At 40.6% G+C, this 50650-nt stretch carries 39 protein-coding genes (1 of these 39 running past the window's edge); 9 read left to right on the plus strand and 30 right to left on the minus strand.

Going from position 1 to position 50650, the window contains the following annotated elements; translation table 11 throughout:
• The 5 genes from RTX25_RS08030 to RTX25_RS08050 all read left to right on the plus strand — a co-directional run.
• Positions 1-136, plus strand: the final stretch of a protein-coding gene (locus RTX25_RS08030) for a transporter substrate-binding domain-containing protein (protein ID WP_312652529.1). 749 nt of this gene lie to the left of the window's left edge; the window shows 136 of its 885 coding nt (coding positions 750-885); the start codon falls outside the window, past its left edge; it ends in the stop codon at positions 134-136.
• 78 nt (positions 137-214) lie between these two features.
• The gene (locus tag RTX25_RS08035) at positions 215-865 is read left to right on the plus strand and encodes an amino acid ABC transporter permease (protein WP_312652531.1); all 651 of its coding nucleotides are present in this window, start codon (positions 215-217) and stop codon (positions 863-865) included.
• Positions 858-1580, plus strand: a complete 723-nt coding sequence (locus tag RTX25_RS08040; protein WP_312652533.1) for an amino acid ABC transporter ATP-binding protein — start codon at positions 858-860, stop codon at positions 1578-1580. Before RTX25_RS08035 ends, RTX25_RS08040 begins: the two co-directional genes overlap by 8 nt.
• A 46-nt stretch (positions 1581-1626) precedes the next feature.
• Complete coding sequence (locus RTX25_RS08045) at positions 1627-2793, plus strand: M20 family metallopeptidase (RefSeq protein WP_312652534.1); 1167 nt, start codon at positions 1627-1629, stop codon at positions 2791-2793.
• 176 nt (positions 2794-2969) lie between these two features.
• On the plus strand, positions 2970-3368 hold the full coding sequence (locus tag RTX25_RS08050) for a 23S rRNA (pseudouridine(1915)-N(3))-methyltransferase RlmH (protein WP_312652536.1): 399 nt from the start codon (positions 2970-2972) through the stop codon (positions 3366-3368).
• A 207-nt stretch (positions 3369-3575) separates the two neighbouring features.
• Here the strand turns inward: RTX25_RS08050 and RTX25_RS08055 are convergent, their stop codons facing one another.
• Positions 3576-3785, minus strand: a complete 210-nt coding sequence (locus RTX25_RS08055; protein ID WP_312652538.1) for a hypothetical protein — start codon at positions 3783-3785, stop codon at positions 3576-3578.
• 386 nt (positions 3786-4171) lie between these two features.
• On the opposite strand from RTX25_RS08055, the gene RTX25_RS08060 reads away from it, so the two are divergent.
• A complete protein-coding gene (locus tag RTX25_RS08060; RefSeq protein WP_312652540.1) occupies positions 4172-4507 on the plus strand; it encodes a nucleotide pyrophosphohydrolase in 336 nt (111 codons plus the stop codon).
• 4 nt (positions 4508-4511) lie between these two features.
• Positions 4512-6383 carry a DUF2075 domain-containing protein gene (locus RTX25_RS08065; RefSeq protein ID WP_312652542.1) on the plus strand — a complete coding sequence of 624 codons (1872 nt, stop codon included), beginning with the start codon at positions 4512-4514 and terminating at the stop codon, positions 6381-6383.
• A 96-nt stretch (positions 6384-6479) separates the two neighbouring features.
• Here the strand turns inward: RTX25_RS08065 and RTX25_RS08070 are convergent, their stop codons facing one another.
• From RTX25_RS08070 to RTX25_RS08180, 23 genes are all read right to left on the minus strand, one after another.
• Positions 6480-10898 (minus strand): hypothetical protein, encoded by a 4419-nt coding sequence (locus RTX25_RS08070; protein ID WP_312652544.1) that lies wholly within the window; start codon positions 10896-10898, stop codon positions 6480-6482.
• Positions 10882-11595 carry a DUF6063 family protein gene (locus tag RTX25_RS08075; RefSeq protein WP_312652546.1) on the minus strand — a complete coding sequence of 238 codons (714 nt, stop codon included), beginning with the start codon at positions 11593-11595 and terminating at the stop codon, positions 10882-10884. Before RTX25_RS08075 ends, RTX25_RS08070 begins: the two co-directional genes overlap by 17 nt.
• Entirely contained in the window at positions 11582-13201 is a 1620-nt protein-coding gene (locus RTX25_RS08080) for a hypothetical protein (RefSeq protein ID WP_312652549.1), read from the minus strand. The genes RTX25_RS08075 and RTX25_RS08080 overlap by 14 nt, the downstream gene beginning before the upstream one ends.
• Positions 13194-14237: a Wadjet anti-phage system protein JetD domain-containing protein gene (locus RTX25_RS08085; RefSeq protein ID WP_312652551.1), complete on the minus strand. Its 1044-nt coding sequence runs from the start codon at positions 14235-14237 to the stop codon at positions 13194-13196. The genes RTX25_RS08080 and RTX25_RS08085 overlap by 8 nt, the downstream gene beginning before the upstream one ends.
• A gap of 224 nt (positions 14238-14461) precedes the next feature.
• Positions 14462-16123, minus strand: coding sequence for an RNA-binding domain-containing protein (locus tag RTX25_RS08090; RefSeq protein ID WP_312652553.1), 1662 nt, complete (start codon positions 16121-16123; stop codon positions 14462-14464).
• A 279-nt stretch (positions 16124-16402) separates the two neighbouring features.
• On the minus strand, positions 16403-16531 hold the full coding sequence (locus RTX25_RS08095; RefSeq protein ID WP_312652555.1) for a zinc ribbon domain-containing protein: 129 nt from the start codon (positions 16529-16531) through the stop codon (positions 16403-16405).
• Between the two features lie 562 nt (positions 16532-17093).
• Positions 17094-17927: a sugar phosphate isomerase/epimerase family protein gene (locus tag RTX25_RS08100; protein ID WP_397428532.1), complete on the minus strand. Its 834-nt coding sequence runs from the start codon at positions 17925-17927 to the stop codon at positions 17094-17096.
• Positions 17928-17981: 54 nt separating this feature from the next.
• Positions 17982-18410 (minus strand): secondary thiamine-phosphate synthase enzyme YjbQ, encoded by a 429-nt coding sequence (locus tag RTX25_RS08105; RefSeq protein WP_312652559.1) that lies wholly within the window; start codon positions 18408-18410, stop codon positions 17982-17984.
• Positions 18404-19267 carry an amidohydrolase family protein gene (locus RTX25_RS08110; protein WP_312652561.1) on the minus strand — a complete coding sequence of 288 codons (864 nt, stop codon included), beginning with the start codon at positions 19265-19267 and terminating at the stop codon, positions 18404-18406. The genes RTX25_RS08105 and RTX25_RS08110 overlap by 7 nt, the downstream gene beginning before the upstream one ends.
• A gap of 2 nt (positions 19268-19269) precedes the next feature.
• Positions 19270-20094: a fructoselysine 3-epimerase gene (frlC, locus tag RTX25_RS08115; RefSeq protein WP_312652563.1), complete on the minus strand. Its 825-nt coding sequence runs from the start codon at positions 20092-20094 to the stop codon at positions 19270-19272.
• A 15-nt stretch (positions 20095-20109) separates the two neighbouring features.
• Positions 20110-20904, minus strand: a complete 795-nt coding sequence (gene frlD, locus RTX25_RS08120) for a fructoselysine 6-kinase (protein ID WP_312652564.1) — start codon at positions 20902-20904, stop codon at positions 20110-20112.
• A gap of 390 nt (positions 20905-21294) precedes the next feature.
• On the minus strand, positions 21295-22809 hold the full coding sequence (locus RTX25_RS08125; protein WP_312652566.1) for an amidohydrolase family protein: 1515 nt from the start codon (positions 22807-22809) through the stop codon (positions 21295-21297).
• Positions 22809-23588 (minus strand): fructoselysine 6-kinase, encoded by a 780-nt coding sequence (gene frlD, locus RTX25_RS08130; protein ID WP_312652569.1) that lies wholly within the window; start codon positions 23586-23588, stop codon positions 22809-22811. The genes RTX25_RS08125 and frlD (RTX25_RS08130) overlap by 1 nt, the downstream gene beginning before the upstream one ends.
• A gap of 120 nt (positions 23589-23708) precedes the next feature.
• The gene (locus RTX25_RS08135) at positions 23709-24707 is read right to left on the minus strand and encodes an SIS domain-containing protein (protein WP_312652571.1); all 999 of its coding nucleotides are present in this window, start codon (positions 24705-24707) and stop codon (positions 23709-23711) included.
• A 142-nt stretch (positions 24708-24849) separates the two neighbouring features.
• Positions 24850-25578, minus strand: coding sequence for a GntR family transcriptional regulator (locus RTX25_RS08140; RefSeq protein WP_312652573.1), 729 nt, complete (start codon positions 25576-25578; stop codon positions 24850-24852).
• Positions 25571-26320, minus strand: a complete 750-nt coding sequence (locus tag RTX25_RS08145; protein WP_312652575.1) for a GntR family transcriptional regulator — start codon at positions 26318-26320, stop codon at positions 25571-25573. Before RTX25_RS08145 ends, RTX25_RS08140 begins: the two co-directional genes overlap by 8 nt.
• A 177-nt stretch (positions 26321-26497) precedes the next feature.
• Entirely contained in the window at positions 26498-27850 is a 1353-nt protein-coding gene (locus RTX25_RS08150; protein ID WP_312652577.1) for an amino acid permease, read from the minus strand.
• A 532-nt stretch (positions 27851-28382) separates the two neighbouring features.
• A complete protein-coding gene (locus tag RTX25_RS08155; RefSeq protein WP_312652579.1) occupies positions 28383-30362 on the minus strand; it encodes a flavocytochrome c in 1980 nt (659 codons plus the stop codon).
• 83 nt (positions 30363-30445) lie between these two features.
• On the minus strand, positions 30446-31252 hold the full coding sequence (locus RTX25_RS08160) for a MerR family transcriptional regulator (protein ID WP_312652582.1): 807 nt from the start codon (positions 31250-31252) through the stop codon (positions 30446-30448).
• A 161-nt stretch (positions 31253-31413) separates the two neighbouring features.
• A complete protein-coding gene (locus RTX25_RS08165; RefSeq protein ID WP_312652584.1) occupies positions 31414-31782 on the minus strand; it encodes a YkvA family protein in 369 nt (122 codons plus the stop codon).
• A 175-nt stretch (positions 31783-31957) separates the two neighbouring features.
• Positions 31958-33130, minus strand: a complete 1173-nt coding sequence (locus RTX25_RS08170) for a SpoIIE family protein phosphatase (RefSeq protein ID WP_312652585.1) — start codon at positions 33128-33130, stop codon at positions 31958-31960.
• Positions 33130-34833 (minus strand): [Fe-Fe] hydrogenase large subunit C-terminal domain-containing protein, encoded by a 1704-nt coding sequence (locus RTX25_RS08175; protein WP_312652587.1) that lies wholly within the window; start codon positions 34831-34833, stop codon positions 33130-33132. The genes RTX25_RS08170 and RTX25_RS08175 overlap by 1 nt, the downstream gene beginning before the upstream one ends.
• The gene (locus RTX25_RS08180; RefSeq protein ID WP_312652589.1) at positions 34814-35089 is read right to left on the minus strand and encodes an NAD(P)H-dependent oxidoreductase subunit E; all 276 of its coding nucleotides are present in this window, start codon (positions 35087-35089) and stop codon (positions 34814-34816) included. The genes RTX25_RS08175 and RTX25_RS08180 overlap by 20 nt, the downstream gene beginning before the upstream one ends.
• Before the next feature lie 381 nt (positions 35090-35470).
• On the opposite strand from RTX25_RS08180, the gene RTX25_RS08185 reads away from it, so the two are divergent.
• On the plus strand, positions 35471-35935 hold the full coding sequence (locus RTX25_RS08185; protein ID WP_312652591.1) for a pyridoxamine 5'-phosphate oxidase family protein: 465 nt from the start codon (positions 35471-35473) through the stop codon (positions 35933-35935).
• Positions 35936-36129: 194 nt separating this feature from the next.
• On the plus strand, positions 36130-37101 hold the full coding sequence (locus RTX25_RS08190; RefSeq protein ID WP_312652607.1) for an alpha/beta hydrolase: 972 nt from the start codon (positions 36130-36132) through the stop codon (positions 37099-37101).
• 165 nt (positions 37102-37266) lie between these two features.
• Here the strand turns inward: RTX25_RS08190 and RTX25_RS08195 are convergent, their stop codons facing one another.
• The 6 genes from RTX25_RS08195 to RTX25_RS08220 form a co-directional block, all read right to left on the minus strand.
• Positions 37267-37698 (minus strand): hypothetical protein, encoded by a 432-nt coding sequence (locus tag RTX25_RS08195; protein WP_312652593.1) that lies wholly within the window; start codon positions 37696-37698, stop codon positions 37267-37269.
• A 262-nt stretch (positions 37699-37960) separates the two neighbouring features.
• On the minus strand, positions 37961-38488 hold the full coding sequence (locus RTX25_RS08200; protein WP_312652595.1) for a hypothetical protein: 528 nt from the start codon (positions 38486-38488) through the stop codon (positions 37961-37963).
• On the minus strand, positions 38485-40740 hold the full coding sequence (locus RTX25_RS08205) for a DEAD/DEAH box helicase family protein (protein ID WP_312652597.1): 2256 nt from the start codon (positions 40738-40740) through the stop codon (positions 38485-38487). Before RTX25_RS08205 ends, RTX25_RS08200 begins: the two co-directional genes overlap by 4 nt.
• Positions 40741-40883: 143 nt before the next feature.
• Positions 40884-42164 (minus strand): hypothetical protein, encoded by a 1281-nt coding sequence (locus RTX25_RS08210; protein WP_312652598.1) that lies wholly within the window; start codon positions 42162-42164, stop codon positions 40884-40886.
• Positions 42165-42279: 115 nt separating this feature from the next.
• On the minus strand, positions 42280-46917 hold the full coding sequence (locus RTX25_RS08215) for a sacsin N-terminal ATP-binding-like domain-containing protein (RefSeq protein ID WP_312652600.1): 4638 nt from the start codon (positions 46915-46917) through the stop codon (positions 42280-42282).
• Position 46918: 1 nt separating this feature from the next.
• Positions 46919-50041 carry a helicase-related protein gene (locus RTX25_RS08220; RefSeq protein ID WP_312652602.1) on the minus strand — a complete coding sequence of 1041 codons (3123 nt, stop codon included), beginning with the start codon at positions 50039-50041 and terminating at the stop codon, positions 46919-46921.
• Positions 50042-50650: the final 609 nt, after the last annotated feature.

A 50650-nucleotide genomic window follows, 5' to 3' on the forward strand; every position in this document is an offset into this window, starting at 1 on the left:
CATTGCCCTGAAGAAAGACAGCGGAGACTATCTTGAAGCGGTAAACAAGACACTGACAAGACTTCTGGATGAGAATCTTGTGGACAAATTCGTAGCCGATGCTACCCTTCTTGCAGAAGAGCAGCAGGAAAACTAAACCTTTAAGGGAAGTCAGGCTAACCCCTGACTTTTCCCTTTTTTAAATCATTCTTTATACGATACTAGGAGGTATTTCATGGACTTCAGCTTCATCCCCAAATATCAGAACTTCTTTCTTAACGGAATGAAATATACGCTGATTCTCGCCTTTTTCACCGTGATCCTTGGGTCGGTCTTCGGCCTGATTCTGGCGTTTCTGAGATTAAGCAGTAATAAACCGCTTAAATTCCTGGGCTCTGCCTATGTGGAATTCATAAGAGGCACGCCTCTTCTTCTTCAGCTCTATGTCATCTATTACGGACTTCCCTATATCGGCATCATGCTGCCCGATTTTACGGCAGGTATCGTCGCTCTCTCCATAAACAGCGCGGCGTATATCTCCGAGATCGTAAGGGCTGGAATCCAGTCCGTGGACAAGGGTCAGCTGGAAGCTGCCCGTTCCATCGGCATGAAGAAGAGTATGGCCATGAGATACATCATCATCCCCCAGGCGGTGAAGACCATCCTGCCCGCCCTCGGGAATGAGTTCATCACCATCATCAAGGAATCCTCCATCGTATCCATCATCGGTATCCATGATCTCATGTATAATGCCGACACGGTGAGAGGAAACACCTTCAAGGTGTTTGAGCCGCTCATGATCGCCGCCCTTCTCTACTTCATCATGACCTTCGGACTCTCGAAGATTCTTGGACTATTTGAAAGGAGGATGCAGACCAGTGATTAATGTCAGTGATTTAAAGAAAAGCTTCGGAAAACTCGAAGTGCTCAAAGGTGTGGATCTCACCATCAAAAAGGGAGAAGTCGTGGTCATCATCGGACCCAGCGGTTCCGGAAAGAGCACATTCCTTCGATGCCTCAACCTCCTTGAGGAACCTACAGGCGGAAACATCACCTTTGAAGGAATCTCTCTCATGGACAAGAAAGTGGACATCGATCTCATCCGCCAGAAAATGGGCATGGTGTTTCAGCAGTTCAACCTATTCCCTCACCTTTCGGTCCTTGAGAACATCACCATCGGACCAAGAAAGCTTAAGGGTCTTTCTCAAGGAGATGCCAAGGTCATTGCAGACAGACTTCTTAAACGCATCGGACTTGAGGACAAGATTTCAAGCTATCCATCAAAGCTTTCAGGCGGACAGAAGCAGAGAATCGCCATTGCAAGGGCACTTGCCATGTCTCCGGATGTCATGCTCTTTGATGAGCCCACGTCAGCCCTAGACCCTGAGATGGTAGGTGAGGTTCTGGATGTCATGAAGAAGCTTGCAGAAGATGGCATGACCATGATTGTGGTCACCCATGAGATGGGCTTTGCCAGAGAAATTGCAGATCGAGTGCTGTTTATGGATGACGGGCTCATAGTGGAGGAAAATACGCCAAGTGAGATCTTTAATCATCCGAAACATCCGAGGACCAAGGATTTCCTGTCCAAAGTGTTATAGAATGGAAACAGCAGAGAATAAGAATTAAGACCATAAGGAGAAGCGTATGAAGAAGAGGATAAGTGACCATATTGATGCCATGAAAGATGAGCTCATTTCAATCAGCGACTATATCTATGCCCATCCGGAGCTTGGCAACGAGGAGTTTCTGGCAGTGGAGAAGCTCACTGAGTTTCTGAAGAAGAACGGTTTTGAAATTGAGATGGGCATTGTAGGTAAAGCCACTGCTTTTCATGCAGTATATGACAGTGGACTTCCAGGTACGCATATAGCGTTCCTATGTGAGTACGATGCTCTTCCGGGTGTCGGTCATGGATGCGGTCATAATATGATCGGAACCATGGGGGCAGGAGCTGGAGTCTCATTAAGCAAGGTGATTTCAGAAACCGGTGGCAAAATCAGTGTCTTCGGCACACCAGCAGAGGAAACCGATGGCGCTAAAGTGGAAATCGCAAAACAGGGACTGTTTGATTCCGTGGATGCTGCGATGATTCTTCATCCTGGTCAGCACTCCGTGAAGAGCGGAAAATCACTAGCAATGGATGCCCTTCAGTTCTCCTATAAGGGAAAGGCAAGTCATGCTGCAGCTCAGCCGGAGAAGGGAATCAACGCTCTAGACGCAGTTATTCAGCTTTTCAACGGAATCAATGCTTTGAGGCAGCATGTGACACCTGATGTCAGGATTCATGGCATCATCCCCGAAGGAGGCCTTGCGGCAAACATTGTTCCTGAAGATGCCACTGCTCAGTTCTATATTCGTGCAGCAACTAGGGAAGTTCTGGATACTATAGTGGAAAAGGTTAAGCATATCGCTGAAGGCGCATCATTAATGACAGGAGCAACGCTCACCATCTCAAACTATGAGATCTCCTATGACAATATGAAGACCAATGAGGCTCTATCGGATACCTTCTCAAAGAACCTTCTTGAAGCAGGAGAAACAACTATCTTCTCCCCTGAAGGAGGTTCAGGATCCATCGATATGGGTAATGTGAGCTATAAGGTTCCTGCAATACATCCCTACCTGGGATTCGGTGCACCGGATGCCATTTCCCATAGTGCGGATTTTGCAGATGCCACCATTACTGATAAAGGGCATGAAGCACTCATTCGTGGAATCAAAGCGCTAGCCTATACAGGATTTGATCTTCTGACGAATGAGGAGCTACTAAGCGCCATCAAGAAAGAATTTCTGGAGAGTAAGGAAGTCTAAAAGAAAGTTTATGATATCAATTATATTTTAAATGATGTCAGCCACTACAGTCAGAAGTTGAAATCTGACTATAGTGGCTATTTTTTTGAATACAGCTTTCTTAGGGTAAGGTTCATCCTCTCCACATCTCTAAAATATCATGATATGATGAGAATAACATTTTCGGAGGTGAGGATTTGGTTACACTGCTCATAGTTCATCAAAAAAAGGATATTCCAGATTACTATTTGGGAGCCATAAAAGAATACAGCAAACGTCTAGGCAGGTATTGTAACCTAAGTATTGAAGCAGTGGAGAATATCACTGAAATCCCACCACTTGTTTCATCTTTCTACACTTATCGAGTTCATGTTAAAGGAAAGGCTCTGGATTCTGTTTCGTTCTCAGAAACGCTCCAAAGCCTATCACTTAGCGGTCATTCAAAAATTGCATTTGTCATAAATATGAAATTTGATTCTGATGATACTTTGAGTTTGTCCAGTTTAACTTTGTCCGATGAGCTTTCAGTTGTCAGTATGCTTGAGCAGATTTATAGAGCATTTAGGATATGGTACAGTGAACCGTACCATAAGTAACGGCGTCAGGTTGCTATTAGCTATGGAGACGAATCCATCAAGATATTACCTATCTAATCAAACTTAAAGCTTGAAAATGAATAGTCTCCTTTTTGCGTCTATAGAATAGGAACAGAGCGAAAATATCATTTTAGGATCATTGCTAAGGACACTTAATCATTCTCAATAAACCTATTTTATTTGAAGATCTCTAATAGTTCGAATTAATTATCCACGATACTCATGTGAAAACACACAACTCCCACAATAATAATTTTCCATTTTCTTTCCCAATGCACCACCAATTAATCCCACTGGACCTAATAAAACTCCACCCAAAGCCGCCTTGCCAACACTAAAACCTTTTTTCTGTGCGTCAACTTTTTCCCATTTAATTTTCTCGTCACACATTGGACACTTACTTGGTGCTTTAGCCATCTTCTTTCTCCTTATCGTTGTATTTTATATTTATTATATCAAATATGACATTTTAAAGAAATAACAATATAGATTTTAAATCATACTAGTATCTGCCACTCAATTCATTCTTAAAGCGCTTACTATGACGTAATTTTAGTTTGTTCTGATTTACAACACTTCTATCTATTTTGTTTTTCTACTCTTATTATCTGATAAATTAATTCTTATTCTTTTCAGATAGGTTGAAATTAGATTGTAGCATCTCTTACAGAGGTGCTATTTTGTGTGCAAATATGAAGAATCACATAAAGTTATTATACCCAAATTTCATATATTTATTCATATACTCGAAAATAAAGTTATAATAAGAATAGTTAGAAAAATACACTTGTATTGGAGGACATATGGATCAGCATTTAGTAGATAAAATAATTAAGTTTAGAGATGATAGAAACTGGAACCAGTTTCATAATCCTAAAGACCTGGCAATCTCTATTAGCATTGAAGCTGCAGAACTGCTTGAAACTTTTCAATGGTCAGGGACAGATTTAGAAAATAAGGTTAATATTGATAACATGAAGGAAGAACTGGCTGATGTGTTAATTTACTGTGTACTCCTGGCAGACAAGCTGGATGTTGATATTACCAGCATCATTGAAGAGAAACTCAAGATGAATGAGGAAAAATATCAAAAAGATAAAGCTTATGGTAACAGTAAAAAATATACAGAGTTGAGGTGATATTATGATTATCTACAAAAGTGATGTGCAGGGTTTTAAAAATGCTGTTGATAATAATGCCATCGTCTCTGATATAGAAAAAGGGTTTAACGAAAAGTTTGGTCGTAAGGTCAATAATAACGAAAAGAGATCCTGGAATAATTCACTTCGTTTTATGGAGACCGCTTTAAGAAAAGCTGAACTTCCCGGTGATTGTGGAGTACTGGTAGAATATAATATTCCTTCAACAAGTAAAAGGATTGACTTCATTGTTACAGGTCACAATGATAAGGATGAAGCTAATTTCGTAATTATTGAACTAAAGCAATGGGAAAGTGCTCAATCTACAGAAAAGGAAGAACTGGTGGCAACCTTCCTTGGTGGCGCAATTAGAGATGTTCCACATCCATCATATCAGGCATATTCCTATAAGAAATACATTACCGATATGAATGAGGCTGTTTATACTAAGAATATCCAGTCGTATTCCTGTGCTTACCTTCATAACTATAACATTCGTGAACCTGAGCCTCTATTAAGTCCTCAATACTCAGAGATCATTGAAGATACACCTATATTCTTTTCCAGAGACGTAAACAGGCTGGAAGCCTTTATGAAGAAGTACGTGGGAAAAGGTAGAGGCAAGGAAATACTTTATCAGATAGAGAACGGTAAAATAAAACCTTCTAAAAAATTCGTTGAGTATATTACCAGCATGTTTCAAGGAAATCAGGTTTATACATTACTTGATGAACAGCAAGTTGCTTATGCCAATATCATTGAACATGCAATGAATGGCGATAGCAAGAAGACGATCATTATTAATGGCGGACCAGGTACTGGAAAATCAGTAGTAGCAATGAATGCATTTGTAAGATTGTTAAATGAGGATATGAATATTCAGTTTGTCGCACCAAACGCTTCATTCAAAGAAGCGCTCATTACATCACTTAGTGGTGAAAGAAAATATACAAAGAAAAGACTGAACGCAATTTTTTCCGGGTCAGGTAGATTCTACGATGCGCTTGATGATGAATTTGATATGCTTATTGTAGATGAAGCCCACAGGCTCAAAGGTAAAGGCACCTATATGTATAAAGGCGAAAGCCAAGTTGACGATGTTATACGTTCTTCCAAACGCAATGTTTTCTTTGTAGATGATTTCCAGAGAATCAGACCTAATGATGAAGGTACCGTAGAAAAGATTATGGAAATAGCTAGCAATTATAATTCTGAAGTTATAAAAATCGATCTGATTGCTCAGTTCAGATGTGCAGGTGCAGAAGGATTTCTGAACTGGATTGAACATACTTTAGGACTTTCTGATACCGCTAATTTTGACGGGTGGGACCAAAAGACATTCGAATTTAAATTAGTTGATGATCCTAACCACCTCAAGGAACTTATTGACCATAAAAATGAACAAGGATTCAAAGCAAGAATGCTTGCAGGGTACGCATGGAACTGGACATCAGAAAAAGAAGGAAATTCAAATGCGGAGATCCATGACATTATTATTGATGAATATAACTTTTCCATGCCATGGAACAGTCGAAATAATTCATATTCATGGGCTGTTGATCCTGATAAAGCTGATCAGATCGGTTGTATACATACGTCTCAAGGTTTAGAGTTTGACTATATAGGCGTAATCATTGGAAATGATCTGAAATATGATCCTGTATCCATGGAAGTCCACGGCAGTTATGATAACTATAAAGATGCAGCCGGTAAAAAAGGCCTCAAAGCTAAACCTGACGAACTAACAAACTACATCAAAAACATTTACCGCGTTCTATTAAGTAGAGGAATGAAAGGATGTTATGTGTTTTGTCAGGATCAGAACCTTCGAGATTATTTTGAATCAAGATTGTTGATGAATCAAGGTAACTTATGATGATTATCACACTTGTGAATATATAGTAACAAAGGGTTATCTGAAGCAAATACTTCAGATAACCCTTTCGAATGTCCTGTATTATAGAATGAATCATCAGTCACCCAACAGACTCATCTGCTCCACTTCCTGATGATAGTGAAGCATTTCCAGATTTTCCTCTGCCGAATCCACTTCGCCCGCATATGTACTCTCTTCCACTTTTAGATACTCCATTGTCCCCGAAGTATTCGGAACGATCTTCATCATGAAGATGACCTTAAACTGATTCATGATGGAGTTCTGCTTGAGATCCGTCAGGCATATGAGCTGAGTGTTGTACTTCTTGGCAATATCAAAGAGAGGTTTGAGCAGATGGTCTGATGAAATCGGACCAAATGGATTATCCATAAGGAGAACTTTTGAATCCTTGTTCTTTCTGTTATAGTCCTCTGTACCCTTGCGACTATTTCTAGCATAGGACATGAGCGCAATCATTACTGCAAAGAAAGAGACAAATCGCTCTCCCCCGGAGTTTTCTCGCATGACCTTCTCCCAATCCTTAGCTTTGCTGTTCTGGGCATTGATATCCACTTTATATGCTTTGATACGAAGATCCGATAGATCAGAGATTACGTTAAGAAGCTCCTCACTGGACATGAACTTTGAAATGAGATCCTTCAGATCTTTCTTTGTCTTCCCTGTCTTTAGCTGCTCTTTTACATCGCTGGCACATTCCCTGATATACTGCTTCATGGCTTCCATGCCCTTCTCTTCAGGTTCCAGCTCCCGTAGTATAATCTCAATCATCTTCACTTTTCTATTCTTGCCATCCAGCTGAATACTGGAGTCATCCGCCACTCTGTTCACATGGTCATAGATTTCTTTTGCCAGAGCATAGCTCTGCACAACCGTATCATTAAAGAACTTTTCCATGTTTTCAAGACGTGTTTCCTGAACCTTGATCAGTTTGTCCAGAACATCCAGCTGATTCTCCATATACTCGTACAGATAGTAGTAATTATCTGGATCCCTTTCAGCCGAATCATACATCTTCTCCACAGTATAGAGAATGCTTGAGAGATGCTGATGCTTTTCCTTATAGTCTTCTTTCAGCTTATAGTAGATCTGCTGAATTTCCGTCTTTTCCTCTGACAGTTTCTTTGACAGAGACTGCAGCTCCTCCGACACCTCTTTGAATCCGCTCTCAACATTTCTATCTTCAGGCCAGATCATGATGCTGACTTTGATCTTACTGTCTCTCAGTCTTTCCTGAATTTTATCCCGAATGTCTGTACAGCTTCTCAAGGATTTCTCAAGAGACTTCTTCTGATCCTCCATTTTTTTCATGGAAGCTCTGCACTCAGAGGATCTTTCCTTATACTTTCCATGGATCTCTTCTTTTGGAAGCAGAACAATTCCTTTGTATTTCAGGTCTTCCTTCTTTGCCTCACAGATCCCTAAAAGCCTTCCAGCCTCAACTTCTGCATCCTTGGAAATTTCAGCTCTATTTTTCACATCGGTCTCCAGCTGTTTCCTTACACTTCTCATTCTTTCCGCTTCAGACTCAAGATAGACAAGAGCTTTATAGTCTCCTTCGGATACTCCAGTACTTAAAAGCTTCTTCTCTTTTGTCTTCAGATCACCTGCCTTATCTGAAAACTCTTTCTCCAGACGGTTGATGTTGCCGCCAATCTTTTCCTGATACTTGCTGTGCTTGGCTTTAAGCTCCTCGATGCTGCCTTCTTCAAGAGCCTTCTCTTTTGCATGGGCAAACTGATCTTTCTCTCTGGAAACAGTTTTATGCTCTGCATCCAGACTCCAGATCTCTTTATACATATTGCCAGTAAAGACTGTAATTTCATCTTCTTCAGATTTTAAACTTTTCAGTCTCCGCTCCAGATTTTCCTGTTCTTTCTCAAGGTTTTCTTTTCTCTGTAGATGCTGCTCATATTCCGCATTCTCTGCCAGGTGTGCTTCCAGCTTCCGGAGCTTTCTCTCAATTTCGTTCAGCTCTCTTTTCTTCTCTTCCTTCTCTTTTTCCAGTACCGTCTTAAGAACCCTGATCTCAGTTCTTCTTCTCTGGAGAACATCTGATCTGTCCTTCAGATCCGAGATCTCATTAAGATACTTCTTCTCCTTATCCTTGGCTTCTTTGAAGTAGGTTTCTGTATAGTGGAAGTTCTGAATCAGGTTTTCGTTTTCTCTCAGCTCTTTCAGGTATGCTTCATAGTGTTTTCTACTTTCTTCTTCCTCTCTCAGCTTTTTGACAAGCTCAGCCTTATAGCTTTCAAGCCCGTCGCTTTCAAAGAGCTTCTCATCAGGTTTTGAAACAATCATTTTCCCCGGACCGATGAAAACAAATGCTGTGTCTTCTTCTGCATTACCTTCTAGGCTTCCATAAGTGAGCACCGGTACCGGCGTAAGCATCGGGTGTTCAGGAAGATTGTTCTTCAGCTTTTCAAGCCCTTCTTCTGTCAGAAGAAAGGCATAGGGAAGAAGCGGAACTGACCTCAGCAAAGTCTTCCTAATCTCCATGCTGTGCTTCTGCAGATAGTTTTCTCCTGTGTCAAACTCAATCCCCATATCCATCAGGTGATCGAAGAATTCCTTGGACACATGAAGAATGCCGTTCTCCATGGCAGACTTCCTCTTTTCAAGGCTTCTCACTTCCTCTTTGGCCGCGTCCAGCTTCTCCTCTGCTGTTACCGTAAGTTCTTTAAGCACTGATAGGAGATACTCCTTCTGAAATCTCTTGGTGGAACTGATGTCATAACGGTTGAGACACTTAAGAACTTCTTCTTCCTTCATCTCAAACTCTCTCAGCTCTCCTGCAAGACTTTTCAGGCTGTTTTCAGTTTCCCTTTTTCTGACTTCCACCTTCGGGAATTCCCCAAGAACTGTTTCCTCTTCCTCAATGGCCTGCAGCTTCTTCCGCTCAACACTTTCCAGTCCCAACGCTACATTTTCTACCTCTTTCCGGATGGAATTGGTCAAAGCGTCCGCCGTTTTCGTATCCAGTCCCTTCATGAGGTTTCTCTGAATACTGACTTGGAACCGTTCGGAAAGCTCATTCTCGTCTCTTTCAAAGGCGCTGATAAAAGAATGATGCTCACTGATTACACTGATGTTTTCCTTCTCCCTGCTTCTTAATGAGGCTTCCTCTTTCCTGATCTCTTCTCTTCTTTCCTGGAGACTATCAAGCTTATCTCTAAGCTCTTCAATTTTACTGAAAAGCTCCTGAGCCTTCGCTTCCAGTGAAACTTTCAGCGAATAGGCAATTCTTTCCATCATCTCCTGGTCTTCTGATGGCTCCTTCAGTCTCTTGAGCTCAGTTTCAATACCGGCAATCTCTGACTGAAGCTTCAACATCTCCTCATAAACCATTCTGGCATCCATGACCTGAATGTCATACCGAACGTTTCTCAGTTTTTCTTCGGATGCTTCAAGCTCAGCTTTCAGTTCTTCCACTTTCTGTCTGCTCTTCTCGTAGTTTTCTTCGGCGATGTAGAACTCCTCAGACACTCTCTCCTGATCGATCCTGTAGAGTTCCTTCTTCTTCTCTTCCAGTTCCTCCTCCAGAGATCGCGTTCTTTCTTCAAGCCTTGTTAGCTCCACATGAAGAAACTGCTCTAGGGCGCGTAGTTCCTTCTCCTTTTCCAGCTTCTCTGACTGAGTGCCTGCAGCTCTGCATACTGTATCACTAAGCAGCTTAAGCCTTCCGGAAAAACCTTTGAGAAGATCCCTTTCCAGGATGAAGGATTCATTCTCGATCATGGACTGGGCGAGGTTACCCATCATCTCAGGAAGACTCTGGGATTCATCCTGATCATCAAAAATCACTTTATTCACTGTATTAAGAATCCAGTCTCTCAGAAGAAGTCTTGGGGTTCTGCATTTCTCAAAGATCTTGATGAGTCCGCCTTCTTCGGAGTTTATGGGCAGAAGCACGGTCTTCCATTCGTCAGGATGGATATTGTAGCTCTCCAGATGCTTCTGATAAGCTCTTCTGTCGTATTCGCTGAAGTAGGCGACACTTCCGCTGCGTGTTTTCCGCGCATCCTGAATCAGCTTCTGGGCTTCCCCGAAACCTTTAACCAGCACTCTGTTCTTGTCTTTGGTTGTAAGCTCAATATGCCGGATATCCATGGCATCATTAAGCCTGTAACTTGTAGTGAAAGTGAAGTACTTGACTGCGTGATTCCCTTCCTCAATGTCCTGGAAGGTATTTTCCTTGCTCATCATGGCAATGCCTGTGAGCAGATACCCACCGTCTCCGTCCAGTTTCCACTCCACAAGAATGTATGCAGGCTGCTTCTTTTTCACAAAGAAATCGCTCATTTTTCTTTTCTGCAGCATAAGATTCGGCAAGATCGGCTGCATCAGCGCCTGAACAAGTACGCTTTTTCCGCCACCGTTCTTAAGACTGATGAGGGCATCTTCTCCCTGATGAAGATTGAACAGTTCATCAAGAATCAGTCTCTTGTCTCCGTTATAGGAGAAGTTTATGATACGGATTCTACTGATCTTCGGCATGGTCTTCCTCCCTTAGTATCTTCTGGATCTCCTGGACCCGGTCCTCTTTGAGGTAATAGTGAATCATAAGATCGTCAAGCTTTTCTGTTGTCCGGATTTCCTTCTCATCTTCCGAGATCCGAAGGAGTCCCTCCTGCTGAAGAAGCCTCGCGACTCTTAGAAGAAAGCCCATTTTCGTCGTGATTCTGCTTCCTTCCTCATGCCCCTTCTTTATGTCCCAGACCTCGGCGCAGATTTCGAAGTTCATGCTCACTTTCTGGTCCATCTCCTTGGCCGCTTCCTTCCTGCTGAGCACTTCCCCGGTTCTTCTATCCATCTCCTCCACCACATGAAGGAGGGAAAGAAATTCCCTCTGCTTGGGATCTCTGTTTTTCCCGCCGAAGAAAAGATTGAGGATCACGGCGGTAATGTAGTAGGCAAGGAACGCATCAGTCTGGCGTGCATTGCCTCCGAACCATTCTCTCGTATCTCTGTGACGAAACCCCAGAAGCTCGTTCTCCTGAGAGGGAAGGAGGTATAGGACATTGTTGACTCTAAGGACCTCAGCGTCCAGCTCCTCTGTCATGGTATCCAGGATCTCTTCCACTTTCATCTCACTGATATAGGACATAAACAGATCCTTATGGGAGGTTCTGGTAAGCTTTCCTTCCTCCATGAGCACCTTAAGCAGTGCAGAAGCTGTTCTAATGTGTTCCATTTTCATTCACCACCTTAATGCTGATATTGTCTACTTCTACGGTTTTTCGAAAGAGAAGCGTATCGCTTCTCTCTTCAACGACGATCTCAAAACTGTCCTGCTCGATTTTGCTGAATATCAGATGATCCACGGATTCAAATCGTGAACCCCTGTAGATGAGCTGATGAAGAAGAGCATCCACATTGAATTCTCCTGTGCTGTTACCAAGGAACTGCCTATCGGACTCCCTGAAAGCTCTGACATCTAAGGTCTCCATTTCGTAGAGCTTCAGCATGGTGATGAAGAGAAGATTCTGCTGCATGAGGGCGTTAAACTCCTCGGAGTTATTCTTAAGCTCACTGCAAAGAGTCTTGAAGTCAATGCTTCCCTCTCTTTTCCCCGCTTCTTCCACAATGGATGTGAGAATCCTGAGATAGATACCGTTGATTTTCTCGTTCTTCTCTTTTTCCACATCTTCTTTGACTTCATCCACAAGGATTCCCTCTCCTTCTGTGGATTCTTCTTCCGACAGTTTCCCCTGGGCTTTGTAGAAAAGGCTTATGGGGAGATACCTGTAGGGCTCCACATGAAAGAGCGGCGTGAAGAGTTTCCAGAGATTCTTTACGCCTTCTTCAGTGATCTTTTCCATGGGGAGAAGGATCTCCTGTTCGAAGTCATACCGTTTCTGAGTCGTGAACTGGAAGCTCTCTTCCAGAGTGGACTTTAAGATCTTGTAGGACCCCTCACGGCTGTTGATGAGACTGGACTGCTCTTTTCTCGCTGTGGAGAGGTTCTCGATGATTCTTTTCATTTCCGTCTGCGCTTTTTTCAGGTCTTCCGTGAGTTCGCCGTGTTTCTCGTAATCTTCTCTTATTCTTCCCTCTGACATTCTCACCATGTTCTGGATCTCTCCCAGGGCTTTATACTCTTCCTGAAGAAGCTTGTAGATGCTCGAGATGAGCTCGTCAAACTTAGTCAGGTCCAGATCATGGATGTTTCCTCTGGCCGCCTGTATGAACTGTTCAAGATCTCTTTTCTTCTGACGCACCATCTGAACAAGATTGTTGCTCTGGGAAAGCGCCTTCTTGTAGTTCTTTCTTCTGATGAGTTCTCTCAGCTTGAACTCTTCCACAGAGAAGCTCAGTTCATTGTCCACTTCTTTGGTACGGAAGAGAAAATCGTACCCCTGATCGGTCAGCGAGTAGATGCTGACATACCCTTGGGGCCTGTCTTCCACTTTTTCATTGAGGAGTTTGATTCTCAGCTGTACCCACTCGCGTGTTTCATAGTTCATCACCGGATAGTAGGTGTTCTTTCCATCAAACTGCAGCACAGTCTTTATGATGTACTCTGTGATGGGCAATGCCATTTCCTTTGCATCAGGATAAATATAGTAGTCTTCCAATATCTTTTCAACAAATGCGGATATGGTTTTTAGGGTACACTCCTCTTCCTCGGTAAGTGTCTTATCCATGATGAATACAAGGACAGAAAAGATGAGGTTCTCAAACTCTTTATCTCCAATGGGATTTTCCAGTTCCTGCTTCTTGTTTCTTCGATTGATCAGTGCATCCACCACACCGATGAGCTGCATTCTCTGATGGAAGCCTTCAAGGAATTCATACATGGTTTTGTCCTTTCATTCTGGATCCAAGGATCTGATGGTTCAGAATTTCCTGAGGGATATACTGCCCCTTCTCCAGAATACGCACTATTTTCTCCTGATGATCTGTCTTAAAATGAGACAGAAAGCTTACAAGGTCTGCCCTTGGTGCTCTGTAATCTCGGGTTGTCGGATATTCTGTCATGGGATGAACTTCGAGCATCGCCTCATAGGCGTCAACGAGAAGTTTAATGTGAACTTCCGGGTTTTTCATTTTTGCTTCCTGGTAGATAGAGATACCTTCATAATCAAGGTCTCCGAAATAGTAGAAATCGGCTTTCTCCTCTCCAAGAATTTCTTCGATATACTCCCGAAGTCTGCCCGACTGTCTGGTAATCTTCTTTCCTTCTCCATAGAGGAGCACTTTGAAAGGAATGCCAAAGAGGACCGGTTTATCCTCTTCTCTCATGATTTTACGAAGAGTATACCAGGTATCCTTATTCTCTATAATGAGGATTTCTCCCTTTTCTAATTCAGGATGGATGTATTCAAAGAAAGGTTCCGGTGTAGGGTAGGTATGAAGATCCTCTAGTGTAAATTCCTTCATTCTGAAGTATGTGGAAAACTGATGCTCTATGAATTTCAGAAGTTTCTCCTTACCGAATATGGAGAAAGAACGTTCATTGATGGACATGGGTGCCTTTAGCTCATGAGATCTCTTCCAGAGAAAATCGCTGAGCGCCTCTATGTCTTCTGCATTAACAAGGTACTGCTCGGGATGAGTCAGATAATACTGATGATCAAAGCGGGCATGGAGAAGCTTAACCTTCGTGAATACTTGAGTATAATCCTTCTCTTGACTGACGATCTTATACCTGTTGTAGAGTAAAGGTCTTCGTCCGTTCATTCCTGAAGCTTTCACAGGGATAAGTGCTCCTTCTCCTACTAAAAGACTGATGTCAGAAGCGGCAGCTTCATAACTCTCAGGATAATTGCTGAGTAGATCATTCAGTTCAACGGTTTTCTTCGTATGCTTCTCTATATATAACTTCAGATTCATATGGGCCTCCAGAAAGATTTTCAATACTCTTATTATATCAGAATATTATTGCAATCCATTAAAATCAGTGAATATTGTCGTCGGATTACATGAAAAAAGCTCAGCATTTTTCATACTGAGCATCATTAATCTATTCTATTGGCATACTTAGGGTAGATTCTTATGAAGGTGAGTCAAGTCAAGACATCCCACAATAAATACTCACGAGTGTTTCACCAAGATGCTTAATCATGTTTCTTGACCAATTCATATCGCGCATTTCTTCCTTTCCCAATAAGATATAATTGATCTCTATCCGCAAGCTTTCTCAGGATACGATATGCCTGATTATCGCTTAAATTAAGCAGCTCTTTTACATTGTCCCTTGTAACAGATCCACCTTGGTGTTTTGCCAGTTTGATTATGAGCTCCTCAAACTTTAAGCTGTCAATTCCGGTTTGTCTGACATATCCAACTGAATTATCCTGATCACGATAAACCCTTGAACTTAAGATATAAGCCCTTGATTTCCCGCTTCCTGAAATTTCTATCAAACCTCTTTCTACTAACTGTTGAATAGTTGCGTTTGTTCTAATCTCACTTATGTGGAGCAATTCCGCCAATTCATGTATATTCAATCTTCTTTGCACTCTTAATGCAGATAGCACCATTAGTGAATTAATAGGTAACGTACGACCAGTTTTATTTTCTTCGTTCGAAATCATTTTGGTAAAAGCCATATCTGGTTCAGCTCGAGGAATAAATAACTTCACTACCCTATCACTCGACTCAGAATAGTCAGGTAGTGGTCTTCCAAAAACAATGGAACCTTCAAAAATACGATCTATCCCTCTTCCAGTTCTTTCTGCCAAACCAATTCTCTTCAATGCATCAGCCAGAGCCTGATTTCTGCCATGAGGCTCTACAGTTAGTAAATTATTTAAGTTAACGCCTTCAATAAAACCTCCAGGACTACTGATTGTTAGCCCTTCATCTTCAACCGCTAACCGCACCATTTGTAAAATTGAATAATCCCTATGACAAAATGCATTAACTAGCCCTTCACGGAACGCTGCTTCTGAAAACTCTGGAATTGGGATGCGAAATAAACCGAATTCCATTTCTCTTTCAGGATTCCATGCTTTCATATACGTTTCGAATAATTCGAATGTAGCGAGTAAAGGCTTAGAAAATTGTTCATTTATGCGGACTTGCGTGCCTTCAAGAACCTGAAAACTCGACTTTGCGGTAGGAATCAGTTCATTTAGACGATCTTCTTTGCCAATAAGAAGCATTCCTGTTATAGTCGGAAAAAGTACTCCATTTTCTTCTTTTACCAATCTTAAAGCTTTATCCAATTCTTCATCACTCAGCGTTAAAAGAGTCTTATCACCCTTTCTCATGGAAATGATACTTCGTAGGCGCAGACGCTCATTCGGATCCAAATCTGTGATATCTGCACTAGTTAATGCTAGAGCAGAAAAATCTAACAATCCTAGTTCGGATAATCTACTGTTAATGTCGAATGGATACATAGGTACATTCTCTGGGGTACCATCTAATTTTAATCTTCTTCTCTGTATTTTACCCTCTGATGTAGCAATAATTGCTCGACTCATTGGAATCTCGATTCTCATTACTTCTTTATTCTCTTCTTTTATTATCTCACAACGAACTGAAACTGATGGAACAGTTCTATTGGCAATCAATGCCATTAGCCCAATCTCATCATTATGTTGACTATGTATACCTGTAACACTTCCATCATCCTCAACTCCAAGATATAGGACACCGCCCTTAGTATTCGCTATACCTATTATAGAATCAATCAACTCACTATCACCAAGTCTCTTTATATCACTTTTAAATTCAACCGTTAGAGACTCCTTTATCGGTATAATTCTCATGCAAACACCTCCTAAACACATTTTAACACTCCGCGCGTTATTTCACAACACTCATAAACACTCGCGAGTGTTTATGAGTGTTATTATCTATTTAAAATGAATTCTATTATCTTAATGGCCGTGCTCAACAATATTTATACTTCGTCAGATTGACACTCCCCATAGCTAAAGCAAGGGGGTTCTTGGATGATTAAACCTCAGTCTGTTTCCAGTAGAGGAGTATGACTCCAAGCTAAGGGCTTTGTCATCAGCCCGTCCTAAGCCAGTGCATATAGCAGCTTAGGCTGACAGTCTGTAACCACCTGTCACAGGTGCAGTGATGATGTTCATCGCACCGAGAATGTCTCTGTGGGTTTTGAATCCACAGTGGCAGTTGTAAATCGCTTTATCTTGCCGAATCTTTTTCAAGTATTCCTCTCCCTCACCCACTCAAACAAGCCAGAATCCATCAACTTGTCTACTTTCAAGAAACAAATATAACTCTTGTCGTTGGCCAGTTGGCCATATACCGTATGTGCCAAAAGCCCCGCCATGACAGTAAATACAAAACCGTTCAGGATGTAAGGTTATACTACCCTAATATCAGATAGAGTTTAAATATTTCGTTCATATGGCGTACCATAAAAGTCCTGAACCACATGACTAACATGTGATCCAGGACTTTCATCTAGTCTCTATTCTTTATCAGATCAGCAACAAGTGCAGCTAGCCTGTCTGATGGCTGGCCCCCAGACCATATCCATCACAACCGTGAAAATATTTGTAAAAGAGCACAAGATCTTTAAAATAAGATTCTTCACGATATATTTGATTTCCGCCATTGACTGGTCTATTTCCATCAGCATCTAATCTGAAAATACTTAGAAGTCTTTCTTTCAGACCATCAGCTACTTCCTTCAAAGTACATAATTGTATGCCCCAGTTGGATAGGCAGCTTTAATTTCATTGCCATGATATTTATGATGCATTTTTAGTGAATTTTTCTTTTATAGGCATCTAGAAAATACATAGACTTCCAGATGGAGTCATGAGGATTCAACCAGTAGATGGAATCATTGATTTCCAGTGATATATATCCTTCAAACTTATTCTTTGTTATATCAAGAAGGTATTCCCCCACCGGATACTCACCTTCTCCTAAGATCTGATGATTGCTGTCAGCAAGATGAATATGTACAATCCGGTTTCCCAGAGCCTTAAAGAAATCATCTATTGTATCACCAGATACTTCCATAGCAACTACATCAAGGCATACTTTGAGGTTTTCATAACCCACATCTTCAAGCATTCTTTCAATGTCCGCAAGTGTACAGACAAGATTGCTTTCATACGGCTGCAGCTGCTCCAGCACAAGCTCCACATCATACTTCTGCGCTTCAGCGCAGATTTTTCTTATTGTACTCACGGTATTCTTCCAGGAGGTATCCCAATCCAGATTTCTTAATCCACATCCAGAATTGATAAACACTCTATTCGTACCTAGAATCAATGCATCCAGAAAGGCATCCTCAAAGTAACGGATTGTACGATTTCGAACACTTTCTTCTGGATGTGAGAAGCTATAGGGATAGGCTAGTGTCTCAGGTGTATACATGATCACTTTCATCCCTTTTTCCTCAAGCTTTTTTCTAATTGATTTTAGACTCTCATGTGCTTCCTCACTACTTTTGTAGTTTAACCTGCAGTAGTGAGGAAGCGCTCCCCAAAACTCAATATTCTTCACCCCACACTTTTCCATAGATTCAATAAAATATTCAAAGCTGTATTGCACGAACTGTACACTAAGCACTGCAATTTTCTCCAATTGGTTCACCTCTCTTAGCATAATTTTCTAGAAATCAGTCCTGCCAAAATGCATCTACTCTCCAATAATGGTTACAGTGATATTTCTCGAAGCAGGTCCATCAAATTCACAGAAATAGATTTCCTGGGCATCCCCCTTGGAGATGCTTCCAGCAATAATTGGCAGTACACAGTGATTGCCTGTCAGATGGCTTTTTAGATGACCAGTGGGATTCCCCGCAGTGGATCCGTATGCAGACAGCATTCTGGCATGTGCATAAGGGTGATCTTCGGGGATCAGTCTCTCCAGCATGTCATGCAGGTCGCTCTCCAGACATTCCAGAGCCTCATTCACCGTCACTCCTGTGGTGGTATGTCTTGAAATCACATACATGATTCCATTTTGGATCTCAGACTTACTCAAGATCTTCTTAAGTTCTTTTGTAATCAAGATCCATTCATTATATTTTTCAGTCTGCAGATGAATGAAAGAATGTTCTACCATACCGCTTCCTCCTTATCCCCCAGAAATACCAGTGCATTCTCAGATCTGATGAGTTCAAGAGTAGACTCTCGTAACCCCAGCTCTCCTAGAGCTTTTGCCATTCTGATCTGCTCAAATCTCGGATTGTTGCTGCCAAACATAATCTGGTGTCTTAAACTTCGATCAATCCAAGTGATTGCCAGATCATGGGTGAAAACACGCTGATAGAATTCACGTGCGCTGTCAAAGTACAATAGTGCAGTATCAGTATACACATTTCTGTATTTCAGCATCATAGCTGCTGTATCCTGAACCCATGGCCATCCAAAATGTGCAAGACAGATTCTGAGATTCGGATAGGACTGTGCAACCGGTTCAAACTCGAGGGGCCTTGAAAACTTCATCTCCGTATCATGCTCCATAGAAAGTCCGCTGTGGAAAATGATCGGTTTATTATACTCAAGGCAGATTTTATACAAGGGTTGAAGACGCTTATCCATTGGATAAAGCTTCAGACGGCTGAGGTTAAGCTTAAGCCCTCTTAGTTCAAGCTTCTCGAAGGCATATCGAAGCACCTCTTCCGCATCTTCTCGCATTGGATCCACACAGGCAAATCCGATGAACTTTCCTTCTGACTGCTTTACAAGAGAAGCCACTTCTTCATTGCTCACCACAGAACGACCGTGAGAACTGCTGTAGTCGGAGGCAAGAAGACAAAGTCTGTCCAGATCAGCACAAGCCATCTGGTTAAAGATATGCTCCAAAGGTGCAGTTCCATTGAGATGTATGTTCAGAGATTCATGTCTCAGATTCTGAGTGCTCTCGTCTCCACTTATCGGCTCGTAAAAATCGGGATGGACGTGCATGTCTATAAACATCCTTATCTCACCTCCATTGCAGCTCTTAAGTTGTCTATGGCTCTCTTTGCATAGAGTCTTGGTTCATTGATATAGTTTGTCACCAGCTCAATTGTCGCCGAACCCTTATAGCCGCATGATTGTATCTCCATAAGGAGTTCTTTAAGCGGAATATCCCCTTCCCCAGGAAGATAATGTGTATCCTCTCCGTTCTTTCCATCAATGATATGCATATGGCTCATCTTATCCTTGAGCAGGTCGAAATAGGCCATGATGCTTTCTCCCTGTACAAATGGGGGTACAATATCACACATCCCCACTATGTAGGGCGATTCTACAAGATCGAAAAGACGAGCCAGATCATTGGCACTCTTCACTACATTTGTCTCATAAGGGGTCAGAGCTTCAACTACGATGGTATGCTGGATTTTTTCCGCATAGTCTGCAAGCTCCCTAACCGTTGTGGTCAGCCTAGACCATATCTCATCATATCTTGCTCCATACCCCGCATGGGCAGGACTGATCATTGTAAACTCTGCACCCATCTCCTTCCCCATATCCATGCACATCTTCAAATATTCAACACAGTCTCTCCTCATGGCTTCAGAGCCGATCATGAAGTTATAAGGATAGGCATTATGTTCTGGCGTATACCCAAGAATCTGCACTTCATACTTTTCCATCAAAGATCTGATGTAACTGATGTCTCCATTTTTCAGATCAGGAGCAAAGGCATGTGGTCTTCCTCCCCAAAGCTCAATATAATCATACCCGAATCTCTTCGCATCTATGAAAGCGTGCTCCAATGGATTTCTCTGATAACCACTAGTAAATAACCCGATTTTCATTTCCTACTCTCCTCCTTATATTTTCCAGGGACCAAAAACACCGATAACTTCAGAAGCAAGTTTTGCACCCGTCTCCTGACATTTTTCTATGGATAATCCATTGAGCACTCCATGCAGGTACCCCGCAATGAAGCTATCTCCTGCTCCTATCGTGTTGACGACCTCGCAAGGAAAAACACCATATTCATAATACTTCTTTCCGTCGAATACCAGGCTTCCCTTCTCACCCAGGGTAGCGACTGCATGTTTCATCCCACGGGTGACCATATCCTTAAGAAAATCCTCAATGAATTGATCCCGTCCAAAATGATAGGAGAAGAACCCGTAATCAACATAGGACGCCGTACGCAGAACTACTGGATCTTCTAGTCTGTCCGCATAGTCAAAGCTGATGACGCCTCGACTTCTTTTTCGAATCTCTCCAAGAACCTGATCAGCCTTCCCCCATAATGCACTGTGAATGAGATCATGCTCTGCGGCAAATCGGATATCTTCTTCGGAAAACGCCATATGCTCCAGTACACCCTCAACATAATCACCATGGATTCTCTCCCCATCAACAAGATCCATAAAGGTTACAGCAGTAGCACCTTCTTGCACCGTAAGGTGGGAAAGATCAATACCAAGATCGCGTAATGTGCTAGCCATCAGCTGTCCGTTCTCATCCGTACCTGTTGTACTGATAAGAGACACATCCAGTCCAAGCTTTTTCATATTCACTCCGGTATCCACAACATTTCCTGTGGGATACCACCGTCCTATTCTTTCATAGTAATCAATGCAGTTGTCTCCAATCATAGCCGCTCTCATAATTCTCTCCTTTAATTCCAGAATGCCCGCCTCCAAGTAGTGCTTAAAGTTCAGGTAGACTCCAGTGCAGATCTGTAGAGGTGTTTCATTGTATGTTTCAGTGTCAGACCAAACACCATTCCTCTCGCAAAAGGATCATTTATGGGTGTTCATTCTCCGGCAAAATAAGGCAGGGTACCTAACCCTTCCGAACCTGCAGCATTGGTTCCAGCGGAGATATCGAAGGTGCTGGGAATGATAAACTCCTTACGCCATACCCTGTTATCGTTTACAAGGCGGTCGGTGTATATAAAGACTTGAACCGAACATAAGCATCATGTCTCTCACACCAAGAAGCCACTCTACTTTAAAAGCCTCTCAGTGTAAGATTCCAGATGAAACATTATCTTTTTACTTGAACCTCTTATAAGAGGTTTTCCCCCTTGAGATGGTCAGCAAGACTTTTGCATCTCTTATTGTATTCAGGGGCTCCTCCAGAAGATTGCGGTCATAAACCGCTAAATCTGCACCATAACCTTCCCTGATCTTTCCGAGCCTTTCTTCACGTCCATAAAGACTCACGATTCCACCCTGGGTCCAGGCATTAATGAGGGATACACGGTCCATAACATTTTTCTCGACAAAGGGTTCCACTGACTCTCCAACAAACCCTCCACATGCATAATAAATCGATTCTGGAAGATCTGGAAACAGCAGCGGAAGATCAGTAGCGCAGGAAATGGATACACCTTCAGAAACCATCGATGCCCTGTTCCAGATTCTGCGGTATTCTTCTCCCACATGACCTTTAACCTGATTGATCTTTCCTCGCCAGTCGTCGTAGATACTCTGAATCTGCGGATAGATTTCCGCATGGATATCAAGCTCAGCCATTTTACGGAACTCTTCATCTTCTCCCATCTCAAGATCAGTCATACTGTGTCTGTTTTTAAGTTTCCCGCACTTATCTTTTTTCATGCCGGACAGTATCCTTACACCTTCCGCCACAGCCATTCCTCCCTGAGCATGTAGAGACACCGCCAGATCATTTTCATCCGCTGCCTTTACCAAATCGTAAGCCTTTTCGTAGTCAGGGACAGTACGCACGGTATAACCCCTGCCGGAATAGTTCTTCTTAAGATGAGCTTCCTCCTGAGACATAGATCCATCAAGCATGATATTGAAGCCATGGAACCGAAAATCTTCATAAGCATACCTTTTCTTCATGTCCACTGCCCAGGAGATATCCCAGATTTTTGCCACAGGTTGACTCACAACAGCAGTTCTTATAGGTATACCTTTCTCCATACGATACTTCTCTAGCGCTTCTAAATATCCAAACCCTTGATCGAAAGCAACTTCCTTGACCGAGGTTACCCCTTTAGCAAGAAGCTTTCCCGTATGTTTTTCATAAGCGCTGAGAAAAGCTTCTTCATCTTTCAAGGCTTCTTCTATGAGGTGTACACAGCCTTCCATAGTCACGGGTCCGCTATTCACCGCATATTTAATCTCTGCTTTCTCATTCACCAGCATCTCATCGAAGGAACTGTGAAATAGAACGATGGGATACCTGTTGGGAAGTGATTTCTCTGACAGCGCCCTAAAGGCTTCTTCACAGACATTTCTCCCAAGAACAAGCTTCCTGTCGCCACGATTTACGAAATCCAGCAGCAGATCTTCTTGACCATATCCGGAAAAATCTTCTCCATAGTCCTGAAAGTACTTCCCCATAAAGAAACAGTGCGTATCCACTAGACCAGGAATGATCATGCCTTCTTCATAGTTCAGGTATTCTGTTCCCATTCTCTCTTGGTCATCTGGTGAGCCATAGCCCACTTTTTCAATCATTCCATCTGAAATCAGTAAATAACCATCAAGCAGCCCTTCTTCAGTGAAAATGTGTCTGCATCTTACAATCTTTCTCATTACCAAGCCCCCACATAACTCAAAGTGACACTGCTGTTCCTTGCACCCTGCTCCATTGCATATGGAATAGGATGACCTTCTATGACAGCCTTCAGAAAACCTGCGATATAGCTGTCTCCTGCACCCATTGAATCTCTGACTTCGCAAGGCACAATCCCGAACCGGTGAAAATCACCATCATATGCGATACTTCCGTTTTCACCCAATGTGACAATAACAACCTTAGGTCCTTTTGCTTTTTCTGTCACCATGAAATGAAGAAGATCATCTGTCTCCTCTTCTGCAGCAAAGAATGCATAATCAACGTAGGGTATTGCAGCTTCCTTAATTGGATCCTCAAGCTTTGTTGCAAAGTCAAATGCGATGAGATTTCCAAGGCTCTTCAGTTCAGGAAGTCTCCCCTCTATCTTTCCCCAGATCCCGCTTACGATAAGATCATGTTCCGACAGAAAGTGAAGATCATCCTCTGTAAGCATAAAATCTGCCATAACGCCTTCATCATATTCTCCAAAGACCCTCTCACCGTTCACCAGCTCCACCTGTGTGACGGCAGTGGATCCTTCTTTCACTGATACATGGGATATATCCACACCTTTCTGTGACAATGCTTCAGTGAGGATCTTTCCATAATCATCATTTCCCACAAATCCTATATATGAAGCTTCCACTCCTAAACGCTTAAGATATACCGCCACATTGACAGGATTTCCTCCTGGATATCCTGTATGCAGATTCTCATAGTAGTCAATACAGTTATCGCCCACTGTTGCAATTCTCATTTCTTTCCCCCATTTTATTATCTTCATTCGTCTGCAGTCACCAACAAGAGTTCAGCCTGATTTGGCAGTCCTTTTATTCACTCTATATATTGACCGATATCAGAAGTCTCACTTTAGTATTTAGTATTTCAGCTGTCTGTAATATCTTCTTATTTCCACCGGATGGCAGTTGATTTTTTCAAGATGCGCATCAATTCTTCTGTTCACAGCCATCATCACGAGGTGAGAGATATGCCCTCTGAAGCGCTCGCTTATTCCAGCAAGGGGATAATCTCGGGTATCGATAAATGTACAGTTTCCGCAGATTCTAGGAAGAAAGTCTCTGACTCTTTCTGCAAGAGGCCTCTGACTGTCTTCGCCCAGAAATAGTGTGACGTTACTGTCTCTGTCTATGACTTCGAGAGTACCATGTAGAAATTCTGCCGCATGAATAGATTTCGTTCTTATCCAGTGCTGCTCTTCCCAATAACACATGGCGTAGGAATAAGTGGCACCCATCTGATTGCCTGCACCTATGAAGTAATGCATTTCATCATTGTGATGCTTCTCCGCAAAAGCTTTTCCAAACTCGTCTGCACGTTTTTCCGTATCCACCAGAGCTTCTGGAAGATGTGCATCCAGTTCCTTGTATAGTTCTTCATACTCATCGAAGTCACCTCTTTGCCACATGAATCTGTCTGCCAACATAAAGAACTTCAGCTGTTCGTTCATGGGATAAATAACCAGATGGTCTGCTAATTCACCCATAGGTGTATCATCCTTGTCTATAAATCCGATGATTCTTGACCCTATATTCTCTCTGATATATTTTAGGGCGACAAGAACTTCTTCTGTTGTTCCGCTAACAGAAGAGAAGACCACAAGCGAGTTCTTTGTTAGCGCTTTGTTTCCTGTTGTCATATATTCGGCTGCATGCTCCACAAAAGCAGGCATGGCACTGAACTCCTTGATATGCTGAACGACCTGCATACTTGACGCGTATGTTCCCCCGATACCTAAAAAGAAGATATTGTCATATCCCTCTTCATGAATCCGATCCACAATTGCCTCGATTTCCTGGCGCTTGGTAAGTGCCCCTTTAAAACTTTCAACCCAGAATTCTTCATTAAATTTTAACATAACTTCCTCCTGATACTATACATTTTTACTTAATTTTGTACCACTAAAATGATACTAACATATCTCTTTCTACAATTCAACAAGTTTGTCAATTATTATACCACTCACCAATGAAAATAAGCCTGGTCCTCCAGGCCTCTTTCTAAACACGAAAATCCACACTGTAGTCACTCTTTCCGCTCCGCGTATAGCTTCTCGTAAATTCAATTACTCTGTCTTTGTTATCAAAACTTGTGCATTCGAATAAAAGAACCGGAACATCCTCATCCTCTTCAAGAATCTTTGCATCCCTCTGGTTAAGTTTTGTGATATCAAGTGTCTGGACAGCTTTTACCAGGTTTATACCATAGAACTCATAAATCTCATAGATGGAAAAAACTGTGAGATCTATGCCATGAAACTTAGGCACCAGATATTCGGGTATAAACAGTTCTTCAATGGAAACAGGCTCATTATTGTCATAGCATGTTCGACGAATATAATAAATCTGATCCTCTTCTTTTATGCCAAAGAGATCTGCAAAGAGCTTTCCTGCTGGCCTCGCATTCTTCTGAAGGATCTTGAATTTCGGACTTGCATTTTTGGACTTCATGACCTGAGTGAATCCTTCCAGAATATCAAGATTCCGCTCATACTTCTGTCCTACAACAAATATACCTTTCCCCTGGACTGAGCGAAGAAGACCCTCCTTAATCAATGCATCAATAGCACTTCTTACCGTCATTCGATTGATTCCGTATGTTTCAGCAAGTTCATTCTCTGAAGATATCGCCATACCTGGCTGATATTCACCTTCCTCAATCTTTGTTCTTATGATTTCTCTGAGCTGTAGATAGATTGGAAACGTATAGGTGATTTCCTTCTCATCCATGCTGTATTTCCTCCTGATTCTTTTTAACAAGTATGCTCGAGAACTTCATTTTGTCTGGCCTCACGACGGACCTGAAGTATTCCACCGGTCGTTCTCCACTGTCTTCTGCTGTACCGCTGATGAAGAAAAGCGGTGATTTATATGCTACAGAAAGCAGATTCGATTCTTCTTCAGTGGCATAGGTAAGAGTCAGTTTCTCCTGGCCCTTTACAATATCAACTCCATAAACATCTTTCAGAATTCTGTACAAGGAGACTTTCTCAAAATCATACTGATCAATTCCCTCAAACCGATGATATTCGATGAAGCTCGTTTCCAGCACGAATGGTTCATTGTCTACAAGTCTGACTCTAAGTAGCTCAAAAACCTTAGTGCCCAAAGGCAGTTTCAGCTTTTTCATGATCTGCTTATTCGCTTCAATTACCGATGCCAGGATTACTCTACTGGAAATCTTCTTACCTAAACCTTCCACTAGTTCAGTTAGGGAGTCCAGGTCATTCAGATTTCTTACGATTTTAGGCTCTTGTACAAAATTACCTGAACCTGTTACTTTGTACAGCTTACCTTCATCAACCATTCTTTGTATGGCCGCTCTCAATGTCGATCGGTTTATATTGAAAATCTCACTTAATTCACGCTCTGAAGGCAGCTTATCATGCGCTTTCAGCAGATTTACCTTTATGAAATACTCCAGCTCTTCCTGAGCTTCATTTCTGGATTTACTTTTTCCCTGATCATCCATTTTGTCTACCTTCTTTCCTATATCATACTAAAAGTATATCATATTTTATTCTGAATAAGCATTTCTGAAGACTCTTTCAGAAAACACAGCCAGATTATTATTACGGATAAAAAATCACAGTGGAACATAAGTGTGCTCCACTGTGATTCTCAGTGACGATATGCTATGCGTATTCTATCAGCTCAATTGAGCTGATGATTTCTTGTCCCAGTAAAAGTACACAGGAAGGCCGGTAGCTATGATGACAACCGCTGCGATAAGTCCTGGAATTGGAGCCCAGAGGAACGTTGACACTATAAGGGTTCCTGTGGTGAACATTGCCATAAGAGCCATGAATCTCCATGCTGGTGCTTTCCATAGTGGTTTGTAGGTAGCCTTCTTTCGATGAACGAAGATTGTTCCAAAGGTAAGAAAGTTCTTAACCAAGGCCACCAGAGTAAAGTATCCAAGAAGCTCTGTAATGTTAGATGCAAATATCAGGATGATTCCCATTGCACACTGAACTAGGATGGAGAAATAAGGTGTTTCCCACTTTGGATGTACTTTTGCAAAGGATTTGAAGAACAGTCCGTCTTTCGCCATTGCATATTCCATTCTTGGCTGGAACATGATACAGCTGGATAATGATCCAATGATGACTATAATCGCCATTACTGCCACAAGGTTACTCGCCGCTCCACCGATACCAGGAATCTTCGATACAGCAAGTGCAACTGGTGCATCAGAGCCTGCAAGGGTTTCGATAGGCGTAAGTCCGGTGATAACTGTTGAAAGCGCAGTATAAAGTACGATGATGAGAAGTACAGAGATAATAAGCGCCTTAGGCATGGTCTTCTTTGGTTCTTTGATTTCACCAGTCATATAGCAGACAGCACCCATGCCGTCGTATGACCAGGTTGTTGCAGATATTGCAGCCAATAAGGCAAGTATACCTGTTGGTGCACCTGCAATAGCTGGGGCGCTTATAAGATCGCCCTTCACATAGAAAAGACCAAGTCCGATCAGAAGTGCGAAAGGCAGAATCTTGAAAGCTGTAATGAAGGTCTGGAACTTGCCGCCTCCTTCAACTGAACGTAGGTGTATGGTCATGAAAAGCAATACCAGTACGGTGGCTGTAATCTTAATCATGATTCCTGAGATCCCCAGGAAGTATGCCATGTAGTTGGCAATAGCAAGTGCCATGATGGAAATTGATGGTGGGTCAGTTGCCCAGAAGCTGATCCATCCTACAAGAAAAGCCATAGGCTTAGATCCTGCTTCTCTGAAGTATACATACTGTCCGCCATTTTCTGGATATGCTGTGGCAAGCTCTGCATAGACAAGATTTGCGGGGATATTGATAAGTCCCCCGATTAAAAATGCCAGTATTGTTATAATAGCTGATCCTGCAGCACCTGATACTTCTCCAACGGATGAAAAAATGCCTGATCCGACGGTCGTACCTACACTGATTGCCACTGCAGCACTAAGTCCAAGCTTTCTCTTAAGTTCTGTTTTGTATGCCTGATCAATTTCTTGTTCCATGTTCATTTTAATCCCCCCGGTTTTTTAGTCACCATCTGCCAAAATACTCTCCGGATAGTTTCCAGCAATAATGGTATTTGAAAGATTCATTCATAGAATATGAATTGTACATCTTTCGGTAAACTGTTATAAGTCAAACATCAATAGAATCAGCATTTTATTTGCTTGATTATATTTTATACATGTTTGCTTATTTTTGAACCAATTTCAATATAGCACGCTAAAAATCCCTCGTCAATAGTTCTATTTAAACTTTTACATTCAGTGTCAGATATTATTTCACGCTAGAAATGATCAGGGAACTGTTAGTAATAGATGAATCTACTAGAATCGACTGAGCCATTCCTTTCAAAAAATGAAGAGGTACTGATTTTTTAAAGTTATATAACTTTAAAGAGTACTCCTTGATGAATGTCCCCATTAAGCTGATTTCATTTCTGAACAACTTAACCCTTAGTTGTCCGCAATTATTCAGGCTTAAATAAAAGACAGCCAGTTTCCGCAGAAACTGACTGTCCTCTAATTAGGTTAAATTATTCTACTTCTCTGTAGCTGCATTCTTTCCGGCAATTCTTCCAAATACCAGAATATCAGTTAGTGCATTTCCGCCCAGTCTGTTACCTGCATGGATTCCTCCAGTCACTTCGCCAGCTGCGTAGAAACCTGGAATTGCTTTTCCATTCTTATCCAGCACCTGTGCTTCATCGTTAATCTGAAGTCCGCCCATGGTGTGATGAAGAGATGGTGAACGAGGTGTTGCGTAGAAAGGTGCAACCTCGATTTTAGGTCCAAAGTTCGTTTTGCCGAACTCAGGATCTTTCTGATTGTCGATGAATGTATTGTATTTTTCAATTTCAGCTACAAGCGTATCCGCCGGTACGCCCATCTCTTCTGCCAGCTCTTCAAGAGTATCGGCACGATATATGCTCTTAGTTTCCACCAGATCATCGATGACATCGCCCCATCCATTCTTAGCGCCTGGCTGAGGATCTCCTGCTGTCACCTGATCGCAGATGATGTAGAACAGGCTATCCGTCTGCTTAAGTGCAGCACTTGCAAGGGTATCTCTTTCAGCATATTCATTGACAAAACGAGTCCCTTCTTTGTTTATGAATACCTGGGATTCAGCACTTCCCCATACACCGCCAGAAAGAGCTCCGGTTTCAGGATGTGAACTAGGCATAAGCTGTGCAAATCCCATTCCCACAAGATTAGCCCCTGCAGAAATACCCATGTTGATTCCGTCACCCGTTGCATTGGATGTATTGGTGCTCTTCATGTCTTCCGGAATGGTCGGCCAGTATGTATTGTACTGTGCCACCATCTTTGCGTTGGCCCCAAATCCTCCGGTTGCCATGATGACACCTTTAGCTGCATGTAGTGTAACCTTTGTTCCATCTGTCTTTACAGCCTTTACACCAACCACACGACCATTTTCGATGATCAGTTCTTCAGCCTTGGTCTCCAGCATAAACTCTGCTCCGTTTTTCTTCGCATCTTCTGCCAGCGGATTGATGAATCCAACCCCTACACTGGTGGATAGTCCATGAGTTCTTGGCCACATGGCACCTAGCACAGTACCGATTCCGTCATTGATTTTTATCGTCTTATCTTTTGAAACAAGCCAGTTAAGGGCATCCAGAGCTTGACCTGTAAGCTTCTTCGCTAAAGTGTATGTGCTGGTTATTTCTTCACCATTTTTATCTTTACGCTTTCCGCCTATGTAGATCTGATACATATGAAGTTCTTCTGAGTCGAACAGTTTGGTGGTATCTCCCTCAGCAAAATACTTCCTGATCTGCTCCTTTAATGTCACGACAGTATCCTTGAAGTCGCCAAACTTGTTTTCATCCACTTCTAGAATGGATTTAAGATCATTGATTAAAGCATCATTCATTTCAACTGCCGACTGTCTTTCCTCATCCACAGCATTGTAGGCACCACCTGCACGAACAGTATTCCCACCTAAGGATGAACCTTTTTCTACGAGAATGACCGATGCACCATTCTCTGCAGCTGAAGCTGCAGCTGCGGCTCCAGCACCGCCACCGCCGATGATTACAACATCAGCAGTCTTTTCGATGGCTTCCTTTTCTCCAACCTCGACAACTTTATTTTTTAACGCCTCCACATCTCCGCCAGCTTTTTCCACGCAAGCTTCAATCGCAGCTAAAAGACCTTTGCTGGAGTTCGTAGCACCTGCAACAACATCCACATGAAGAGTCTGTCCAGTGAGTATCTCATCAGGAATTTTCTCGAAAACCGGTTTAGCGATATCCGGAGTTTCTTCATTATCACCCACCACAATAGAAAGTATTTCTGTTTCACTGAAAGTTACGGTTACCGGAATCTCTCCATAGTTTCCTTCCCCTGTTGCAGTATACTCTCCAGCCGTATAAAGCTTTTCCGTCCCACCTTGAGCCGGTGTCTCTGGAGCCGTTTCATTTTTGGATCCACAGCCGCTGCCTGCAAGCATGAGTACCAGCATAAGTGCTGCAGCTATTTTCTTTTTCCACATAAATTAATCCCCCTTATAAGTTTGATATTTAACAAACTTATTGTATACCCTGGTCCAACACCAAGGTCAACAGGGGAATCACTTTATTCTATGGGTAAATATGCAAAATGATAATTAACCTTCTGACCGTTTTCAACCCTGGAAGAGATAAACATCGTCATGACATCTCCAGTCAGTATGAGACCTTTTTCCTGGAGATACTGAAGAGGTTTTTCCAGATGCTTCATCGATATCATTTCTTCGTGATTTTTACGTATAATCGTATGGATGCATTTTCTCTTAGGAGATGATTTCGCAAAAGAAGGTATAGGAAGCGGCCAAAGCTTTGAATTATCCATGGATATACATAGTGCCATATAATAGGAAAATGGTTCTTCACCCTTCAGAGCAGCATACGGAATTCTTCTGGTGTAATAAGTTAAAGGCAGAAGCTCCATCCAGGCTCGTACATACGGAAGAACTTCTTCATCCTGAAGCAGCTGATCCTTATAAGAATGTGGAAGATAGATCAGCTCAGGTAACATTACTTCCTCGTAAAAGGGTTCTCCTTTTTCAATAAGATCATAATACCTTTGAAATGTGATGAGCTTCTCTAGCTTTATCTGTTCAAAGGCGATCTGGCGTTTCTGTTCGACTATGCGGCTTGAAAAGGCATGCTGAAGCTCATCATTGGACAGATTCTTCATAATAACTGCGACTTGGGATAAGGAAAAACCTAAGCTGGAAAACCATCGTGAAGTAGATACAATCCTGACATCCATATCGGTATAATAGCGATAACCATTTTCCTGATCCTGAAAAGGTCTGATGATTCCTTTCTTTTCATACTGACGCAATGTATCTACCGTCAGCCCCTGCATGCCGGCAAATTTCTTGATGGTGTAGTTCATGATTTCCCTCTCCATTCATTTATAGTTTCAGTTTTTTCATTTGTTAACCCACGCGGTATGTAGGAACTTATTTATTGCAATCAGGAATAAATACTGATTAAACACGGATAAGCACCCATGCTACTTAAGAAAATAACGTTTATATTGAAGAACCACAATGGTTAAAGATAAAAGGATTTAAATAGCAGCCAGACTATAGACAGCCAAATCAGCACAATCGGTATAGCATAATACCATTTTTTAGGTTTACCGTTTTCCCACATTCCTTCGGCTTCAATCCTGAAACGAATGAAGGTCTCATCTGGAATCTGACGAACAGTCAATGTTATTAAAGCCGGGAGAATGATCATGTCGTCCAGATAACCAAGTACCGGTATAAAGTCCGGAATCAGATCGATAGGAGAAAGAGCATATGCGATTGTAATTGCAGCCAGAAGTTTTGCTGCCAGTGGGGTGTCTTTGCTTTTCAGGCATAAGAATACTGCAGGTATATCTGTTTTCAGCTGTTTTGCTCTTTCTTTCAGATTCATTTTCTCACCTCGTCCCCTTTCATATTAATGTATTTCTTATGAAACTTTCACCATTATACGCTTCTCCTGAATTAATGGACTATTCCCTGTATCCCATCATAGGCAGTCTTTTCCATACCTCTAGAATATTTTGACAGAATTATCCGGAAGGATTGTATACGACACAGCTTCTGATCTAGATGGTATAAAGATGGACCTTCCTTCCATACTTTTCAAGAAGCTCCATTAATCTATTGATCTGATTGACCTTATAGTTATAGTTGTATGAGAATCCAGGTTCCTGATGAGCAGGATTGACAGCAGTGCCCATAAAGAGCTTGATCTCTGTGGCATCATTAAGAAGCATTCTGCTTAATCTTGCTGCAGCATCAGATGAATAAAGCCTCTTCAGGATATTTTCACTTAATTCATCACCAGTTAATCCTTCAAGAATACTGATCACCTCACCAAGAGTAAGAACGCCTTCGGTGACAAGATCCGCTCCTTCCATCAAAGCCACAGGTGGAAGCTTTGCAGTGATGCAGCTCATATCGATGGATAGCGGAATATCGAGTTCTCTTGAAATGATGTTTGCCGTGGTACCACCTGAGATCACCTTTATCCCTTCTGCATCCATAAAAGATCTTGCAAATACCACATCATCTTCCGGATGAATGGGTGGACCGGTGAAGAGATTGAGGATCTTCTTCTCTTTCATGGACAGGCACAGTACACTGGCATCGTCCCCCGGTTTTAGATCGTAGAGTACATTGGTGTATCCCAGAACCTCATGAGCCAGAATATTCGTTGATTCTCTCTTAAGGGAGAGCTCTTCGATAAACTCTTTGATGTTCTCCCACTTCCATCCGAAATTCAGAAGTTTTCCTACTCCTGCATGGACAACCCCATCACTGATCACCGTCAGGTAGTCTCCTGGGACCATACTGATCTCTGACTCATAGATGATCTTTCCATGGATCTCTCTTCTCTTTTTATGAGGCATGCTGAGCTTTCCTTCCCTGAAGTAGAAATAGGAAGGGTTGTCGAATTCAACAATACTGATCTTTCCGCTGTTATCCGCCATGATGATGGTAAAGGTGGAATAGGCGAGCTTTCTCACCGAGCACACAGGAAGAGTGCTCGTTATGGTTTCGATGGTATCTTCAAGTGTTGCGTCTTCCTTCAGCATGGTCACCGCAATCTTTGCAGTAAGTGTTGCCAGGATATTGGCTTTCACTCCACTGCCCAGACCGTCAGAAAGAACCATGATCTTCCTTGTCCCATTCTCTGCAATCTCTATATGGTCTCCACATAGCTCCTCACCGTATTTATTGATCGAAAGATGTGTAACATCCATATAGTAGTCCATCAGTTTCCTTCCTCCTGAACAAGATCCTTCAGCTTATTGAGCGCAATCTTAGTCTCAGCTGTGGTTTCTCCAAGAAGGCTTGCGATTTCATGGGCAACTCTCATCTGTTTTTCGATGACCTTATTGGTTATGGCTATGGTGTTTTCTTTCATCAGCTGCAGCTCATCTCTTCTGTTTTCTTCCTCTGTGATGTCAGACATGATGACAAGGATCTGATTGTCCTTAGGCAGGAAAATGATGCTCTGCATGACAATAAGACCGAACTCCTTATATGCTACTCTTCTGCTCAGCGCATTGATTCTTGTCCTTCTGACTTCCTCAAAGCCGCTGTGATCAAGAAGTATCTGGATCGGAAAATTCTTGAACTCACTTGCCTTGGTGTTGAAGGTCATCTCGGCAGATGGATTGATCTGCAGAATACAGAGATCCTCATCCAGCACAAAGATCATATTGGGTGAGTTATAGAAGATGATGTCGCTCATATGCTCGGCTCTTGTTCTCATGAACGGCATGCACATCTCCACATCCGACATTCCATCCAGAACTGCCCTCGCTTTTTCTCGGCAGCTGTCATAGCCGCAGGCACCGCAGTCCAGTTCATCCTTTGGCTTTCTCTTGCCCATGCGGGCAAGGGTCATCACAATCTCTTCTTCTGAGTACTGATTTCTCTTTATGGGGCATTTAACATAGCTTGTGGAAAGATCGATCCCCTCATAGGAGAGTTCTCCTGTCTCACCTTGCCAGCCTTCTTTGACATGACTCTTGACCAGCTGCTTTCTCTGGAAGGTGCTTATGGCTTTCTTCGGGACACAAGGACCCGAGATACAGGACTCATGGCAGGCATTAAGCTCCAGAAAAGCAGGCTTAAGCATTCCGCTCTTCAGCTCCTCAAGAACTTCCTTGACCTGACTGATGCCTTCAACATGAAGTCTGTCATAGCCGTTCTTGTTCAGCGCCGCTTCAATGCCCTCACTGATTCCGCCTTTAAGGGGATATTTCTTTCCCGATGCTCTACCTGAGACGTCAGGCTCATAGGGACTGAGCATTTCAGGGTCGAGATCCATCTGCTGGAACAGTATGCTGATTTCTTCCATGGAAATCACCGCATCAATTACCCCTTCGTTTCCGAAGGTCAGCGGCTCACATTTTTTGCTGAGGCATGGACTGATGAAGACGGTATAATCATCCGGATTTTCCGCTTTCACCGCTTTTCCCGTGGCCATCATGGGAGAGATCACCGGGATAAGGTAATCCGTAAGTTCCTCATAATATCTCCTGATGATGAGGTTCACCGTCGGGCAGCAGCTTGAGATGGCATATTCGGGTTTAGTTTCGGATATGTATTTCTCGTAGGCCGCCGTCACTTCATCTGCCCCTGAGGAGACTTCAACGATCTTCGAAAAACCAAGCTTCTTCAGGCCATGAATAAACCCGCCTTTGTTTCTGTAGAAGCCGGAGAATGAGGGTGCAATGAGTGCTACCACTGTCTTTCTCTGAAAAAACGCTTTCTTCAGTTTTGGCAGATCGCTCTGCACGTCTCTTGCATTCTGCGGACAGGCTAGAAAGCACTGACCGCAGGCTATGCATCTTGAATCGTCAATGATCGCCTGATGGTCCTGAAACCTTATGGCCTTAACAGGACATGCTCTCACACATCTGTAGCAGTTCTTGCAGTTCGCTTCCTTAAAGTTGATCAGCTGCATTTCTTCTCTCCTCCCACACTTTTTTCAGTGCTTCTTCTGCATTCTCCGGTGATAGAGAAATGAGCTTCCCGTCCATTCTCACACTGACACCTTCTGTGCAGTGACTGAGGCAGAAGCTGCCTTTAAGCTTAATATCATCAGTTAATCTATTACTTTCGATATAATTCTCCATAGCCTTTACGACTTCATAGGACCCTTTCAGATGACAGGAACTTCCTACACAGATTTCCACTTCCAGGGGACTGACTTCCAGCATAATTCCACCTCATACATATTTCATGATTTAGGACAAACAATGTTTAAAGTATAACATTGGGTTAATTTTTTAACAACTTTTAGCGAGCCAGATTACATTATTTGTTGTCCTAGCAGCCTGCCTATCAAATTCCTGCCCCAGAGACCATTCATATCCGCGCTGATTCTCTATTTCTTATCGCCTCTATATGCTGCTTTGCTCTTCATTTCTGCTTAAATCATGAAAAAGCCCAGCACTTAACAGCTGTGTAATAATCTCACAGTCATATCGTTTATTGCATTACGAAATTCTTTGGGGTTCAGGCTATTAGACATAGCATTCAAATTTCAGGTAGTGCTATACTAGAAGAAATAAAAAGAATGAATAGATGGAGGTAAAAACATGAAAATCAATGCATGCAAAGCCATGGTAAAAGAGAATAATTTCTGTGTACTATCCACCTGCAAAGATAACCTGACCAACAGTTCCTTGATGCTTTATCTCTCAGATGAAGAAGGAATAAAGCTCTACATGCTCACCTTGAAGGGCAGTATGAAATATACAAACATGGAAGAAAATCCTGATGTGAGTCTTCTTATTGATACAAGAGAGCATATATTTGATGATGAGCCTCATGTCAAAGCCCTTACAGTGTATGGACGCTCAACGATTATTCACGACGAGAAGCTCAATCAGGATATCATCGATAAGCTGGTAGATCGGCATCCAAGTCTTAAAGCCCTAGCCTCCATGGATAAAGCCACCGTCGTCCAGGTGGAGGTAAAGAGTTTTCTCTACCTTGATGGAGTAAATGATGCCGAATATATCACTGTCAGAAAAAATGGTGAAGCAGACGGCAGACGGTAATAGACCGGCTCTACTCTATTCACGATATCCCGCAGATTCCTCGATTGAAAAGACGCGTAAACCGAAGAATGCAGAAAGCATTCCTGACATCAGCTTAAGCGTCTAAAGGCCAAATCCTATTGCAATCTTTGAAAGACAATTTAACGAAGCTTTTGTTTTCATAGAACCCTATACAGGAGGTGTTCACTTTGAAAGTGACCTATGCAATGGTCGATAAGCAGCTTAGACTCAGAGGATTCCTTTTCAATCTGTTTTTCCGTAAATCAAGTGAAGCCAAATTCCTTAAGCTCATGCATTCTGCAAAAAAGTTTGCTGAAAAGGCAAAAGGCCGCAAAATCAAGGGTATTCACTCTTCTGAAGAATGGATCACACGCGAAGATGGCACTATACTGCGATTATGTATCTACAGACCTAAGCACTCAGTAAATAACGTCCCTGGAGTTCTATGGCTTCATGGTGGCGGGTATGCTCTTGGAATCCCCGAGTTCTTTTTTGATTCCTACAAGAAACTGATTGGAGCCAGTGACTGTATTATCGTCGCACCGGATTACAGATTATCAATTGAAACGCCTTACCCTGCAGCTTTAGAAGATGCATATACTGCTCTTAAATGGATGAAGAGTCATGCGAAAGAACTGGGTATAAGACCCGATCAGCTGATGGTTGGTGGCGAAAGTGCAGGTGGTGGATTAACAGCTGCGCTATGTCTCTATGCAAGAGATAAGGATGAAGTGAAAATCGCTTTCCAGATGCCCTTATATCCTATGATCGATGACCGGATGATTACGGAATCTGCAAAAGAAAATAACGCACCTGTACTCAACTCCAGGATGAACGAACTCGCCTGGAAACTATATCTAGACAAGCTATCCGGGAAAGATGTTCCTTACTATGCAGCTCCAGCAAGAGCGACAGATTATCGAAATCTACCTCCTGCTGTTACATTTGTAGGTGATCTTGAACCATTCCGAGATGAGACCATCCAGTATGTTGAAAACCTTAGAAAAGCAGGAGTGCCTGTTGATTTCAAGGTTTTTTCGGGCTGTTATCATGGCTTCGACATAATCAATCCGAAGGCAGATGTAAGCAGGGATGCAACTGCATTTTTCATCAATACTTTTAAGTGTGCCGTAGATAACCTTGATTCCAGATCAAAACAGCTCTAGCTTAAATGCAAATGTGACGATATTTCCTCTACATCACTTTCCAGTAGTTTCAGTTCAGTAAATGTAACTGGTTCAATCCATGTAGCTGTTTTTCTTACAATATTATACATCTATTACACCTTACCTTTTCATTCCTAGTCAGATCCCATCTCATTTTTGATCATACTAATCCCATAGTATTCCGCCATTGTCTTCGATTAAACTATGTTTACCACATATTGGACAAGGATAACTAGTAATATTGATGTGATTTAAATCTAGCCGATTCAATTCAATTCTACAATTCGGACATTGATGTTCTATTTCTAACGAACTATCCTTACTTGATAGCTTGATATGAAATTTACCATGAAAATCTTTACACTTCGAACAATAATAAACTTCATGCCCATAATCAGCAGCAATTTCCCCATCTGCTTCATTCAAGAACTTTTCTATTTTTTCTAGCATTACTTTCGACTTAACAAGTTCTGGAAGCAATGCAAATTTGGAAGATACATCTAATACTCTTTCGGGACTATACATCATCCCAATACCAACTAATAATTCTTTAGTATAATCACAATTCTTACATTTTATTTGATAACTACTTCCCATTTATAGTTTCCCTCCCCATTTATACTCAAGTACCAGTTGCTATAAAAAAATATAAAATACTTAATTTAGAACCCTCACATACCAATGAAGTCTAACAAATCCGCATAAAAGTCAAAATATATTTTTCCACTCTCCATATAAAGTAATCTATGTCAATTTTCTTCATCAAGTATCCCTTCTCTGGAGAAACACCAAGATGATGTTCAAGCATAAGTTCTGCAAATGATGTCCCATCATACAACTTTACAAGCGTATTGCTTGCCTACATATTTTTCAATCGAACTATTATTACTTGGTCAAGAGAAACATCCCTAATATTACAACGTTCTAGCCCACGTACATATGTCTTCAGACCTAGCGCATTGATAGTTTTGTTCATATACTCTACAAGTGATGCTGTTCTTCTTTTATATCCAAAACTCCTTATTATGGTTCTTAGCTTTATTCTGCAATATTTTTTTCCAGGAGTTAATAAAAGTTGAATCTTTATGACTTTAAAATAACTTGCAATTACATCCTGTTCAAACTCCTGATCACACAACAGATACTTACTTCCCATCTCTTTAAGAATATAATTAATCTCATCAACGTAATCAAGACTTCCATCCAGTTTATTCATCTCATGCCGAATCAAATTTAAAAACTGTTTCTTTTCAGCTTTATATTTTGCAGCTAATAATTCTTCTCGTCTTTCCCAAATAGACTCTAATATTCCGTACTCTTGTTTAATAGGAAAATTTGCTGTTTTTATATAGACTGCTACATCAAATGCTGTACATAGATATTTCATTGTTTATCACTCTTCACCCAATTGCAGGTTCTACAAAGCAACTGTAAGTTTTCTGGAACTGAAAGGCCTCCCCACTTCATCGGCTTGATGTGATCAATATGAAATAATGCCTTAGTTGCAGATTTCTTTCCACATTTAGCACAGAAAAATTTTCCATCATCATCAATTGCTTTTGAATAAACACCTTCTTTTAATTTTTTCGCATAATCGGGACAAGCTTTTAACATCTCATAAATAGTCAATTCTTCACAAGATCTGTCGGCAAAAGTAGCATTCCTTCCTGGAAGGGTATACTGCTCAGGATTGAAAATTTTATCTATTTCAGTTTCTAACTGTCTTTTGTAAAAATATTTATTACCGAAGTAAATTCTCATAAGGCCTGTCTCATCATCCCACAAGCTATTGATAAAAACCTCTTGATCTTTGCGTCGCATGTCTTTGTCTACTATTTCTTTTGCGACAAGCGATAAATCCACTTTTCTTCTATCAATCTCCTCTATGGGCACATAGAGCGGTTCTGATTCCTTTTGAGCGAAGAACTTCATCAGATATTCTATGTCTTTTCTATTATAAGGAGGTATCATTTCTTCGTAAAAATAAGTCTTCTCGTATACCTCACATATCTCATCAAATGTACTAGGTTCAATTGTCTCTTCGACGACTGCATATTCTTTGAATATATCGGATAGTGAAGAAACAAGTTCCTCATAAGCATTTTTCGTACTATCATAGATTAATATTTGGTGATTTCTCTCTAAGCTATTTTCATCAACAAATGAAAATACATACATTCCGATTGGCACTCTTTGGATAAAATCAATACTCTCTAATAGCCTGGTATCGACAGTTTCGTCTATAAGGCGTGCAAACTCTTCGATTTTTGCAATAGAAATGATTCTGAAGTTTCTCTTTACATAGTTTAGTGGTTCATGAGTAGGAAACTCACCTTCATTAATTAGAGACTCAGGATTAACCCATGCTATTTTATTATTCCAATCATCCACAAAGCTAACGATATATGCCTTAGCAGTCCCTCCTGCCTTTTCACCTCTAAGCGCTCTTCCAACCATCTGTGTCATCAACACAGTAGATATTGTAGGCCGCGTAAGAAATACAGTTTGTGTTTTAGGTAAATCGGTTCCTTCAGTAAGTATGTTTACGTTTATTAGTACAGGAAGATCTCCCTTTTTAAACGCTTCAATTTGTCTTGCATTTTCTTCATTGGAAATATCTATACCTATAAACTCCGCTTGGGTTCCAGAGACAATCACTCCAGCCTCGAAATCCTTTTCTTCTCCATCTTTATTTCTGATTTTCACATTGTTCTTCTTACCATATTTTTCAAACAGACCCTTTAATACAAACGCATGAGTTCTGTTTAATGCAAACACTAATGTTTGTCCATATGTCTGATAGTTAGCAAAATATCTTTGGACAATGATACTATTACGACTACTATTATTAGCGATTTCTTCTGCCATGTCTTCTGGTATAACATCCAAGAACTCAATACTTTTCAGTGCCTTCAATCCTAGCGAATCACCAAAATCAATATTTGTATTACAGCTCTCGGGAACTGGCTTTGATAGAATACCTTTCTTCATTAGCGTTAATAAATCAATCTGATACAGAATATCATCCGTGAAAATCTTACCAAGTAATCCTTTTTCTTTTTCAGATGTTCTGAACGGAGTTGCTGTCAATCCTAATAATTTCAGGTTCCTTGCACTGTCCTCAACATAATCAATAATTCTTCCATATGATTTTGCAGTAGCATGATGAGCTTCATCGATAATTAAATAAACATCTTGATCTTTTAGCCACTTACCTATCATATCAAAGTTATTGACAATGCTGTCTTTGCTCGCAATTAAAACATCATCTTCTTGTTTGATGTGTATTGGCTTATCATGCATACCAGAGATGATTCTATATCTAAAATTCGTTTCGTTCATCATAACATCAGAGTAACAGTTATTCACAAATGAATCCGCTGCCTGCTCTAATAACAGATGTCTGTGAGCGATCCATAAAACCTTTTTCTTTTTATCAACAGCATTTTTTAGCAACCAATAAACCGCAGTTAGTGTTTTCCCTCCCCCAGTAGGCAATACCAATATAGAATGAAAGGTCTCTCTCTTATTAATTTCGTTCAACTCAGTCATTGCTTCTATCTGATGTTCATGTAGTGTGATAGGATTTCTTCCGCTGATTACTTTGACTATTTGAGCGTTTTTATTTGGAACCATCATTTATTCATCCCTCCGATATCACATTTTCATTGTTCAAAAGATCTATTTAAACCACATACAGTATACTTGGTGACCCGTATTTGGCATGCAAGCACATAATTCCACTCACATGGATTCAGTAATCCAATAACTCGAGAAAGTTTTTAAGGATGCATGTAATAATACTTTCCTCCCTTAATGTAAATCGATACATTATCTCGTTGCAGTTTCCGAGGTTGTCCCACTACGAAGGGTACTTCTTTAGTTTGTTCCCTGACTATTTCAATGAATGTATCATCCAACTCTTTTTTTCTCCAGTCTTTGTTAAATACACCCGGAATATATGAAATAATCCCAGCGACTCCATCTTTGTTGACTTTTTTATTCGATAAATCAACTCCAAACTCTTCAAACTGAATGTCATGCCAGCCGCTCAAATCAACTCTAGCTTCATTAGCTTTTATAATGTACTCCTTATAGGTCGAGAAACCTAAATCTTCAGATAAATCTCCTAAACTGAGAACAAACATTAAATTGCTGATTTCTTCTAGCAAGTTTATAAGTACTCTCTGATACTCGATCAAAATTGATTCATCATTAATTTTTTCAACATACTTATCAAAGCCATCCAGTTCTCCTTTAATAGTATCCGAGATATTTAAGTTAACTTGATCTATCTGTTGCATGACATCTTCCTTCAATTGCTCTAAGTTATCCAGATTCCTCTTTCTGATTTCTTCATTTTCAACGATTTCCGAAGTAAACGTTGAGATTTCCTTTATGCGAGAGTGTGATGACATAATCCTTGATTTAAATTCCTGATCCTGAAATTTCTTGATTTCTTGTATATCGTCATCCATGTTATCAAGTTCAATACTAATTTCCTTGAATAGGAAATCTAAAGCAATTTCAGAAGCCAATAGATAATAACTTCTAACTATTTTGAAATATTGGGTTTGATCCGTTATTTTACTGAAATCCGAGTTAAACATATCCGTATATTTTTTTATCAAAGCTGGGTCATTGATTATGCCGTCTATCAAATCAATGATTTCTTTTGAAATGCCAGGACTGATTTCGAGTGGAATAGTAGTACGAAAAACATCTCCATCTTCACCGTAGCTTTTAGTCAATAAATCTTGAGAATCTGGAAACATTTTTTCAATCTGAGATATTACTTCACTATCAGTAATTTCATGTAATTTCTTTTTTTCAAAGTTGTCCTTTCCATCAACTAATTCAAAAAGAATTTTTGGTGCTTCTAATTCTTGTGGTTGTTCTGGTTCTTCTGGAATTGTTGGTTTCTCAGTCGTCCCTTCTGAAGTGTTAGGAGGTTCAGTACTCGGAACATCATTGTTATCAACTTTTCCCTGTGATATCGATGAACAGGATATTGTTGTAGTCATCATTAGAATTAAAGATATTATTTTAATTGATTGTTTCATAACATATCCCCAATCTTTCTAAAGTTCTCCCTTGTAATTATCAACATTAAGTAACAGTAGAGTTAGAACATAGACCTCTATTTATACTGACGTAGTATTCCAGTTCTTATGGTACTTAATGCATTTCAATTGTATATTCAGATTTATCTTCTAACTCAACTAATGCTGCAAAATAATTCATATGAACTTTACTGAGCTTCATCTGATAATTCTTATTATCCAGTACAACATCTACTAGATAGTAATCACCGCCAAAACTAGAAACAGATTCTGCAAATGCCTCACCTTCAACAACATCCTGAGCTACTGAAAGAAGCTGACTAAAATCCCGGTTGCCGCTGTATTTTGCCATTGTATAGCAATTTGGACATAATCCTAGTATATTGAAAGGTCTGTCGTAAAACCATGCGCCTTCTTTTTTCTCCTGTATGTGATATACGCTGATCCACTTCTTACCAGAATCAAAAACTATCTGTTTTCCGCACACCTGGCATCTGCAGTCATATTCCGCTTCAAGAAATGCTCGAGGATCAATACCACCCTTATCAATTAAAGATTCATCAATAGCCAGTTCAGTTCCCTTGTACATTTTTTTGGTCTTGATCACATCCCTCAGCTTTTTCTTGTAAACTTCAGGACCTTGGTTCAATGAATGTGCAATATTCTCGATGAGTGCTTCCCTAATTTCAAGTTCTTCTTCCGGATCTGGTCCAAGCTTCCAGCTTGTCATTTCAGATTCATTTCTCAAAGCAGTGCTGCCTGATAGTTTATCCTTTAATATAGATACTACTGCATCCACATTCTGTGAGACATTTACTTCAACCTTTTCAAAATCCTTTTTCTCAACTCTATCTTGAATAATTTCATTAGGATCTGCAGCTTCATTTAAATCTACAATATCAGTGTGATGAGTCTCTAAATCAGGAGTACTGTTTCTTTGTCCTGCTTCGGCTTTAGCAATACTCTCCTGTGTACGCTGCTGTCTTTCCTGACTTTTTCTTATCTCGCTAAGATCCTGATCGACATTTCTTTTTGGTGCGAATTCAACCATCAAGAGAATCTCCCTAATGATTTTATACTCGCTCAGTGTATTCTCTATTACAATTCTATTAGTATCAGGATCTTTGTATGGCAGTTTAACAACATATGATACACCTGAGCCTGTTTCCTCTCGATATGCAGAGAATCCTAATATGACGTGCGTAAGGACTGTCTTAATACCGCCAAATATTTTCAGCTTATCATCAAGTCTGTCAATCTCCATTGCTTCAATAAGATTGACGTAACTATTCAATATCGTCTTGCATTTCTCAAGTAAACTTCTGCTGATCACTGCACTTCCGACAATCTCCAGCTTGCCAAAACTGTCAGGCAGGATAAATCCGATTTCTCCTGCAGCTCTGTACAGGATACTTTTATCGGTCTTAATGAAATCCTCAGGTATCAGAACACATCTGACGTTGCTATTTAAGAAGTTCTGATAAAGTTCAGGCTCTCCCAGAATCAGTATTGGTGGCTTTTCAGCTTTAATTTCCACCCTAAACTCATCTATAATGAGCATTTTCTCATCAGCTTTATACGTATTCCACTCCTGAAGTAAATTTATCATCCGTTTTATCGTTGCTTCACCAAGTTCAGTTTCCGTTAATAGTGATGTTATTGTCCCTATATAGGATTCGATTGTTCCACCTTTCGCAAGACCAGATATCTCTCCGAGTTTCTTCCCTGATTCGCCATACTGTTCTTCTATCAATGGATCATCATCAATACTTATCTGACCTAATTTAAACTTTTTAAGGTCTGTCAGCCTTCCCGTATTCTTATTGAGTATCCGAATTTCATCATATGAGACATTTGAAGAAATCATGAGTGAAACGAAATCGATAATATCTCCAAATCTGTTTTCACTCACCTTATTCCACAATACTTCAAGGTCACGATAATTCAGATCTCGTATCTCCAGAGTCTCAAGATAAAGGCTGCTGTATGATAGATGTGGATAGTAAACATCCTCACGGACCACCCCTCTTAAAAATTCATAAAGATACTGGAGTCTTCGGTCAATATGGTTCAACAGTATAAAAGCATTGGAACTGTGGGATATATCCCCATTAAATAGTTTAAGCGGAACATCTTTCTTCTCAACGCCTGCCCAGTCAAGATCTTTTAACTGAATACACCTTCTCTCGTTTCTTTTATAAATTACTAAAAAGTAACCTGGTATTGCCTTTCCTTTATAATAATAGGAATAATCATTGATCTCATTGTTTTGGAAGTGTTCTAGCCAGACACTATAAAGATACTTTTCGTATCCCTCTGAGAATACACCCTTACGGATAATTTTCTGATCAGTTTCGTCAAGCACAACTCTCTCTACTGTAACTCTATTCCCTAAAGTATAATCATTCTTTATTCGCTTTCTCCAGATATCAAAGCGATGTGGATCAGACTCTCTGAAATCTGCTGCATCTACATATTCTTCTTTTATCATATGATAAACAGGCTTGTGTCTTACCCCACATTCCACTAAAAAATCGTGAAAAAGTTTTTTATCTTCTATAATTCTGTTCTTGTGTGTTGCAGGTATAGAAATCTGTTCCAGACCGAATTGATCATAGATTTCTTCTACATCTGATATTCGCAAGAAGTCCGGAATCAGAAGTTCCTTCAACTGATAAACATTGTTATCTTTTCCGTAGAGCCATATTTCCTCCATTCCCTCCAAATATTTTCTGCTTGGTCGTGCGGTCTGCAGTTTACTGCGATTGTTATCAAAAACGCTAAAGAGCACTTTGTTTGTTCGTGATGTTTGCAGTTTATTGCTATAGTAATCAAAAACACTGATGAGCTTTTCAATACGCTTTTCAGGTGCTATATACCACTTGCTCTTCAGCTCTGGGATAATAAAATCAGAAAGCACTATTTCATCAGAAAGTTCACTGATGCCAAGCAGTTTCATAAGACTTAACAATGTTTCAGCAAGCTTGATATCAAGTTTCTCTTCCTCTGAAATTGTCTCTGATTCATCTTTTGCAGTTTTGTTGATCCTTAGATACGATGGATCAATTATCATAGCGTTACTCGAGAGTAAGTTACCTTCTTCAGATAGAGAATAGTAAGTCATCTTATCACTATTTAGTGATCTGAACCCATGATTTTCTATAGGGAAAATTTTCAGCTCTTTAATAGAATCAGTTTTAAGTTTTATGAAACTCTCACCCGGATTTTTGATTGATGAATGTCTATTTTCTAAAATCTCTATCATAAACCGGTAAAGACCTAACAGCTTTTCTTTTTTCTGTGTTAGATCAGTTGGCAATTCAATATTCCTAAGCGCACTCAATATTTTTATATCCGAAGCAAATTCTACGCCACACATACCCAGCTTTTTTCTTAAGTCAATGTTGTTGTACCAGTCGTGATGAAGAATATATTTTTTCAGGTGTTTGTCAAATCCATTCGCAAGTTCAGGGAATTCAGAAAATAGTTCATTGATATAAGGTGGAAATCCCATTACATAATCCGCGATCTGATACTTCGAATCCATACCAAAGGTTTTAACCCAGGCCTGATTTTTCAGTGCTCTCCTTGCCATGAAAAACACATAATATAGCTGATCGCTTCCATCGTTGATGGGTATCAATCTCTGGAATATTTCTGGTGAATCAATCACTTTAGACCAATGTGTAATTGCTCTGGCGATAATATCAGGTAATTCTGAGAGAAGATGCTTATTCCAGAGATTATTTTGAGGATCATGGATTCTTTCTCTGTCAGCTTTAGTTACCCCATCTACCTGCATATACACCGGAAGCGGTAATGATACAGATGTTGGAAGGTAGCAGAAAAGTCTGCCCTGATCGTTAACTTTGGTTCCACTCATAGCTGCTGCAAGGACCACTTTTCTGTCTACACTGCCAAGGCTGGTTCCAATTTTCTCCCATCTGGATGCAACCAGTTCTTCACTGAAATGTATGTTTTCGCTATAAAGGAGAAACTCTCTTTCTTCTCCAGTATTAAGCATTCGGAGTGTTAATCTGTCTCCTGATCGGTCTGCAGGGATAATTTCAATTTCATGTTTTTCATAATTCTCTTTTCTTTTATCAACCAGAACAAACTTTGATATCTTCTGAAGATAAATAAAGGTTTCTGCTTCTCCGCTAATATATCGTTTGAGTTCCTTATATATCTCCTCTGTTACGTGTGAATCGGTAAACCGTATAATCTGCCTCGTTCCACAACCCACTTCCTGAACATCAACTGCTTTTGGTACAATACACTGATCTTTCCCAAGGAGGAAATGCCATGGCCCGCTATGTATTTCTACAGTTTCAGCCAAAGCAAAGACAGATTTGAATCCTATTCCCTTTTCACCTATAAAGCTGGTCGAATTGCTCTTTTTAGACTTTTTAGTAGATGCACCTGTATCAGTGATAGAAATTATGTCTTCAACCGTAAATCCGATTTCGTTGTAATATATCTCCAACCCTTCATCAGTGACATGAAAATGTATCTCCGGAGTCCTGTCTCCATAATCAGCATCATCTGCATTCTGAATCAGTTCCATGAGAAAGTGCTTGCGGTCCTCATAAGTGGTGTCACTAAGAATTGTGAGTGAGTTTCTGTAGCCTTCAATAGCCCAGTCCATTTTCTCTCGCACGTACCGGAGTTTTTCCAAAGCTGCAGATCCAGGTTCACTTTTCCTGATTTCATCAAGAACTCTCTTTTTCTCAAATTCTATGTTAAATTCCAACTCACTCATCTCCAATCTCAAGTAAAGCTATCCCAGCTAAGGATATACTTAGTATCAGGTCATCCTTATCCTGCAATCTGCTGATTTTGTCTTCCGTTCTTTTTTTATCCTTTTCAATCTGTCCATTTAACAATCGAATAAATTCTTCACTTGGGCTTCTGCCCTCTCGATTTGATGAAAGAATATGATTGTCCAACCTTTTTTCCATTCTCTCAAGACGAACTTCGTATCCCTTTCTAAGTGAATTAACTTTGCTCTCGATAATAAATCTGTTCTGATTTCTAAAATTTTCTAGTTTGGTTTCCATTTGAAGTTCAAGCGCATTTCTCGTATTATCCAGAATATCTTCCAAATCATCTGGATTTACAATAACTTTACCTTCCCCATATGACTTGTGTCCAAGTAACCTCATAAAGGACGTGAAATCAAGATCAGGAATGTCATTTGTAGTAAGATTTATTGGTACTGCTGATAGATTAAGTTCTTTTCTGAATCCGTCGAATTCCACTTCAAAAATCGGAACAAAGTACTCACCAAAATCTAGGCCAAAATCCGAACCTCCGCCTTTCAGCTGAAACACTTTAAATATCCGCTCATTCTGCTCCATATATCCCAATATGAATTTCATCCAGTGTCCTGAAGGCGGAAGAAACACAGCGCCTGGTCTCTCGAGCGATTTCTGCCCATTGAACACCACAGGGACTTTGTTCTTTTTCTTAAGCAAAGGTTGGAGTTCCTCCAGTGAATGTTCACATCCCGGAAGCTTTGCGTATTCTTCTATATCTACAGACAAGGAAGGGCTTACGGTTATTTCACAGAAATCTTCTTCAATTTCCGTGAAATGGCAGTTATCCAGATTTTCCAGAAAAATTTTAGTCAGTCTCATGGAGTCTACAGGTTTCACGAAATCGGTCATGGTCATATTCGCAATAGTCTCTGAAATTTTGTCTTCACCGAGAAGTTCGTTTCTTCCATTTTCAAATCTTTCATTCTCAATTTTAGACTGCGCCAGTGCAATTTCAATTTCTAATGTTCGTTTCTCAATCTGTTCTTCTGTCAGAGAGTTTTCAAATATCCCCTTCTGAAGATCTGCCAGCTGCTGACCAATAATCGGTTCCATAAATCCGACACTGTCCTCTATAAGCTGTATTCTGTCATATAGTAGATGGTATATTTTTTCATCCACTGTGTCTTTAAGGTACATATTCGCGATGATGACTTTATCTGCCATCTGCCCGAAACGGTCGAGTCGTCCTATTCTTTGTTCTATTTTCATAGGGTTATATGGCATATCATAATTTATGAGAGCCTGACAAAATTGGAAATCAAGACCTTCTCCTCCGACTTCACTTGATAACAGTATATCAATTTCTTTATTCTTGAATTTTTCCATGATTTCATATCGACCAGTCACACCGTTAGTGGTCGTCAGAGGAACCTCTCCAGATATGATTTCAGCCCGATAGCCTTGCTTATTAAGTCTTTCCTTAAGATATTTCAGTGTTCTTCTAAAGAAAGAGAAGATTATGATCTGCTTGTTATCCAACTCAAGCATCATTCGATCAACCACTTCTTCAAGCTTATCCATTTTAGTATCTTCATGCGCGAGAATCGCGCTTTCCTCTATCAGCTGTTTGAAGATTTTCCTCAGCTCAGGACTAAGTCGATGCTGTATGATCTCATCTTCATCTTCTTCATCAAAAGGATTATCCTCAACAATCTGGTCTGATTCAACCGCCCAATGCAAGTAATCTTTCATAGCTGGGATGGAACTGGTAAGCATTCTCATAGGCATATTGGTTATAAAACCGAGAGCGACAGGATTTCCTCCCATCTCCAGATAAGCTTCCTGAACGGCTTCAATGGTTTTAAGATAGAAGGCATACTCCCTTTCACTTAACTGAACAGGTACTTTAATGACATCTCTAGTAACTCGGTGACTCATGGACTCCCTTTTCAACGTTCTTGTGAAAGAGCTATCCAGAGGGCTTAAGGAAGTAAGCATTCGGTCATAATAAGCAACCTCTTCACTACTTAACTGTCGACTTCCATTAATTCTGGCTTCAAGTTCCAAGACACCAGAATGACTTCTGATAATCATTCCAACCCCTTCAGATGATAACTGATGGATCTCTCTGGAGATTTCTCCATTATATTTCATGTCACGCATTGAAATGAGTCTCCGAATTTTATTCAGAGATTTTACTGGCGCAATAAGAGCTTCAAATGTCTGCTTATCTGGAAAGAGTGCAGGATTTAAAATATTCATCTGATTAAACAGATCTTCATCTCTCAGATTCAGTGGTGTAGCACTTAGCATAACCATCATCTGAGCCAATGCACTCATCAGATGTCCAACCTGATTACTCTCCGTTCCATTGTTTCTCATATGGTGAGCCTCATCAACTACTACAAGTGACCATAAAGGATCCAATCTGCTTGCCGCAAACTCTTCTAAATACTTCATAAATTTAGCTGTTCTTATAAGCTGAATACTGACTATTCCCCAGGGGTTCTGCATATGCTTACTTTCTCTTAGTATTTTGAACATATTCTCAAGACTTTTACCGTCATGGAGATGAAACTTAAGATTAAATCTACTATCCATTTCCTTTACCCACTTAGGTCCAAGGACATTTGGACATACAATTAGAACTGGCTGATTCCTGTCAATCCTACCTCTTGCCAGAAGCTCCATCAGAAGTAATCCTGTCTCTATAGTTTTTCCCACACCGACTTCATCAGCAATGAAAAGCCTTTCTTCAGAGCTTGGAGATATAAATTTTAATAGGGGTTTGAACTGATAAGGATTAAAGAGAGTCCTGCTTCCAAGATAACTGTATAGATTCCCCTCAATAGGTTTCTTCAGTCTGAACCAGGTTTCAAATAGCGCCAGGTCATCTGCATTACCGAACAAACCCGACTCAAATATCTGAACAATCTCATTTTCTGTATCTGCATAAAGCTCAAGATATTTCTCATTGAGTGTTTTTGATACACCATCGATCATAATTTTATATGCATACTCAGAATTTCCTTTTATCACTTTATTGATTGTTCCAATTTTACCGGAAGTGACTAACTTTACGTTATCTCCAACCTCAAACTTCGGATTTATACTCAATACACTAACCCCTCTTTCATTGCATTCTATTTTTCATCAACAGGGATGTTACAAGAGAGCCTTCTCTTTTACCCACTTGACTGGTTTTCCTTTGCCAAACATTTTAAGAGCAGTTTTGGATTTTACAGTTTTGGTACTGATATAGACCAAATAATCTCGTATACCTGAACAGTACTTCTGATTCTGCCACCTCTTTCTAATATGGACTTCTCGAATAAACTACATCCCAGCTAATCTTTCAATTGCAATCCAATAAAATATTCTCGGTAACCAGTATAGAATCTATCCTTCAATTGAAAGTTGTTATAGTAATATTCTCAATCTATTTAATAAAACATCATTTGAATCATTATGGTAATCATTATTACATTCACCAAAACGCAACTTCCAATCTTTTATGTAATTATCAATTATTTTTTGTAAACGAATACATTTATACGTAAAAAAAGAGACTTTAAAAGATATTTCTCATCCTCAAATATGTATTCATTAATGTTTGTAATAAGTCCCTTAAACTATATTTTATAATATTGAGATTATTTTTACAATCAAACTGTTAATGCTGAATTTAAATGTCTGAAAACTGACGGTGTCCAGTGTCCGCAAACT

Origin of the sequence: Proteiniclasticum sp. (genome assembly GCF_032054185.1) — a bacterium.
Lineage (GTDB): Bacteria > Bacillota > Clostridia > Clostridiales > Clostridiaceae > Proteiniclasticum.

What these genes read in the sequence shown, in the direction of transcription:
- RTX25_RS08165 (WP_312652584.1), bottom strand. Translation starts at nt 31,782, where the DNA reads ATGAATCTGAAAGAAAGAGCAAAACAGCTGAAAACAGATATACCTGCA.
- RTX25_RS08200 (WP_312652595.1), bottom strand. Translation starts at nt 38,488, where the DNA reads ATGAAATATCTATGTACAGCATTTGATGTAGCAGTCTATATAAAAACA.
- RTX25_RS08065 (WP_312652542.1), top strand. Translation starts at nt 4,512, where the DNA reads ATGATTATCTACAAAAGTGATGTGCAGGGTTTTAAAAATGCTGTTGAT.
- RTX25_RS08075 (WP_312652546.1), bottom strand. Translation starts at nt 11,595, where the DNA reads ATGGAACACATTAGAACAGCTTCTGCACTGCTTAAGGTGCTCATGGAG.
- RTX25_RS08085 (WP_312652551.1), bottom strand. Translation starts at nt 14,237, where the DNA reads ATGAATCTGAAGTTATATATAGAGAAGCATACGAAGAAAACCGTTGAA.
- RTX25_RS08180 (WP_312652589.1), bottom strand. Translation starts at nt 35,089, where the DNA reads ATGCTGGAAGTCAGTCCCCTGGAAGTGGAAATCTGTGTAGGAAGTTCC.
- RTX25_RS08105 (WP_312652559.1), bottom strand. Translation starts at nt 18,410, where the DNA reads ATGGTAGAACATTCTTTCATTCATCTGCAGACTGAAAAATATAATGAA.
- RTX25_RS08185 (WP_312652591.1), top strand. Translation starts at nt 35,471, where the DNA reads ATGAAAATCAATGCATGCAAAGCCATGGTAAAAGAGAATAATTTCTGT.
- RTX25_RS08155 (WP_312652579.1), bottom strand. Translation starts at nt 30,362, where the DNA reads ATGTGGAAAAAGAAAATAGCTGCAGCACTTATGCTGGTACTCATGCTT.
- RTX25_RS08160 (WP_312652582.1), bottom strand. Translation starts at nt 31,252, where the DNA reads ATGAACTACACCATCAAGAAATTTGCCGGCATGCAGGGGCTGACGGTA.
- frlD (WP_312652564.1), bottom strand. Translation starts at nt 20,904, where the DNA reads ATGAGAGCGGCTATGATTGGAGACAACTGCATTGATTACTATGAAAGA.
- RTX25_RS08090 (WP_312652553.1), bottom strand. Translation starts at nt 16,123, where the DNA reads ATGAGAATTATACCGATAAAGGAGTCTCTAACGGTTGAATTTAAAAGT.
- RTX25_RS08145 (WP_312652575.1), bottom strand. Translation starts at nt 26,320, where the DNA reads ATGGATGATCAGGGAAAAAGTAAATCCAGAAATGAAGCTCAGGAAGAG.
- RTX25_RS08045 (WP_312652534.1), top strand. Translation starts at nt 1,627, where the DNA reads ATGAAGAAGAGGATAAGTGACCATATTGATGCCATGAAAGATGAGCTC.
- RTX25_RS08150 (WP_312652577.1), bottom strand. Translation starts at nt 27,850, where the DNA reads ATGAACATGGAACAAGAAATTGATCAGGCATACAAAACAGAACTTAAG.
- RTX25_RS08175 (WP_312652587.1), bottom strand. Translation starts at nt 34,833, where the DNA reads ATGCAGCTGATCAACTTTAAGGAAGCGAACTGCAAGAACTGCTACAGA.
- RTX25_RS08110 (WP_312652561.1), bottom strand. Translation starts at nt 19,267, where the DNA reads ATGTTTATAGACATGCACGTCCATCCCGATTTTTACGAGCCGATAAGT.
- frlD (WP_312652569.1), bottom strand. Translation starts at nt 23,588, where the DNA reads ATGAGAATTGCAACAGTGGGCGATAACTGTATTGACTACTATGAGAAT.
- RTX25_RS08135 (WP_312652571.1), bottom strand. Translation starts at nt 24,707, where the DNA reads ATGTTAAAATTTAATGAAGAATTCTGGGTTGAAAGTTTTAAAGGGGCA.
- RTX25_RS08055 (WP_312652538.1), bottom strand. Translation starts at nt 3,785, where the DNA reads ATGGCTAAAGCACCAAGTAAGTGTCCAATGTGTGACGAGAAAATTAAA.
- RTX25_RS08125 (WP_312652566.1), bottom strand. Translation starts at nt 22,809, where the DNA reads ATGAGAAAGATTGTAAGATGCAGACACATTTTCACTGAAGAAGGGCTG.
- RTX25_RS08080 (WP_312652549.1), bottom strand. Translation starts at nt 13,201, where the DNA reads ATGTATGAATTCCTTGAAGGCTTCCATCAGAGAATGCAGCTCATCGGT.
- RTX25_RS08140 (WP_312652573.1), bottom strand. Translation starts at nt 25,578, where the DNA reads ATGGATGAGAAGGAAATCACCTATACGTTTCCAATCTATCTACAGCTC.
- RTX25_RS08070 (WP_312652544.1), bottom strand. Translation starts at nt 10,898, where the DNA reads ATGCCGAAGATCAGTAGAATCCGTATCATAAACTTCTCCTATAACGGA.
- frlC (WP_312652563.1), bottom strand. Translation starts at nt 20,094, where the DNA reads ATGAAAATCGGGTTATTTACTAGTGGTTATCAGAGAAATCCATTGGAG.
- RTX25_RS08035 (WP_312652531.1), top strand. Translation starts at nt 215, where the DNA reads ATGGACTTCAGCTTCATCCCCAAATATCAGAACTTCTTTCTTAACGGA.
- RTX25_RS08170 (WP_312652585.1), bottom strand. Translation starts at nt 33,130, where the DNA reads ATGGACTACTATATGGATGTTACACATCTTTCGATCAATAAATACGGT.
- RTX25_RS08205 (WP_312652597.1), bottom strand. Translation starts at nt 40,740, where the DNA reads ATGATGGTTCCAAATAAAAACGCTCAAATAGTCAAAGTAATCAGCGGA.
- RTX25_RS08060 (WP_312652540.1), top strand. Translation starts at nt 4,172, where the DNA reads ATGGATCAGCATTTAGTAGATAAAATAATTAAGTTTAGAGATGATAGA.
- RTX25_RS08210 (WP_312652598.1), bottom strand. Translation starts at nt 42,164, where the DNA reads ATGAAACAATCAATTAAAATAATATCTTTAATTCTAATGATGACTACA.
- RTX25_RS08195 (WP_312652593.1), bottom strand. Translation starts at nt 37,698, where the DNA reads ATGGGAAGTAGTTATCAAATAAAATGTAAGAATTGTGATTATACTAAA.